Below are 51787 nucleotides of genomic sequence, written 5' to 3'. Positions count from 1 at the left end.
GTTTTTCGGGGGGATTACCGTAGTACAAGCCCGTTTCAGCATCTTCATATTGTCCCGCGAAGCGGAAGTGACATTCGGTGTAATTCGGGTCATTGGCACTGCTTTTCAGGCTCCAGAACGCCATTTGTCCCCACGTGTCCGGCCGTGCTGCCCAACTGACCGTCCCGGTTTCCGTGAAGATTTCACGCGGTGTGCCCTGATGGTCGGTGACCAGGTAATGCAGTTTCCCTTTTTCATACCGCGCCGCCGGAACCAGTGCGCCCGGCTCATACAGCCACTGAACCCCGGCGTCATACGCCACCGTGCCGTCCGCATACACCGGCACTTCCTCAATCATCTGATTGCCGGACCACAGGTACTGCCAACCACGGACCACCGGCGGCTGGTTCAGATGCTGAAGATGTACCGGTTCCTGTGCATTTACCACCTGATATTTGCTCAGGCGGCGGCCGAAGGCATCATAGGTGTAGCGCCAGCAGTCACCCTGCGGCGTGAAGCAGGATGTCAGCTGATTTAAGGTGTCCCACTGATAGCGCCACTCACGCGGCCGGAAGCCGTTCCGGTGTTCAGTTTTGCGTTCCAGCCGTCCGTTGATATCGTAGTGATAATCAAAATGACCGGTTGCCGTGGTGCGCCGGACCACCCGCCCCGCCTGCTGTTGCTGCGATAACTGATGCAGGGCACCCTGCGCCTCACCCGGTATCAGCGTCTGCTGCCGGATATTCAGGTTAGCATCGTAGCTGAACTGCTCTGTCTGAGGGTATAAACCGCCGAAGGACGTGTTCTCAATCTGGTCATTCTGATTATAGCGGTACTGCATACGGCGCCAGCGGTGGTCATCAATCGCCGTGATGTTATAGGCTTTGTCATACTGCCAGCTCCGGTTAACATCACTGGCGGCAGGTGGCTGTACCGGGTTGTCCCGCAACGCCTGAAGATAACTGTCCGACCCGCGCCCGGCGGTCTGATGCGCCAGTATACCGGTCGCCGTGTAATGGCGGGATGAGGCAAAACCGGACTGACTGTGACGCAGGTATTCCTGCCCGAGCGCATTGCGGCTCAATTGCAGCGGCTGATGTTTTCCGGCCTGGAACTGCGTCAGTTCGCCCTGTAATCCGTACTGATACTGTAATGCCTGCGACCCGAACCGGGTCTGTGTGAGCCGGTCTGTCTGCGCGTCCCACTCATGCTCAATCTCACGTCTAAGTAATCGAACCAACAACTACAAACACAACTGAGTAGCTCTAAAAACGCAAAAGTCAGAAGATCTGATGGTCTTTTGATTTATGAAAGCTTATCTATCCATTTAAATGTTATATTTACAGGATCTAGTTCTAACGTACTTTTATCGTGATTATAATTAAATTCACCATAAATTTTACCATCTCTTATACTTAATGTTTTCAATCCACATCCAAAACAAAAAGCAATTAAAACATCATTTAAATACAGTGAAATAGATACAGTTCCATCCACAGAGTATACAAAAATTAATTTGACACCCTCTCTACTAAAACAATAATTCCACTGTAAAAAATCCACATCAACACTTTCTGGTTCTATTCCAAAAATATCTAATATTTTGTCATCGAATTGTTCAATCATAATTTAGGGATCATAGTTGTTAGCCTTAAAGTTCCATCATTCATCACTTCCCAAGTAGATTCAAAGTGAGCAAATTTTCCACTTGGCCCAGCAAAAAGAGAATCTTTAGTTACAAAGGTTAAATTTTCACCTTTAACTGTTTTGGTAAATTGATTTGCAATATTAGATGGAGTATTAGCCGCTTGAATTAAATGATCTGACAACAATTTGTGGCCAGCTGGATTGTCAGCCACACCAAGCTGTTTCATAACCATTGCCATTTGTTCTGAGCGCGCTTTGTTATGCGGGTTAGAATTTACTCGACCAAAAAAATAGTCAAATTTACCCGAATCAATAATAGGACAACACATCAACCCAAACGGATCTATCCACCCCGTCGGATTGTGCACATACCCGTACGGGTTAAAGCCGCCTTCCAGTCCTATCGGATCGGGGCTGATGTACTGTCCCGTGTCCTTATCATAATAGCGGAACCGGTTGTAGTACAAGCCCGTTTCTGCATCTTCATATTGTCCCGCGAAGCGGAAGTGACATTCGGTATAATTCGGGTCATTGGCACTGGTTTTCAGGCTCCAGAACGCCATCTGTCCCCACGTGTCCGGCCGTGCTGCCCAACTGACCGTCCCGGTTTCCGTGAAGATTTCACGCGGCGTGCCCTGATGGTCGGTGACCAGGTAATGCAGTTTTCCTTTTTCATACCGCGCCGCCGGAACCAGTGCGCCCGGTTCATACAGCCACTGAACCCCTGCGTCATACGCCACCGCGCCGTCCGCATAGACCGGCACTTCCTCAATCATCTGATTGCCGGACCACAGGTACTGCCAACCACGGACCACCGGCTGCTGATTCAGATGCTGAAGATGTACCGGTTCCTGTGCATTCACCACCTGATATTTGCTCAGGCGGCGGCCGAAGGCATCATAGGTGTAACGCCAGCAGTCACCCTGCGGGGTGAAGCAGGATGTCAGCTGATTTAAGGTGTCCCACTGATAGCGCCACTCGCGCGGGCGGAAGCCGTTCCGGTGTTCTGTTTTCCGCTCCAGACGCCCGTTGATATCGTAGTGGTATTCCTGATGTCCTGTTGGTGTAGTACGCCGGACCACCCGCCCCGCCTGCTGTTGCTGCGATAACTGATGCAGGGCACCCTGCGCCTCACCCGGTATCAGCGTCTGCTGCCGGATGTTCAGGTTGGTATCGTAGCTGAACTGCTCTGTCTGAGGATATAAACCGCCGAAGGACGTGTGCTCAATCTGGTCATTCTGATTATAGCGGTACTGCATACGGCGCCAGCGGTGGTCATCAATCGCCGTGATGTTATAGGCTTTGTCATACTGCCAGCTCCGGTTAACATCACTGGCGGCAGGCGGCTGTACCGGGTTGTCCCGCAACGCCTGAAGATAACTGTCCGACCCGCGCCCGGCGGTCTGATGCGCCAGCATACCGGTCGCCGTGTAATGGCGCGATGAGGCAAAACCGGACTGACTGTGACGCAGGTATTCCTGCCCGAGCGCATTGCGGCTCAGTTGCAGCGGCTGATGTTTTCCGGCCTGAAACCGGGTCAGTTCACCCTGTAATCCGTACTGATACTGTAATGCCTGCGACCCGAACCGGGTCTGTGTGAGCCGGTCTGTCTGCGCGTCCCACTCATGCTGAATTTCACGGCCATTGATTTTTTCACAGATAAGCCGCCCGGCGGCGTCATACTCAAACTCCGTGACCGCATCCGGATTTTCGGCGCGGATAAGCTGCATCCGGGCGTTATATTCATAGTGCGTGGCGGATTTCAGTTCACTGCGTGTGCCGTCATCAAACCAGATATCCTGCCGGGTTATCAGCCCTTCCGGGGAGTACGACCAGCGGATTTCATGCTGATCCGGGTAACGGGTGGCTGTACGGCGGCCGAGCCGGTCATAACGGTACTGAATCTCCCGTCCGGTAAAATCGGTCTCGCGGATAATCTGCCCGGCTTTATCCCGCTCATAGCGGTATTCATCCCCGGCCGCATTAATCACTTTTTTCAGCCGCGTCAGGCCGTCATATTCAAAGCGGATTTCTGTACCGTCAGGGCGAACCATCGCCAGCAGCAGGTCAAACGGCCCGTAACGGTAACGGGTTATTTTGCCCTCGCCGTCAGTGACCGCCACCACCCGGCGTTCACTGTCATAATCAATATGCTGATGCACACCGTCAGGCAGGAAAATGTCACTGATACTGCCGTTAACCCCCGCATGAGACGGATCATAGTGATAACGGGTGGTATTATTCAGTGCATCCGTGAGATGGGTGAGGCGTCCGAAAGCGTCAGAAACAAATTCAGTGCTGTTCCGGTACGGGTCAGTCTGCTTAATGAGCTGATGCGTCTCATTGTACTGATACTGCCAGTGTGCGCCGCCCGGTAAAATGGCTTTTAATAACGCTCCGTACTGATCATATTCATAGTGTACGGTCTGCCCCTGCGGGGACGTCATGCCGGTCAGGTTTCCCTGCGGGTCATATTCCATTTTCCACGTATCATTAAACGGGCTGACAATGTCAGTCAGCAGCCCCCGTTCATTATACTGATACTCCGCAGAGCGCCCGTCCGGTAAAATGACCTGAGCCGGTGTTCCATCGTAATGGTAACAATAACGGGTCGTCTGCCCGGCGGCATTGGTCTCACTGACTTTCTGCCCGTTTTCCCACTCCGTCCTGATTTCTCTGCCCAGGGGATCAATACTGAGGGTCACCAGACCGGCATCATCGTAACAGTAATAAAACTGCCCGCCTTCATCATCATTGTATGTGGTCATCCGGTGAACATCATCATAAATAAACCGGCCGCCCCAGTAACCGGAAGGTGATTCACTGCGGGTAACCCGCCCGCGCTCATCATACTTAAGGAAATAATCGGTCTGATCGGTGTCATGCCAGCGGGTCATAAAGCCGTCAGCGGTATATTCGTGCCACAGGTGGTTCTGCTGAAAAGCATCACATTCACTCAGATAGCCGTGGCGGTCATACCGGCAGGTCACCAGCGGAGGGGAAGCGGGTGAACCGGCCAGACTGATCGTGATTAACTGACCGTCACAGTAACTGAAACTGAGCAGCGCCGTACCATTCCGGGTTAACCGTATAAGATGGTGTTCATCGTTATAATGAAAATCAAGACGCTGCCCGTTGCTGTCTGTAATGGCAGACAGTTTGCGGGTATTTCCGCAGACATGATTAAAGTGCTGTGTCAGTTGAGTGCGGTTATCAGACAGACGGATGTCGCCGTCCCGCGTGCCTGTCAGTAACGCGCGGGGATAACAGACGTTGCGGATATTCAGGGTGTTCTCCGAAACCGGATACATTACCTTCACCCCTTCATTATCATGGTAAATCAGGGTATCCGGGCCAACCTCAATCCGTGCTGACCAGTTATCCGCCCATTTCGGACCAAATAACCCCGATATCGCCGCGGTAGATCGATAAGTCCGCTGTAACGATACCGGCAACAATCCGGGAAGGTTCAGAACCGGCCAGACCTGGATAAAATCCCCGGTTGCCACATCCACAGGATCCGACATACAGGATGATGTTTCTGCGGAAGAGCCCTCTTTTTTTCCGCTGACGGTATTTTCATTCTGAGGTTTGGTTCTGACAGGCACAACTTTGGGGGCAGCAGGCGTTTTACTGAAAACCCGGGTAAGTGCTTTGATGCCCTTTCTGGCCAATGCCGCAACACCATAAACACCGGTACCCAGCTCAGCAGCATGATAGACAGAGGCTCCCGCTTTCTGGGCCCCATTTTTTAATTCAAGCCGGGGCAGGGTTATCTTATTTTCGTCTTTTGCTATTTCTCTTGCGGCTTCAACCCGCGTCTGTGTTTCCTCTTTCGTGCTGAACACAAACTGACTGTAGGCCCGCTGTTCCGCATTAAATGCCGCCATATTTGCAGACCCCCTGAGCAGCATGTCAGCCGGGGTGATAATGCTTTCATTAATACCTTCTCTGACAAATCCTTCCAGAGCATCATGCTCATACGCTGACAGTGCTGTGTCTGTGTTTCTTTTATAAATGTCTCCGTTCACCTCATCCAGTTTTTCAAAAATTGATTTTTCCTTCTGAGGCTCAACCGGGTCTGCGGTTTTTGCAATATTGTGTTCCTTCTCAAGGGTATACAGAACAGCCGGAACATTATTATTGTTCATCATGACATCGGAACCATGGAACGCCGCCGGTTTTTTGCAAAAATTGACCGTTGGTGAACCACTGGTGATCACGCAGTCCCCGCTGCCCAGGCTGGTACCGGAGATAATGCCGGAACCGGCATTTCCCTGAGTGCCTTTAATGACGCTGCCAACCGTCAGCGTCGACACACCGTTCACCCGGACGGTTTTGACATAGGTTTGTTCTGCTCCCAGTTGCTGAAAACTGTCAAACGGAATAACAGAGTTACCGACCTGACAGACATCCGGACCGGATGACACCACGCAGTAATCCGCGTTTTTATTACCCACCACTTTTTTGGTCATCGTCCGTGTCCTTATGACAGTTTGTACGCATGGATCTGAAGGGGAATACCGGGGAGAATATCCGTCAGACTGTATCGCCAGGTCAGGCAGAGCTTACGCTCGTCCAGAGAAAGATGTACGGTATCGAGGACACAGTCATCCGGCACCAGCGGCTCTCCCGGGATATCCTGTACCGCAAAAAAACCGATTTCAGGTAACCGGAATGAGGCTTCCGGCACCTCCGGAAACATCCCCCGGATGGTCAGTGTTTCATTGCCGTCAAAATAGCCTTCCTGTTGCTGGTCAGCCGGCGCGCCCATAAAGAAATCCGGTTTAAAATCTGCGGGATAATAAGGCCGTGTGTTTTCCAGCCAGTCATTATCATACGTACCGGCATACTGAAGACGCGGTGACCACCACCGGCTGTACAGCCCGAACCCGGCCGCCGGCCACGGCATGCCGAAAACCGGCGGTACAGATTCAGACCCCGGCAGGGTGATCCGGGGAAGAGGATACCGCGCTGATTTATCGGCATTATCCGCAGAGAACCAGCCTGTTCCGACCGGATTAGCCGGATATGCCCCGGAAATATCATGACCGCCATACGCATTTTCATAAATCAGCGGTAATGCCGTCACTGCTGCCGGTGCATCCGCTTTCCAGCCCTGATGATATGACCAGAAACGCGGACCACTCAGTGTCAGTTGCTTTTGCAGTTGCCCGAACGTGAACCCGGCGATCCACTGAGGCTGCGGTATGTTATCCGTTGTGTAAGCTGTGCCGGTGATGTAAAACTCCCCCCCGGGTTTACGGAAAATCAGATCTGTTTCAGTCAGCAGACTGCTGTTTTCGGGGTTGTTCCGGTATCTGTCCGCCATAATGACCGGCTGTTGTTCATCTGAAAAACTGCATTGTCCGGTCACCGGGTCAATATCACAGGTAACTCTGACCACCACCGTAAACCAGTGCTCTCCCCTGTACCCGAGTTTTCTGAAGGCAAAATGCGGGAACGGCGTCTGATTGATAACATGTACCGGCATGCGGTTTCCTCAGTTAATATCCACATCTTTGCCGGTGATCTGCACCGGACCACTGGCTTCAAAGCTGAATGCAGTGCCGTTGATTGTCACCCGTCCGGCACTGTCCATCCGCAATACACTGGCACCGCAGCGCAGTTCGATCACATCACCGGCGGTCACTGACAGGGTATTTCCCACCGCCACGGTTTTATGTTTCCCGACGGTTTCGCTGTTATTTTCCCCGATCACCGCTGTCCGGTGACCCAGAACGGTCATACTCTGATCTTTCTCAATCCGCTCACTGTGATTCGCTTTCACCAGCGTACTGCGGTCATTCAGTACCACCGTGTCCATATCCCGCTGGGCATGAATAAAGACCTGCTGCTTCCCGTTTTCATCCTCAAAGCGCAGCTCGTTGAATCCATCGCCTTTGTGCGTTTTTGTCCGGAAAGCCGTTTGTGTTTTACTGCCCGGGAATGCCGACGGTGGTGAATTACGTCCGTTATAGGTACAGCCGGTGATAATCGGGCGGTCAATATCGCCGTTAAGATACGAGACAATGACTTCCTGGCCGATACGCGGTACAGCGGAGAAACCATAGCCGCTGCCGTTCCAGCCCATCGCCACCCGTACCCAGCAGGACGCGCTGTGGTCGGGGTTCGCATAGCGATCCCAGTGAAAATAGACTTTCACCGCGCCCTGTTCGTTGGTGTAAATTTCTTCCCCTTTCGGGCCAACTACGGTAGCCAGCTCGTCACCGTCCGCCTGCGGGCGGAAACGGAACGGCGGCCGCCATTCGCGGGTGCCGGGGATAAACTTCACCGTGTTGCTGAACGTTGTCCCTTCACCGCCGCTGTTATCCGCCAGCGGCTGGGTACCACGATGATTAACCGTAATCACCTGCCACGGCTGATTCATCACCGCCGACGGGTGGTTGCTCAGGGTGAAGATTTTACCCGGCATCAGGGCAAAACAGTTGGTGCCCGCCGTGCCGGTCTGACGTTCATTCTGCGACTGTTCGTAACGCAGCCGGGTGAACGGCTTACCGGTTTCATCATCACGGTAACGACCGTAACTTTCATACACCGGATGCTGTTTATGCACCTCACCGGTAACTTCATGTTTAAACGGATAAGACGGACGGTCCGGGTTGTAATCTTTCTGGATAATGACATCACTGCACAGCTGTTCGGCGTAGCGCCATGAAAAGGCCGTACTGTCACCGGTGTCTGTATCCGCCTGCGGGTTATAGGTCAGGTGAATACCGGCGGTCATACCAAGGTGATTGTCACTGTAAAACAGTTTCGGGCCTTCCTCGAACCAGAAGTTAATCCCCTCTTCTGCCGCCAGACGGCACCAGAAATCCCAGGCAGATTCCCGCTTCTGGGTGATGTAATCGCGTTTCTGATGCAGTTCGTCCTGATAGAATTTCAGGTCATTTTTGACATGGGCTTCTTTAAGCAATGTTGCCAGCACTTCCGGCACCGATTGCTTCTGGAAGATGCGGCTGTCCTGGTTAAGGGTCATGATCCACATTTCCGGGCGGATCAGAAAGTGATACCAGGTTTTGTTGCCGTCGGTGTTGCCCTGTTCCGCAGAGGCCAGCAGTCCCTGCACGGTACGGACTTTGACGCCGTCACGGGTGACCGTCAGTGACGCGGCAGAGCCGAGATGATCCTCAAAGGTGATCGACGGCAGCAGGCTGACGGCGCTGATGGTCAGCGAAAACAGCGAGGACAGGGATTCACTGAGTGAAAACTCGGTGACCAAAAAGGTTTGCTCCGGTAACTGACCGATTTTACAGGTAAATACCAACCCGGAAGGCGAATTGCCGGAAAGCAGCGATAACGCCGTCTGCGCCGGTTGTTGAACAAGGGAGTCTTTCAGTGCGGCAATATCTGCCGCCTTCTTTTTGGGGTCTTCAGCAAGCATGCCGGCTCCGGTACGGGTCTGACGGATGAATGCCCGGCATGCCGGTGTTCTTCGTAATAAAGCAAAAACACCACAAACCCCGGACGGGATTTGTGGTGTAAATCAGTACATTACGCTTCGATTGGCGCACGCCAGTCATCAGCACCGGAGGTGCCTGCAACGGTGTGATCCCAGCTGACTTTACGGTAGGACAGCGAGACTTCAATCAGCTGCGTGTAATCCGATTTGGACGGATCCTGGCAGTGAGGCATTTTGCAGTCGATATTGACGATAGTGGCATCTTCCAGTGACGTGGTGAAGAAGTGCTCCTGTTTACCTTCAACAGACGTGCGGTACCATTTCAGTTCGACATTCGGCAGCATTTCACCGGCCGCCAGGGCGTTGTACAGCAGCGGAACCGCTTTGTTCATTGCCACAGTAAATTTGAACGGACGGTGTGCACGCTGACCGGACGGCTGACCGGACTGCGGATCTGTCGGAACGGTGACGATATGGTCAAACTGCTGTACCAGCATCTCATCTTCGTGACCCTGTACATAGATGTTGCCGACAGACTCAGCGGTAAAGGCACCGGCAGTGATGTTGCCCTGGGTTTTGCCTTCGATGGAGATATAGCACGGAGTTGGCATGGTAAATTCCTTATAATATAAAATGATAACAATGAGTTATCTGACAATATGTTGCCATCAGCCAATGCGCATGGTGGTAAGCCGCGAAATAATAAATTTCACTTACCGGTCTGTAAAGACCAGAAAGATGTTTGTATCTCACAGGATCCGTCACTTAAGTTAAAATCGTTGTAAAAACAGGATATATGACTACATGGAAGAGCTGATTAAGAGTTAGTAGGTGTAATAATTCAGATCACAAAAAAAACAAATCACTACGTTTTTTAACATAACTATCTAACATATTGTAAAAAATAAGAAAAAAGCCATTTTTTTTCAGATCACAGAAATAAAATATGTAACAAAATACAAAGCATCAATAACAATATGAATAATAACAATAAAAATGAAATTTCAGGGAAATATTACAAAAATACCGTATTTTTCACTCTGCCCGGTGCGACATAACCGGCCAAAAACACTATATTCTGCTGTTTTATTTTTATTTTTTCCTTTTTAAAAAAATAATACTTTTATTTCAATATATTAAAAAGACAGGAAATCACCCGCCACTGCAACCAAACTGCACATCTGTGCTTCAGCCGGGATCTGCGCCCCCGGGTAAAGGTGTATCACCGGACATTAACGCTGTTGGTACGGAGGCGCTATGTGTCATCATGCAGGCGGATATCGTAATGTCATAAGCATGCCCTTTTTTTCCGGTTCAGTGATAACCCGTACATCCGCAATCAGTTTCGTTTTATCGGAATTAAACAGCACAATCCGCGCCCGCCCACACCGAAGACAATACCGGCAGCAGTATAAAAGGCAGTGAATAAAGACAGGTGGCTATCAGAAAATAACGGGCGGTAATACTGAATTTTTTAATATCTTCAAACATATTTCGTCCCTGCTTCGGCAACCTGCAATCCCCTTCCCGTAAAGTCTTCAAACACCCGTTCACCGCCGGGCCAGGCGCCATAGCCGGAAGCGGTATTAAAATGCCCGGCACCGGGGACAAAATGTGTTTCACATCCCCATTGTGATGCCAGTATCTGCGCACGGGCTTCACTGAGGTGTGCATCATTATTGCTGTATATCAGCATCGCACGGTATTTCAGTAAACCGGACGGTAACGGGCTCTGCTGCAGGAATACTGTGCAGCCCACTGGGCGGCGGTTACCGCTCCGCAACTGTGACCCGGCAGAACAATATCCCCTGCTGTGTGCGCAATTGCCTGATTCAGGCTGTCGATCCAGATTTCCCGTGACGGGTTATTCCGGTCCCCCTGCTGTACACGAAAAACATTGCGGTATTTTCTTTCCATAAAGGACTGCCAGTGTTCAGGCCCTGAATTCGTATAACCCGGAACGATGAGATAAGTCGTTTTCTGTCGGCAGACTGGCAACTTTATGTATATTAAGCAGGCTTTCAGGAGAATGGAGCGTATAAAAATACGCCATGCTGATATCCGGCGGAAACGTTTCTGTATCATGGAAAGCGTAAATATCCTCCCAGCCAGCATTGAGCCTGCTGTTTTCTCTGACAGACACGACCCAGCCATATGCAGGATGACGGCTTACTTTACCGCCGCGTTTATTAAATATTATGTTATCTGCAATTATTTTACTGAAAGATCCGGATGCGGCATTTTCATTCATACTGAAATTTTCAAACGGAACCGAATAAAAATGAGCATGATGAAACCGAAAAAGAGAATAGTTATCAGCTTTAATATTTTCGTTTATATTTAAACGTGTTAAATAAGATGAAATATCCTTCACGCCGCGCTCCTGCAATCAATCCGCCTGCCGGTTGAGTTGATATGATGATTTTGCCTTTGTTCTTAAATAGTAAACACAAGATGCTATAAAACAAGATAAACTGAAGATGAAAATCATCAGAAAAATAATTTCACCTCTCTAATTAAATATAAAATACAGAAAAATTAACAGGATGGTATGAGTGATTTTTTTATTTAATTTTATATTAAAAAATAAAAAAGAATCTTTACGGAAATTATTTCCACCCAACCATTCACGCAGAAAATACAATAATTCGCCGGGTAAGGTGCGAAAACGAAGCCGGATCGGCTACAATGGTACGATACACACCACTGACACCGGCGTTAACCCCGGAGGGATTTATGGAAAATATAGTACCGGATAAATACTACGATATTGCTGATGAGTACGCGCTGGAATCGGAAGATCCGGTTGAAGAACAGGAATATGACGGACTGGCACACTATTTTCAGTTACTGATCACCTGTCTGACGAAAAATGAAGAGATCAGTGAGGAAGCCCAGAAAAAGATGGCGGCTGAAGCCGGTATCGATAAACAGCGTATCGATGATATTGCTGAATTTCTCAACCGCTGGGGTAATGATTAAGTCACTATCAGCGCCGGATACAAAAAAGCCGGGATAACCGCATTCCTGTTATCCCGGCCGGATGTTACTGACCGTTAAAAGCGGTATTTCAGGCCTAACATGCCCTGCGTATCCGAGTAGTGATCACTGCCGGTCTGCTGCGCCACGTTAAACCAGATATCCGCATTGCGGGTCAGTTGTCCTTCAACCCCCACTTTAATTTCACCGATATTACGGGTGCCTGACTGACTGACGTGAGCACTGTCCATGGAAACACCCGCCATCTTACTGTTATTCAGCCAGTTAATTTCAGCAAACGGCTGGAAGTGACGATCATTGTTTTTATCCTGCAGCGCCTGTCCCAGTCCATATACTCTTACCCCGAGACGGGTCTGAATATTCCCTTCACCGGTCGCCGATACGCGGGTGCCGCCCCGCTCTGTGTGGGTATCCATTTTCACCCCCATATAGGTCACCTGCGCTTTCGGCTGGATATACCAGCGGTTAATGCTGCCTTCACTGCCCTGTGTTTCATTGATCAGGAAGCTGTACCCGGCTTCGGCAGAAAGTGTGATACCGTCAGAGTTATATTTTTCTTCTGCCAATCCCCGTCTTTCAACCCGGTTTTTAAACCAGTTATATTGTACCCAGCTGTCAACATACAGGCCGGTTTTATCCGCCTCATTAGCATAGTAAGTACCGTATATCCCGGCGCTGTACCCGTCAGCATGTGAGGTTGATTCCGTGCTTTTTACACTGTTTGCGGTTTTACCGCTGATGCGGCCATATCCCGCCATCAGCCCGATATGGTAACGGTTAAGATCATTATCAGACCACTGTGCGATATCGCCGCCCAATTGTGCCACATACCGGTTTGTCCCGGTTCTTAACTGGCCGTTGCCGCTTTTCACCACTGAGTGCCCGGCCACATTCCGCAGCCACAGACTGGTGACTTTACGCTCACCGGTCAGCACATCGGTATACTGGGTTTCACCGAGGCGATCATGCAGACGTACATTAAACAGGGTATTCGCCATCTGCAGGTTACTGATATACCCCCCTGCTTCCGGGCGGATAGCCGGATTTACCGGCGGCTTTATAATGGGTTTTTCCGGTTCAGGATCGGGATCAGGCTTTGGTTTTGGTTCTGGTTCCGGTTCCGGCTCAGGATCCGGTTTTGACGGGGTATATTCTGATGTCAGATACCAGTTTTTTTCATTACCGTTTTTACCGCGTCCCAGAGAATAATCATATGCTCCCGCGACAATCGGCCCGCTCTGAGTGAATATACCGTCAGAAATACCGTCAACCGTGATAACTTCAATGCCGTTGAGTATGGTCAGCCCGCCCTGCCCGCCGATATTCACAAAACTGACCGTCGTGGTGCCGGCAGAATTACCTTTTATCCGCAGTTTATCCGTCAGTGAATTATCGTCATTCAATACGGTATTGAGGATTACGTGCCCGCCGTTACCGGTATAGTCACCAGCCACGGTCAGTGTTTTCGGGACAAAGGCATCCGGATCGGTCAGATCGTCCGGAGAGTTATAACGGAGTGTCGCACCGGTCAGTGTCAGGTTTGACAGCACAGAATCAGCGGTCATATTCCAGAGACTGTTTGTACCGGCAATATCCAGGTTGATGGTGCCGTTTGTGGTCGTATTCGGTGCGCCTGCCGCATTATATTCCAGTGAATTGGTACTGCCGGTAAACCGGCTGTTATCCGCCATCTGCAGGTCAACAATCCCTTTTGTCTCAGCTTTCATATCACCGTCAACGGTGAATACACTGCGGATGCTGTCACCGGACAGGCGATCAGAAGAGGATATCTGTGAATCAGCCCCTTTGGCATACAGGGCAAACTTCCGGCCGTCACTGGTCACATTAATGGTGGTATCACCGCCGAGATAAACCTGACTGCCGGCAGTGACCGTTGCACCACCGGCCTTTTTCGATCCGGCTTCCGCATAAATACCGTGTGCCGTTGTGCCTTCGGCGCGGATATCCGTTGAACCCAGTTCGATAATGCCGCCTTTGTTGGCATAAACCGCATGGGCTGAGCCCCCGTTTGCCACAATGGTGCTGTTGTCACCGATCACCACACGGGCATCCCCGGTTGCCGCAGAGTTGGTGTTCCCGGCATAAACGGCATAACCGGTGCCGAATTCACGCCCGAATATTTCCAGATTGCTGCCGGCTTCGTGAGAAATAATGACCGCATTTTTTCCGAGTGTGATCAGGTTTTCGTTTGTGCCGGTGGTTGATGAATTAGCACGCACCCCCATCCCGAATGCATCAATATAGGCATCGTCACCCACGGTAATCACTGTGCCGTTACTTTCCTTACCGGCGTTCAGGCCATCAGCGGAAGAACCGGTGGTTTTAATGGTTAACTTATCAATATTGATTTTACTGGCACCGTTTTTTGTCACGATACCGTCCGCTTTGGCGCCGCTGGTTGCAATATTCAGTTTATTGAAATTATAGATGCTGCTGTTCCCGTAAACCGCCCAGCCCTGCAGCGGTGACACAGAGGCGTCCGGTGTCGTGTTGATGGTCACACTCGCGTAATCAGATAATGCCGTTCCGCCGTGTTCACCGGCGCTGTAATAATAGATGGTCGAGGTACAGGTCAGGTGTCTTTTTCCGTCACCGTCTGTCACCGATGTACAGGGATCCGCCATACCGGGAAATGAATATAATCCCGTTCCCAGTATAACCGATAGCGGTAATGCAAAATCTTTTACAGATTTATATTTTTTCATAAGGGAAAACCTCCCGGCGTAAAAATAAAAGCAGGACATAAATTCAAAAATTAATTAAAGGTATCATCACTGTCTTTATTAATATAAAAAGTCAGCAGGACAATATTATTATCAGTAATAACTAAGGTTATATTCACGAGTAACACTACGTGTATTTATATATTATTACAACCACGATGATAGATAAGACATTCTTATGATATTTATGTTAATAAATTGTTTTCATTATTTTTATCTGACATTTCAATGAATTAATATGAAAGATGTAAGCAAACGTTACTTGGTAACAAAAAACCCGGAATGTTTGTTCTTTATTTATCTACAATTGGATTAACAATAGAATAAAACACTAAAATATTGCTTTTTACATGTAATTTAATAAATTGAAATCAAAAAAAACAATATTATGTTGCAAACGTTATTTTTTATAACATGTTAACACCTTAAATTTAACCATCATTTAATGTCACTGACATAACAATCCTGTTAGGATAAAAACAACATAACTAACTGTAAAATAAGAAGTAGTGAGATATTATTTTATAACCATAGCAGCGAAACCAACTGAAAATACACTTTTTCCGCAGATAAAATAATGCTCTTTTTACCTCTTCTTACTTAATAAGTGTTACCGGACGATACACAGAAAAGATCGAATAAAAAATTTCAACAAAAAAATCATGTAAAACATGAGATATTCTTTATATTTTGCGCTGTATCAAATAAAAGCGATTAAATTACACATCTATTTTGTAAATTTATGAAAATAATAAAACATACCAATATTATATTTGCATCAAAAAATAACATGTGTTATTTAATTTTAATCATCAGATACAAATCTCATTTTTTTAAAAAAAACACCAGACATGTTAATAAGACTAAAAAACACAACCGATAATTATTTGCCGGTAATAACAACCATTCCTGCTATGACAGATTTAATCTACGGAGATAAATGGTGCAGAAATATCAATGCATAGATTCAGATTTACTCAATAAAAATATCGGGGAGGTACTGTACAGATTTCGTAAGCTGAAAAAAATAAGCGGTGAGAAGTTAGGCTTTACACTTGAAATCAGTCAGCAGCAGGTCTCCCGCTATGAGCTGGGTAAAGGAAATCTGACGGTCAGTCTGTTGTTCAGGGTACTCACTGCACTGGATATTTCACTGATTGTTTTTCTCAACGAACTCAGAAAACAATATGATTCCGCTGATGTCGTTCACACCTTGCTGGATATAGATAATTTATTGTTTTTTAACAAAAATTTAAATAAATCTGATTTTATATTGTTAAAATAATCCCGCCTTCCTGCCCCGGCTATGCCATTGTCACCGGGGTCATTATCCTTCTCAATAAATAGCCCGACGCTGTTATTTTTTAGGGAATACTTCCCTGAAAAATAAAAAGATACTGCTCCTCTGTGCAACAGATTGCACAGAACACATATACCTGCAATAAACACAGAGGAAAAACAATGAATCAGGATCTCAACACACAGGATATGTCTGCACCGGCAGCCGGTATTGACCCGGTAGTGCAGGTCATGGGCGGCAACAGTGATATCGCACTGGATTTGGTGGTGATTATTGATACCAGCGGCTCAATGTCAGATGAATCCGCCGATCTGAGTCGTGAAATAGACGCGGCGATAGAGAAAGCGGCTGCCCGCTGCCCGTCTCAGCTGCGGGCGACGTTCCTGGGCATTCAGGGCACCTGGACCGGCACAAAGTTTGATCAGACCGTGAGTGATTATCTGGTTGGCAAAGGTGCACATGAAGGGAATTTACAGGCCAGAAAACCGTTTACGGAGGCCGATGGCCGTGACCATGCCGGGAATAAGGAGGATTTATGCCGTGCTGTTATTGATACCAGTAAATATTTTGACTGGCGCCCCGGTGCCCGCCGTGCCATTTTTGTGCTGGGTGATGAAGGGATGGAAGGCGGCGGCGGAACACTGACCAATGCCGCTGTCGCGAAAAACAGTGAGGCGATTGGTGTCGCGCAGCTTCACGGTGTCAAAGTTTATACCTATCAGGGAACGCCGGATGATCGTCCGGAAAACCTTGACCGCTTCCCGTCGATTGCGGAAAGAGACAAAGTGACAAAGGAGTATCAGCGGCTGGCAGAGCAGACCGGCGGGCGCTCTTATATCTACACTACCGGTATCGCAAACTTCCTGCTGGTATTACAGGAAATTCTCTGTGACAGTCTGACACCGCCGGTGATTCCGGATAACGGTCATACACATGCAGACTGCCGCGATGTGTGCGAACAACTCTCTTCAATTATTTCCACCGTCAATAAGCTGGCGGATATTATCAATAAAGCCATTGATGCCTGTTGCGGCACAGATGCTCATCATCACAAAGAGATCGCCGCCAAATGCAGTTGCTCCGGTAAAATTTAATTGCTGTAAAGCGTAAATAATGAGTAAAAGCGCCCTGTTAATATCACGGCGCTTTTTTATTTTTATCAGACAGATACCGCTTTTCGCCGGTGAGAAGACGGGAATGGCGGCAGCACCGCATTTTTCAGTGCCAGTGATGCCGGATGGCGCAGTTGTTCAATGCATCCCTGCGGTGAGGTCTCCGCAATTTTGCCCTCATCCATGACCACTACCCGTGCGGCAAACCGGCTGACCAGCCGCAAATCATGCGTGACAAACAGATATGCGATTCCCTGCGTTTTCTGCAGCTGTCCGAGCAGTGTCAGCAGCGATGCCTGTAAATGAATATCCAGATTTGAGACCGCTTCATCCAGGATGATCAGACGCGGATCCGGGGCCAGCGCCCGGGCAATACAGATACGCTGCAACTGACCGCCGCTGATCTGTGACGGCAATTTACCAAGCACCGACAGCGGCAGTTCCACCATGTCCAGCAGTTCGGCTGTCCGGGCTTTACGCTGAGTTTCATCCAGTGACGTCAGCAGCTTCAGCGGTTCGGCAATGATCTGCTCCAGGGTAAAACGCGGATCAACCGCACCGGGCGGATCCTGAAAAACCATCTGGATCTCCGAACGGAACTGCTGCCGCTGTTTTTTGTCCAGTTTACGCACCGGCATTCCGCGGTAAAAAACATCACCTTTTTCCGGATATTCCAGCCCGCAGATCTGACGCGCCAGTGTGCTTTTTCCGCAGCCGCTGCGCCCGAGCAGCGCAACGGTTTCCCCCTCATTCAGGGTCAGGGAAATGTCATCAAGAATACAGCGCGGCGTTCCCGCCCCCATCAGTGAATGGCTTTGGTAGCTTTTGCTCAGGTGTTCAACAGAAATCAATGTCATGCGGAAAGCTCCAGACCATACAGTGAAAGATGTGCAGAAATAAGATTGCGGGTCACCGGCGCGCCCGGCCGGGAAAAAATATCCTCCACCGGGCCGGTTTCAATAATGTTCCCGTCTGACAGCACCGCCACCTGATCAGCAAGGCGCGCCACCACGCCCATATCATGGGTGATCAGCAGAAGCCCGGTCTGCCGGTCAGTCACAACATGATCCAGCAAATCAAGGATTTTCATCTGCACCACCAGATCCAGATCAGTGGTCGGCTCATCGGCAAACAGAAATGGCGCATCACTGAGGATCGCAATCGCGATCATCATCCGCTGTAACATACCGCCGCTCATCTCAAACGGATAGAGCTTCAGGATATGTTCACTGTCCCCCAGTTCCACTTCCGCCAGCACATCACGGATGCGTTTATCAATGTCATGCAGCGGTTGCCGGGTGGCCTTCAGGGTTTCGGTAATATGCTGATGCATGGTCCGCACCGGGTTAAATGCACTGCGCGGGTTTTGCATAATCGATGCCACTTCCCTGCCGCGCAGGGCCTGCCCGGTGACCGGCTGCCCGTCCAGCAGAATAGTGCCCTGTGTTTTCTGCACGCCCGGCGGCAGCACATCCAGCAGCGCAGAACAGGTCATGGATTTACCGGAACCGCTCGCGCCGACCAGCGCCAGTACTTCGCCGCGCCGCAATGAAAATGACAGATCAGAAAGCAGGAAATGGGTATGGTTATTATGCAGATACCCTGCAGACAGATTGCTGACTGCCAGTACAGAATGATTTAATGACATGTCCCGGCCCTCAGTGTCGGATCCAGACGATCACGCAGTGCATCCCCGAGGATGTTAAACGCCATCACACTGAAAAATAAAATTAAACCCGGCCAGAAAATCAGCATCGGTGATGTCCAGACAAACTGGCGGGCATCACTGATCATCACACCCCATTCTGCGGTGGGAGCCGCCACGCCCAGCCCGAGGAATGACAACCCGGAGACATGCAGCATCATATGGCCGATATCCAGGGTCGCCAGCACGATCAGCTGGGAAATGGTGGCCGGAAACAGATGCCGGAGAAAGATCCGCACATTCCCGGCGCCGCTCAGACGTGCGGCCAGCAAAAATTCCCGGTGACGCAGCGAGAGGATGATCCCGCGGACAATCCGCGCATACCACGCCCAGTGTGACAGTGCGATCGCGATAATCACGTTTGTCAGCCCGGTACCGAGGATGCCGATTAAAAACAGTGCCAGCACCAGTGTCGGGAATGTCAGGAACACATCGGTAAACCGCATGATGATTTGATCCGTCCGTCCGCCGGTAAACCCGGCAATGCCGCCGATCACCAGCCCGAGCGTCATAATAATCACCAGTGTGATTGCTACGGTGCCGAGAGAAATCCGCGCCCCGGCAATCAGGCGGGAAAAAATATCACGCCCGAGATGGTCAGTACCAAGCCAGTACTGACTATCCGGTTCCTGAAGCCGGTTTGATAATTCCACCAAATCCGGATCATGCGGGGAGATCCACGGCCCGGCAATCATGGCCAGTACCAGCAGCGCCACCACGGCCAGCGCAAACCACAACAGAAGATTGCGGCTGAGTGTCCGCCAGGCGGAAGGGGCTTTCAGTATCATATCGCTCATTCGATACCCTCCGCAGAGAGGCGGATACGGGGATCCGCAATCGCATAAATAATATCCACAATCAGGTTACAGAGGACAAAAATCACCACCATCAGCAGGGTAAAGCACTGAATCACCGGATAATCCCGGTTCATAATGGCAGAGACCGCATAGCGCCCCACACCCGGCCAGCTGAAAATACTCTCGATAATCAGTGCACCGCCGAGCAGTTCCCCGATATGCATGCCGATAGCCGTGATCACCGGCAGCCAGGCGTTGCGCAGAATATGCGAGCGCTCCACCGTCATTTCAGATAACCCGCGCAGCCGCGCATAACGGACATGGCGCTGCCCTGCCACCTCGAGCATGCTTGCCCGCAGCAACCGGGCATTAATCGCCAGTGACATCAGCGAGATAGCAATTACCGGCATCACCAGATGTTTTGCTTCTCCTTTGCCCATCGGCGGCAGCCAGCCGAGATGAATGGAAAACAGCAGGATCAGCAGAAACCCCAGCCAGAAATTCGGCATGGAAACGCCGATAAACGCAATCACCCGCACCAGCTGATCCGGCCATTTTTCACGATAACGCGCCGCCAGCATCCCCATCGGTACAGATAAAATAATGGTCAGCGCCAGTGCCAGCCCCGCCAGTTGCAGCGTGGCAGGCAGAAAATAGAGCAGATCCGGCAGCACCGGTTTCTGTGTGGCATAAGAGATACCAAAATCCAGATGCAGCGCGTCAGACAGCCAGTGAAAGTACTGGGTCATGACCGGCTTATCGAGACCAAGAAGCTCGCGGGCACTTTCCACTGCCTGCGGGGTAGGCGGAATTTTGGATAACCGCAGATAATCCAGCGCGGGGTCAGACGGCCCCAGGCGCAGGATCAGGAAGATAAACAGCGAGGTGCCGAACAGCATCGGGATCAGCAGCAGCACCCGCCGGAAAATAAATCGCATCATAATCGCAGACCTGTTACTTCGCAGCCGGTGTCAGCTGATCAAACGGGATCTCATTCGACATCGCGCTGAACGGCACATCGCCGATTTCCGGTTTTGCCACCGCAATGGCGGTGATGTAGGTCAGCGGCAGATAAACCGCTTCTTCATGCAGACGGGTCAGGATGTCGTGATACAGCGCACGGCGCTGTTTTTCATCCGTGGTGGTCAGCACCTGTGTGATTTTGGCATCGATTTCTGCTTTATCCGCCAGTCCCTGTTGTGCCTGATAATCGGCATGGGACGGAATACGCATGGAACTGACAAACGCATGCGGGTCAAACGGCGCACCCCAGGTACCGTTAAAAATCATCCCGAAACGACCATCTTTTTGGCGCGAGTAGATACTGCTTTCCTCTTCCCCGACCAGCTTCACATCAATCCCGGCGCGGCGCAGATCGGCCTGAACCACCTCAGAAATCGACTTCGCCACCGCATCGGTGCCGACAAAATTCAGCTCCACCACCAGCGGCTCGCCATCTTTTTCACGGATACCGTTTTCGGTTTTCACTTTCCAGCCGGCATTTTCCAGCAGGGATTTCGCTTGCTCAACGTTATAGGCATACGGTGTTAAACCGGCGTCTGCATATGGCACATTTTCGGAAAAAAGGGTGTCAGCTTTTAATTGCGTGCCGTACAGTACCTTTTCAATCATTTTATCTTTATCAACCGCGTGATTAATGGCTTTTCGCACGGCCAAATCACGGGTCGGGCCGGTTTTGGTATTGATAGCCAGCACCAGTGATTCCAGCGGTGCCGAGAGTTTGGTGGTATAGCCCGGCATATTTTTAAAGCGCTGATAGGTATCCGGATAAATAATACCGTCCGTGCCATACAATAAATCCACCTCACCGGCTTCAAATGCCACGGCGCGGGTATTCGGATCCGGAATCACTTTAAACGTAACAGATTCATACACCGGTTTTTTACCCCAGTACAATTCGTTGCGGGCAAATTCATCTTTCTCGCTCAGCCGGGATTCCGTTAATACCCACGGGCCGGTGCCGATCGGTTTAATAATCCCGTCTTTGGTGCCACCGTCTTTAAACTGTGACGGCGCAATAAAGCGGAACGGACGCGGCAGCGCCAGCTCCTGTAAAATAGGGTAATAGGCGTCTTTCAGGGTAATTTTTAACTGATTCGGGGCGATATCCTCAACCGCCGTAATCTGATTGGCCAGTTCAAGCCAGGCATGACGCTCGCGGTTTGCCAGAATGGCATCAAAGTTTGCTTTGGCCGCAGCGGCATCAAATTTCTCTCCGTTGGAGAATTTCACATCATCACGTAATGTGAAAATATAGGTTTTGCCGTCATCCGATACCGTCCATGATTCCGCCAGCCAGGGCTTTACGGTTCCGTCATTCATATAACGGACCAGCGGTTCATATACCATGGTTTGCCCGGCCATCTGATTCGGCGCGTACTGATGCGGATTCAGCGGCCCCACATTCACCGGCCAGGCAAAGTTTAAATGCGGATCAGCAAAGGCGGTATTCAACGACCCGGCCACAAGTGCCGCAGACAATAATAAAGAACGGACAACGTTACGCATATTTCACTCCTGATGTGCCACAGACAAATAAATAAAAAAGTCAGAAACCGGTTATTAAAATAATGCAGTTTCAATATATAAGAGTCCGCTGCGTAATTATGTACTCCCCCTGAGTACTTATTCTGAAAAAAAAGATAAACTCCGGTTATTTCCAGTACTGGCGGGTTTTTCAGGAAACCGGAGGCTGTTATTGCGTGATTTACCTGCTTATTGTCCGCAGACCGGAAAAAGCGATAACCACACGCTTTATCCGGTAAAAGCTGCAAAAAAGTGTCAATCCCGCTATACTGGCGGCCGCACCGGAAACAGTGCGCCTGAATACGGGCAAATATCACCTCATCGTGTGACGATTTGCTGCTCCCCATTGTAAAAATCTGAGAGTCTCATTATGTCATTACCTTCATGTCCGAAATGTAATTCTGAATACACCTATGAAGACGGTGCAATGTATGTGTGCCCTGAATGTGCCCACGAGTGGAATGATGCCGAACCGGCAGCAGAAAGTGACGAGCTGATTGTCAAAGATGCCAACGGTAATTTACTGGCGGACGGCGATGCCGTGACTGTAATAAAAGACCTGAAAGTCAAAGGCAGCTCATCCATGCTGAAAATAGGCACAAAAGTCAAAGGTATCCGTTTAGTGGAAGGTGACCACAATATCGATTGTAAAATCGACGGCTTTGGTCAGATGAAACTGAAATCTGAGTTTGTGAAAAAGAACTGATTGTCTGATATAAGATTGCTGACAAAATCCCGGCCTGTTTTTTCCCGGACTTTGCCAACAATCTGAGGCTCCGCCATACCGGCGGAGCCGCTTTCTGTCAGCAGGTATATTCTGCCTCTGATGTCACCGATGCCGCTGTATAAATATCTGACTGAACCCTGAGATTTTCACTGTCTGACAATCTGTCCTGACACCCGGCAAAAAACCAGCCGACCGGCGTCTGTAAAATATCTGCCGCCCTGACCAGCATACCCACATTAATCCGGCTTTGCCCACGTTCATAACGGGATAATTGCTGCTGACTTATTCCCAGACAGGCTGCGACCTGCTGCCCGGAATATCCCAGCGCTTTTCGTCTGCAGAAAAGCCGGTCGCCGACAGCACGGTTTACCCGTGCCATGTCCCGGCAGGATTGAATCTCTGTCATATTCATTACCTTCAGACATAAAATCATCCGGAAATATATTCCGGAAACCAATAAGAGCAGAAAAGCATTTATTGTTCAAATAAAATTAAACTCATTCCATTAACAAAAATAAAAAACAATGCTGATTAACAATAAATATTCCGGAGATAAATGAAACATAAAAAATAAATAAAACAGAATATATAACGATGATATAAAAAATAAATAACATACTCAGCTCATTATCTTCAGACAAATCAGCAATACACGATCAATTTTACTTTTTTACAGCATTATCATTATGATGATGAAAAATAGGCCATCCGTTTATTCTGTGATAACGTCGGAAAAAGAATAAAACCTGACCATAATAACCATACTGAACATTTCCATGAAAGAACGAAAACACCTGAGTGAACAGGAGGTTCATTCATTAATATCATCATTACCTGACTCAATTAATCATATCCGTAATCAATGTCTGATTGCCGTTTGTTTCAGTCACGGATTACGTGCCAGTGAACTGACCGGATTAATGCTCAGTGATATTAATATGGATGAAAAAACCATTCATATTACCCGGCTGAAAAACGGATTAAGCACCAATCAGCCGTTACAGGCCCTTGAATATAAATTACTGACACCGTGGCTGGAACAGCGAAATACATCCGTACATTATGCTGAGCCCTGGCTTTTTCTTTCCCGCAAAGGCGGTCGTTTATCCCGCCAGCAGATATTCCGTATTATTCGTGACAGCGGATTGTCCGCCGATCTGAATATTGCGGCACATCCTCATATGCTGCGCCATGCCTGCGGTTATGCATTAGCGGACAGAGGAACAGATACCCGGTTAATTCAGGATTATCTCGGCCACCGCAATATTCAGCACACCGTGTTATATACCGCCAGTAATGTGGCACGCTTCCGCAGTATTAAACTGTGATTACTGCTCGGTGAAAACCAGTACCGCACTGGCAGTGAAATCCCCGGTTTTCAGATCCGTTGCGGGTATTGCCGGATCACGCACCGCCTCAAACCCCAGGGTCAGAGTATGAATACCGGGCTGGTAACTCAGCGGAAATGTCTGTCCGGGCTGAATTGCCTTTCCGTTATATAACACAGCAACACCCAATCCGGTGGTGCTGGTGCTGATCACCTGTTCATTGCTGACAGAAATCGGCGTGTAGTCCAGTTTCATATTAGCGTTATAGACAATATTACCGTCGCATTTAATAGAGATATCTTTTGTCACCGGGGTTGTTGTACCGGATTTTACCGCAATATCCGTACGTTCTGATTTTCCCAGCTGAACATCCAGGTCTGCGCCGCCATTCAGGGTACATTTCGGTGGTTCAACCGGAAGTTCATGCGCATCAGCACAAAATTTACCTCGATTATCAGGACCATATCCCATTTTACCTTTATATTCATACCCGGTATCGACATCAGAGAGAGTAATACAGTATCCCCCTTTATTGGGGGCTCTTGTTTTTTTTGCCGATGTTACGACTTGTTGTGACCTCAGATTTTTTGAACTCTCCAACCTGACAACTCCGCCGGATAATAAAATGGAGCCATTAGCTTTATTACATGTATCCATATTGTACGGCAGTGAGCACCAATACATTTTCATTTCATAATTACCAGACTTCGGTACAAACGACTTATCATCTCCTGCATTATTTTCCGAAGGGCGGGCTTCAATAGGCTGTCCTTCTGCGTAATATGCATTTTTAAAAGAACGCCAGTCGCAGGTATCCGAGACAGTGAAGATTTCATGCCCCCCCGGAATACAGGCAGCAGCTCCCATCCACCCCCTGGCAAATACATACTGCGGCATTATCAGCAGAAAAAACAGCGCTGCACCGCGTATCATTAATTTATTCATGGTTTACTCCTACAGATACTCCGCCACCAGCGTACCGGTGGCCCGGAACGGGGATTGTGTTAAATCCGTACCCGGTACTTTCACCAGCTGTGCTTCCAGCTTTGGCTGCTGTGTAATATCAGCAATTGTGAAAAATTTATTTAATTCCAGCGGCTGCCCGTCTTTCAGGATTTTAACCAGCAGACCGCTGACATCACTCTCAATCGCCGAAGAGTCAGAAGCCGCCGGGCGGGATGTCATAAAGATCATCCGTAAGGTATTGGCCGGATTAATACCGGGACAGTCCAGTGTGTAGCTGAGCGGCAGGCTGTAGACTTCCGTGTCCAGCTTATTGATGCCGACGTTTTTAAAATCAGCGGTGATCATCCGGTCATTATTGACACGGCAAATCGTCATTGCCCTTAATGTGCCGCTGAAACGGATCGCTGATTGATCACCGGTCTGCGCTGCCGTTGCTGACAGCGCGGTAAATAACAGCAGCGGGGATAAGATAAAGGGTATTATTTTGCTCATTTCTTCATTCCCCGGCTAATTAAAACTCATGATTAATGTGGCATGAGAATAAATCGACTGGCCGTTCTGCCAGGTATTGTCATCCGGATGCAACTGAATCAGTTCTGTTTCAAGCACAGGTAAGTGCTGAATATCCATGACAAAATCCGTATTCACGTCCTGCGGTTTACCGTTGACCAGCAACCGGATCCCCAGATTCGGCGTTCTGTCGTTGCCGATATTCACCGGCAGTAACTGATGACTGCCGTCACTGACCGGCGCGCCGCTTTTTGACTCCAGACGAAAAAGGGTATTCCCTGCCGTATCGCCGCTGCATGTCATTTCACTGCTGAGCGGCTGTTTGTAACGGCCGCTCAGATTATTCACTCCGGAAACAGAGGAGTAACGGATATCACCGAATTCAATCACCTGCTGTGATGAATCTTTAAAAGTACACCGCCCGGTGGCGATGACAGAGCCGGAAATGTTGATTATCATCCGGCTTTCATCACCGGCTTTGCGCGGGGCAGAAAATGCCGCCGGACTCACTGCGGCTGATAACAGCCCGGCCAGTACCAAAGCGTGCGCACATGTTATGAATGTCATAATACAATCCTGTCTGTGATCTGCCGGGCAGACTACGGATATGAAATTTCAAATGTGGCTGTCGCTGACAGCACACCTGTCGTCAGGGTTTTGTCCTTCACCGCATCAGGTTCTGCCTGTATATAACCCTGAAAATTCAGCGTAGTTGTTCCGTCACTCAGGGCATATGCCGGGCTGGTTTTATTCAGCGGCAGCGGCTTCCCTTCCGGGGTTTCAATGCCGATAGCCAATCCCGGTAATGTGCCGTTATCCGGCAGCAGCAAGCCCGGCAGAGCGTGGCTTTCCGCACCGCGAAAGGTCACAAATGCCTCTTTGCCAATCCCGGTATCACAATTAGTCAGTTCAATCGTGAACGGCTCCGGCGGTGTCCGGTCTGCGGTATAAAAATAGTTTTTAACTATTGTGCCGAACGGCAGTGAGATATTTTCACCCGCCTGCGATAAGGTGCACGGTTCAAACACCAGTTGTCCTTTTACTTCAACGTCCGCACTGTATGCCGCTGAACACATCAGCAGACCGGAACACAGCACAGTCATATACGAAACGGATATTTTCACTTTCTCTGCTCCTGGTCTGCGGTGTCACATCAGCCCGGTTTTACTTCACTGACCCGGCAGGTATTACCCTGACAGGCAAAAATCATCTTCGGACGACCGCCGTAATCATTGATGTAACCCAGTACCGGTGCATTCCCCAGTGACGCAGCACTGCCGCCGAGTACCTCACTGCTGTTTGGCGCAATCATTAATGCATTGAAACCGCTGATATCTTTTCCTTTATAAGCCGCTGATGCCGAGGAGATAGTGACGTAATATGGTGTCGGATTATTCACCGTGTATGCATTTCCCTGACGTGTCAGCGTGATATTCTCCTGCCACGGCGCTGCATTCTGCGCCGCCACTAAACCGGCCGGGCGGTAAAACAGCTTGATACGGGTCTGTAAGGCAATCTGCAAGGTGTTGGCTTTGTCCGTTTTCGGCGGAATTTCACGCAGATTAAAGTAATAAAGACTCTCTTTATCCTGCGCCAGCATCTTCATGCCGGCTGTCGGCTGAATTTTTACCTGGCTTTTTTCACCGGCTTCCACCCGCTGAATGGGCGGCAGTGCCACCAGCGGATCTTTGATTTTGTTACCCTGCGCATCTTCAATCCATGCCTGTGCCAGATACGGCAATTCTTTATTCTGATTAGAAATCTCAACACTTTCAGCACGTTCACTGCCGTTTAAAATGACACGGGTCCTGTCCAGTGCGATTGCCGCATGCCCCGCCGGCGCAGCCAGAATGGCAGCCAGTGTCAGAGCCGGAAGGCATCGTGAAGTGAAACGATGGTATTGATTTTTCATTGCTTACTCTCTCTTCTGTTCCCCGCATCAGCCTCTGTCAGCCAGCGGGGTGTTTCTTCTGTTGTTACTGATTTTTCAGACTGCGTCTTCGTCGCAGAGACACACGGCAGCAGCAGATTCCCGGCCGGAATCGTTTCCGGGAAACGGATTTCGCACTGCATTTCCCCGCCCCACAACACCTGCATTGTCTCTTCCGGATTGATACCGGAGAGCCAGACCATGCCGTCTTCACTGACCATCCCGGTCCGGATATGCTCCCTGTTCTGAACCACCGCGCCGAACGGCGGAACATCACCGTCAGCCAGGCTGAGTACCGCCATCGCTTTCTGTCCGGAGACAATACCGAAACGGCGGAATCCGATAGCTCCTTCCGTCAGCGTGCCCTGCACCACAGAGCGCGTGGCTTCGGCGTTTTCCCCCAGCTGATTCAGATCCACATTCACACTGTTGCGGTAGTAGTTACTGATATCGCTGACGACTGCTTTGCCGAAGATATTGGTGGTGGTTTCGCCGCCGCCGCCCCGGACCGGAACATCCGCCACACCGCCGGTATCCACCAGCATCCGGGTTCCGCCCATGACACCGCTGCGGTGCAGTGCCGCACCTTCTTCTGTGGCGGTAAACCCGCCGCGCACAGAAAGCCCGGCGGCACTGTAGCGCTCACCTTCAAATCCGGCGGTGGCGGTGACTTCTGCTTTGTCCCCGCGATAGTCCAGATAACCGTTACCGATAGTGCGGTGATCGCTGCTCATCCCTGCGGTGATACGGTAATTCATCTTCTCATTAATACGATCACTGTAATCCGCCGAGTGACTGTTTTGTCCTTTACTGAACTGCCCGCTGTAGCCCATGCTGCCGCTTTCTCCCCACGGCACAGACAGCCCGATATACATTCCGTCATCGCGTCCGTCTTCGTGGCGGTTGCGGTAAGCCGATAAATTCAGGCTGATATTTTTCACCTGCCCGATATCAAAATAATGGGAGGCGGAAATATTCCAGTTGTCACTTGCCGGGCGATCCCAGTAAGTCTGGTGGTTAAAATTCAGATACACATTGGTATTCAGCGAACTCAGTGTCTGGCTGAATGTCATGGTGTACATCTCTTTGCCGTTCCCTGTTACCGCTGAATTGTGATACCGGGCATTCAGATACTGCGACATCGTCATAAAATCCCGCTCTGAAAACCGGTATCCGGCGAAGGTGACCTGGCTGTTGGTGGCATCGAACCGCTTGGAATAACTCAGCCGGTAAGAGCCGCCTTTTTTGGTTTCACCGTCCGGCAATGATGCCCGGGATTGTGTGATATCGGCGGATAACGCGCCCAGCATCAGCAGGTCACGGCCGATACCGGCAGAAACCGCCGTGTATTTCCCGGCAAATAACCCGCCGCCGTAAACTGACCAGCCGTTACTGACACCCCACGAGAACTCACTGCTGATAAACTCCGGCCCTTTAACGCGATGGTCATATTCCGAAGGTTTACCGAGCGCCACTTTATACCGCACCAGTCCCGGCCGGGTCAGATACGGCACACTCGCCGCATCCACCTGAAAAGTCTGTACTGTGCCGTCCTGCTCCGCCACTTCCACATCCAGTTTGCCGGATAGCGCATTGCTTAAATCCCGGATCTGAAACGGCCCGGCGGCAACCGTGGTTTCATAAATCACCCGTCCCTGCTGTTTCACGGTAGCCCGCGCATTGGTTTTCGCCACACCGGCGACTTCCGGTGCATAGCCGCGCAGATTCGGCGGCAGCATCATGTCATCCGTATCCAGTGCCACGCCGGTATAGCGAAAACTATCGAACATGCCGGAGGTAAGATAATTTTCCCCCAGCGTTAATTTTGCCCGCAGCGGCGCAATGGCGCGGTACGCATAAAACCGGTTCCAGTCCCAGCGCTGATCCGATTCGTGATTGGTGCGTGAATAGCGTCCCTGCCAGTCCGCACGCAGACGCCAGGCACCGGCATTCAGCCCGGTGGTGCCATTACCGCTGAGTTCCTGCCGGTTACTGTGTCCGGCTTCGCGTTGTTTTGTCAGTTGTCCGTTCAGGTTGTAATCAAGGATAAAACCGGCAATACCTTCATCCCAGCGCGACGGCGGATCCCAGTTCTCTGCGGTATATTCCAGATAAGCCTGCGGCAGGCTGACACGCAGTGCCCCGGCGGCAAAATCCGCCCGCAGAGTCATCCCCGGTAATGAGGCCGGATCCGCGCACTCTCCGTTGTGCCACCAGGTCAGCTGTCCTTTTGCCGGTGAGGTCAGCCCCAGCTCTTCGCTCATCGCAGGGGTAATACAGGCCATGCTGCCCTGCGGATCATTATCCGGGGCCAGAAAACGGATCTGCCGCTCTGCCAGCATGCTGTTATTGATTTTCAGTGCCAGGGAATAGGTTCCCGGCATCACATAACCGGCCTGAGAAAACTGTGATAAATCAATCTCTCCGCGCTCATTAAGATCCAATACCTCAGTATTGAACTCCGTCATGTCCTCCGCCTGTACCGCCGCAGAAAACACAGAGAGCAGGATCATAAATGTCAGCGGTTTTAACCGCACCGCCGGGCGCGGTATTCTGCGGCCTGACGGAATTACATTGGCTTTCATCACAAATAATCCAGGTTAAAATTAACGGTCGACCGGTATGCCCCTGTTCTCAGTGATTTACGATCAGCAATCAGCCGTAACCGGTAGTTCAGTGTGATATTTTTTGTCTGTGGTATGTCCGGGAGCGCCACGGCTTTTCCCGGCATGATCACCGAACCATCCCCCTGACTGAGCTGAATCCCGACGCCTTCCGCTTCCCCGCTGACAGCAAACAATCCGTTGCTGTCTGCCGGGCCGGTAAAGGTTATCCGCAGATTTTTGTCATCCGCTGACAACAGGCAATTTTCCAGGCGGACAGCAAAAGCAAAGGCTGAACTGTATCCGCGCTGATATAACCCGGTTGCGGCAACCTGTGGTATTTCAATCCGTTGATACTGATCCTGCATATTGATGGTGCAGGAAGAATCCAGTACAACTCCCTGTAACCAGACCTGCCCGCGCTGCTGCCGACCTTCTGCCGCAGAAACTGTCAGGCAGACTGCCAGCAGCCCGGTGCCGAATATGTTCGCCTTCACGTTTGCTCCCCCCCGGATCCCCGCACCGGATTTCCGGTACGGGTAAGTACACTGCCCCCGATTACTGATAGTCCATCAGGAAGTCAGCTGTTGCGGTGAAAGCACCGGGCGCAACAGTGTCAGCGGTTGTTGCACCCTGCATATACGCTTTAAAATTCAGTGTGTTATCACCTTCGTTTAAGGTAAATGCGGATGATACTGCCCCCGGTGCGATGACGTTACCGCCTGCATCCGTTACAACCACGCCCATTGCACCGGTCGCCGGGCCGCTGACGCCAAAGGCTTTATCCAGACCATCTGCCGCAACACCACCCGCGACACCTTTAAAGGTGACTGTTGTGGTGGTTTTATCGGTGATATCGCAGTTGTGTAACCGGATAGTGAAATCAACCGGGGTGGATGTACCGCCCTTCGCCAGTTGCACTTTAGCCACGCTGCCCAGCTCAACAGTCTGTTTCAGGCTGTTTGCATCGATAGAACAGGCTGCATCAATCACTTCACCATTGAAGTTGATTTTTCCGCCGCCCTGATTTGCTGCCTGCGCAGTCATTACCATTGCGGAAGAAACTGCCAGTGCGAGAACCACTTTTTTCATACTCATATCCAAATTCCTGATCTGCTCGTTTTAGATAAAAATGCCGATATACGGCATATATAAGCAACGTTTTGCTTTTGTACGTTTTTGATGCTGTTCCGGAACTGCCTGCACCGTTTCACCGTCAGCGGATTCATGATCCTGCCGGTTATCCGGTTTATTTCGTCATCAGCGTCCGTTCCGGATGGTTATTTCTCATACCCGTGACGCAACCAAATAAACCAAAATGTTGCGTTTTGCGTATCACGCTGAAATGTATAAATTTACCGGGTAGTGAAAATTGATTTGGCGGGTACGGCAGAAGCAGGGGGGATAAACAGGCAGAAAAAAAGGCGGAGTATTGCTGTTTTACGTCAGAACAGGCCAGCACAAATCGTTAAGAAGATTCTGTAGCGGACAAAAAACACGCTTTAAACGAACAAAAATCAACCCGGATGAGATCACAAAACAACCAATGGAGGTACCTGACGGTATTTTGAACTTATTTTGATATATTTTAAATTTAAATATTGCCTGATAAATAAACAAGAAATAATATAGCGACACTTTGGTTTATTATGTTACATTATTCTAGTCCCATAATCCGCGAAAACGCCCCGGATTTGCTGCGGTGTACAGTACGGTATGCTGAATATTGCGGTGTCCGAGATAATCCTGAATCAGCCGGGTATCCGCACCTTTATCGGCCAGCGCATAGCCGCAGGCATGGCGCAGCATATGCGGATGAACCGCCACCGGCAGCCCGGCCATTTCCCCCAGCGCTTTTAAGATCCGGTAGATACGGGAGCGGGAAAGATGCCCGCCTTTGCGGGATAAAAACAGCCAGTGGTTTTCAGCAGCGCGGGGATAACGGGAGCGGCAGTTAAGCCAGCGGGTAAGCAGATTTTTTTCTGTGCGGCTCAGGGGATGGGTGGTCGAAAGGCCGTTTTTAAGTCGTCTTATATAGAGATTATCGGCGGCAACATCCATGTCCGATAAACTCAGTTTCCCCAGTTCACTGACGCGGAAGCCGTGGACAAAACACATCCACAACAGGCAGGTGTTCCGCTCCGGATCGCGGCCGTTTTCTGCTGCCGCCATCATTTTTTCCACCTCAGACTGCATCAGGTGTTTACGTCTGTTTTCCTTCATCCGGTTTCCTTTTGTACCGGGAGGGTACGGATAATCCATACTCCGGAACAGATTCCGCCGTATAAATATCCGCTTTTCCCCGGAAGCACTCCCGGTATGAACGCGCTTCCGGACAGTCAGCAAAAAACCAGCTGACCGGTGTCTGTAAAACTTCCGCCGCCCTGACCAGCAGGCTGACATTAATCTGGCTGCATCCCCGCTCGTAACGCGAGAACTGCTGCTGGCTGATCCCGAGATGGTCTGCCAGGCGGCTGCCGGACCAGCCCAGTTCTTTCCGCTTGCGGAAGATTCGGTAGCCGACAGATTTATTAACGGTTAAATCAGTATCTTCTGTAATCATATTTCAGTCTCCTTCCGGGCTCACAATGCTGCGGAGTTCCGCAACACCATGAAAGAAAATAAGAAATTACGGCATCACAAGAATGATGGATCCGGAACCTTCGAAAGCCCCCGGTGCAACCCGTCCGTTCACTTTCAGTACCGATTTCACATCCACCTGAGTCGCACCACCGGCCGGGACATGAATGGGCGCACCCCGCTCACCCGGATTGCCGTTAAGATAAAGATCCGCATACAGACTGTTATCCGGCCGCAGCGGGACACGACCGCTGTCTGAGCCGGAGGCGATTACGAGGATATCCATATCCAGATTGCAGGTGACGGTGATATTTTGATTGCGGGCCGCATCCGGCAGACTGACTTCATCAATATCCCCGTAATCCAGAATGACTGAGCCGCTGGTCACCTCACAGGCACCCACCGGTGGCGGAGCGATACCGCACAATGATCCCGGCAGCAGACGTCCGTTCTTCGACCAGCCGCCTGATGCGGATTCATAAAACAACCCCACACACTCCTGATTGGAATTCAGCGATGGCCCTCTGTGTTCTGCTTTTCCCTGGTAGGGCAGCGAGATATTATTCAAAACCGCATCCCGCACTTCCGCCAGTGTTCTCAGTTTTTCCACACGGACAATCGATTTGGTGGAAGAGCCCGGTGAACCATCCACATCGTGTTTGTGGTTGATATTGATCCAGCAGACAGACCAGCCGTAGCAGGGGTTGGGAGCCGATGGCTCTTCCGGATCCCAGCGCTCAATAATATAGGTGTAAACAGCATCCGTCGGTTTCCCTGAGGATTCCGTAATATAAGAGAAGATGGATGCCCCCGCCGAAGCGGACCAGAGCAGCGCAACCGCCACTGTTATTTTCAGAAATCTGTTCATAGCCAGTCCCGGTTACCCGTCAGTCATAATTAAGATGAAATGTCGCAATGGCACTGAACGGCCCGCGTTTAATGGTTTTGTTTGCCAGCGCATCCGGCTCGCCCTGCACATAGGCACGGAAGTTCAGCAGCGTCAGTCCGTCGTTCAGTGTGATCTGCGGTGACGCTTCATTGACCGCCAGCGCCGTGCCGTCCGCATTTTCCAGCCCGACCGCAATGCCTTCAGCCTGACTGCCCGGGCTTATCGCCAGCGCGCCGCTGATAAACGGGTTTTCATCCCCGGCAAACATCACCGTCACCCGCCTGCCGATGGAGGTATCACACTCCGAGAGCCGGATCCGGAAATCCTTTGAGGGTGTCCGCTGATAGGCATACAGGTTTTTATCAGGGATATTGCCGAACGGCAGTTCCACGATTTCATCCCCCGGATGTATCGTGCAGGGTTCATCCACCAGCGTGCCGTGAAAATACAGGTTGTCAGGGACAGCCCCGGCATCCGCACCCGGCAGAGATAACAGAAACACACCGCAGGTACTGATAAAAAAGCGCCTTACTGTTTCATTCATTGCCTTGCTCCTACTGATATTCCGCCAGCAGAGTGGCGGTCACATCAAATGCGCCTTCCGGCAGTGTGCTGCCCGGCCGTTTTACCGGCACCGCCTGAATCACCGGCGGGTTATCCGGTGATACCGCAATGCGTTTGTTGAGCGTGAACGGTTTTCCGTTCTGCGTCAGGTGGATCGCCAGGTCGGGGATGTTGGTCTGTAAGGCCGCATCATCAAATCCGCTGACCGGACCGGTAACCGATAACCCCAGATCCCAGCCCTTGATATTGTCCTCACACACCAGGGTGTAATTGACCGCCCGGGTGTAATTGACACCATCCACTTTATGCACGCCGACGTTGTCACCGAAAAACACATCGATCACGCCGTTGTCGCTGATCGTGCAGGCAGGCGGCACCAGCAACGTACCAAACAGCTTCATGTTCGGCGCGGCTGCGCTGCCCGCTGCGGCACACAGCAGCAGTATCAGTAACCGCCGGTAATGTTTTGCCATGGTCAGGCTCCTTACTGATAATCCAGTTCCAGTGTTGCCACCGCCGAGAAATCCCCGCCGGTCAGCACCGCCGTCATATCACGGACAGGCACCGCTTCCAGCGCCGGAAAGACCGGATAAGTAAATTTCACTTTTTCACCGGGATTGAGCTGCCGCCCCTGATAAAGCATGCGCACCCCCAGCCCCGCGATTTCGGTCTGCAGTAATCCGGCATCAAACTCGGCGGTATTGCCGGTGATGGCCAGTGTCATGGCATTGGTCGGCATCTTTGTGCACTCCGCCGTGTAACTGACCGGCTGTTTGTAGCGCTGACCGTCAATGCGGGTACTCATCACCTCCCCGAAATCCACCAGGATGGTATTGCCGTTGTTGATGACACACGGCGGCGGCGCAATCACATTGCCGCGGATAGTGATATAGGTGATCCCGGGCACGCCCCGGATACCGGCCACCCGTTCCGGCAGTGCCGCCGCACTTCCCGCAGAAATACAGAGCACAACCGCCAGTATCCGCCGGAGGAAACGCTGTTTTCTGATCCGCTCATCCATGGTTTATCCCCTGTCTGTTCAGTTACCGGCAGCCGTTTTGGTCACACGGCACTCTGCACCGCTGCAACTGAACTGCAGCTGCGGGCGGCCGCCGTAGTCGTTGATATAACTCAGCACCGGCGCACTGCCGAGCGCAGATGCACTGAGGCCGAGTGTGCCCCGGCTTTTCGGTGCCACCATCAGCGGAGAGAACCCGTTCAGACTTTTGCCGCCCAGCCCGCTGAGGGCATCGACAATCGTCACGTAATACGCGGTCGGGTTATGGACTTCATAGTGATCACCCCGGCGCGTCAGGGTGATTTTTTCCTGCCACGGATTAGTCAGATCCGTTTGTGAGGCATAGATAGCTTCCGGGCGGTAAAACAGTTTGATGCGGGTCTGCAGGGCGATTTGCAGGACATTCTGCCGGTTACTGCGCGGCGGAATTTCCCGCAGATTGAAATAGAAGACACTTTCCCTGTCCTGCGGCAGCGCGGCAATCGCCGGTAACGCCTGAATTTTTACCTGACTTTTATCACCCGGCTCAATCCGCTGCACCGGCGGCAAAACCACCAGCGGCGACGAAATTTTTTCTCCGTTCTGATCCTCAATCCATCCCTGCGCCAGATACGGCAGCTCTTTATTCAGATTGCTGACATTCAGACTGACCGATTTTTCCGCTCCGTTGAAAATGACGCGGGTTCTGTCCAGCGCAATTGCCGCGTGCGACTGTGCTGAGGCCAGCAATACAGCGGCAACAGCCAGAACAGAGAGACGGGTTTGTTTAACTGACATCATAATGAATCACTCATTGCGTTACATGTGGAAGGTACCGGGTCTGCCCGGCCTGTGATATTCAGCCATTTCCCCTGCTGCGGGCGGTCAGCCGGCGGCGGGGAAGACGGCAGCGCAACCGGCTGCGGTTTTTCCGGGACGGATTGCGGCTCTGCGCCGCAGGTCAGTAACAGGGTGTACAGCGCCTGTCCCGGTGCAAGTTCCGGCACCGTCATGCGGCACGCGGCCTCACTGCCGCGCCGCAGCGTCAGAATATCCCCGCTGTTGATACCGCTGAGATACACCTGCCCGCCATCATTGACGATCCCCAGTTCGCGGTTATCCGCCGAGGTCACCACGGCGCCGAACGGCGGTTCACTGCCGTCCGCCAGGCGGATAGTGGCCATCGCTTTTTGTCCTGACAGCACATCAAACCGGCGATAGCCGATAGCGCCTTCGGTCAGTGTCAGCTGCTGAACAGAGCGGCGGGCTTCCGCATTTTCCGGCAGTTTATTGATATCGATGGCGGCACTGTTGCGGAAGTAATTATTCATATCCGGCAGAACAGCTTTCCCGAAGCGGTTGGTATAGCTGAGTGCCCCGGTGCTTCTGACCGGCACATCCGCCACACCACCGGTATCCACCAGCAGGCGGGCACTGCCCGGCATATTGATGCGGTGGAATGCCCCGCCCTGCGGTGTCATCGTCACCCCGCCCTGAAGCGAGAGCGATGCCGAGGTATATTCCCCGTCAATATGTCCGGCACTGGCGGTGACCAGCGCGCTGTCGGCATAGTGCATGTAATAGCCGTCAACGGAGGCTTTGCCGTTGCTGCTCAGACCGGTGCCGAGGCGGTAACTGTTGTTATCATCCGGACGATCGTAATAACTGACGTTATGGGAATTACCGTGACGGTTGATCATGCTGTTGTAGCTGACCGTGGCCCGATCCCCCAGCGGCATGCTGATATTGAGATACACCCCGTCATCATTCTTATCCTGATATTTGTTACGGTAAGCAGATAAGCTGATATTGATGTTCTTATAACTGCCGATATCCATGTACTTCGCCAGCGACAGGTTATAGTTGTCGTTATCCGGCCGGTTCCAGTAAGTCTGGTGGCTGTAGTTCAGATAGGTGCTCAGCCCGATATCCGGGAACTGCTTACTGAACATGATGGTGTACAGCTCTTTATTGTTATCCGCGCGGTTATCGCTGTAGCGGCGATCCAGATACTGATTCATGCTCATAAAGTCGCGTTCGGAGAAACGGTATCCGGCGAAGGTGACCTGGCTGTCCAGCTCCTCAAACCGTTTGGAGTAACTCAGGCGGTATGAGCCGCCGCGATACTGCTTGTCTTCCTGCGGCAGACGGGCAAAAGATTGGGTGGCATCAAAAGAGATGGCCCCGAAGGCCATCAAATCACGACCAACACCAAGAGAAACTGCGTTATAGTCCCCGGCAACGAGGGAGCCACCGTACAATGACCAGCCGTTACTGATCCCCCACGAGAATTCCCCCATACCAAAAACAGGGCCTTTCCCGTGGCGGCCGATTTCAGACGGCTGCCCGGCAGCGAGTTTGTACTGCACCCGGCCCGGACGGGTCAGGTAAGGAATACTGGCGGTATCCATCTGAAATGACTGTACAGAGCCATCCTGCTCCTCCACCCGGACATCCAGTTTGCCGCTGACCGCATCATTAATATCCTGAATACGGAACGGCCCCGGCGCGACCAGGGTTTCATAAATCACCCTGCCCTGCTGACTGACGGTAATTTTGGCATTGGTTTTCGCCACACCCGTCACTTCCGGTGCATAGCCGCGCAGATTCGGCGGCAGCATATTGTCATCAGTGGCCAGATTGACCCCGGTATAGCGGAAGTTGTCGAAAATATCCGAGCGCGAGAAGGTTTCCCCCATCGTCAGTTTTGCCTGTAATGAGGCAATCGCCCGGTAGAGATAGGTCTGGCTCCATGTCCAGTTATGTCCGGAGCGATCCCCGGAACCGGTGGTGTGACGGAGATTCGCCTGCCAGTCGGCACGGACACGCCAGACCCCGAGGTTTGCCCCGGCAGTCCCGTTCCCGGTGACCTGCTGTGTCTGTTTGCCGTGTGCCGGGTCATTAATACCGGCATTCACGTTGTAATCAAACAGTACGCCGGAAATCCCCTCATCCCAGCGGGAAGGCGGATCCCAGTTAGCGGCGGTGTATTCCAGATAAGCCTGCGGCAGTGTCAGGATAAGCTCACTGTCCGCCAGTTTCGGTGATACCGACATACCGGGCAGTGACGCGGTATCCAGACATTTGCCGTCATTCCACCAGCGCATGCGTTCTGTCCACACCGGTTTCAGCCCGGCCTGTGCCATCAGTTCCGGAGATAAACAGGCAACACTGCCTTTCGGATCTCCCGGCCGTACAATATAAGAAACCGGATAACTATCAGGTAACTCACTGTTATTCACCCGGATAAAAAAGTCGTAGGTGCCGGGCATGATATAACCGGCACGGGAAAAATCGGACAGATCAATATTCTGTTTATCGTTTACATCGAGAATATCAGTATTAAATTCAACATCCTGATTATCCGGATAAGCTGCCTGCGGGATACCGGTCAGAATAAATGAAATCAGCACTGTCAGTCTCCGGCGGGAGACGGTACTCAGCGGAATTACCATAATGGATCCAGTCAGCTCGGTTTAATAATATTCCAGCTTGAAACCCACTGTTGCCCGGTAATAACCGGACTGAAGTTCATCACTGTTTTTCACGAGACGCGCCTGATATCGCAGCGCCATATTATTGAGATCAATATCTGCGGGCGGTAAGGGTTTGCCGGGAACCGCCTCATTCCCGTTGCGGTCTGAAATCGATAAGGAAGCCCCTTTGCCGGAACCGGTCAGCTGAAAACGTCCGTCCTGCTCAGCGCCCTCAAACGTGACCCGGAAACGGAGATTATCCGCCGTACCGCCTTTCACCGGCTGCACGGTGCATTCCGTCAGCCTGATCCAGAAATAGTCTGCGGGTCCCTGCCCTTCATCACGCAACTGCGGAACGGAAACATCGGTCAGCGCCACGGCCTGCTCACGGCTGGCGGTGGAAATCGTACAGACCGGCTCAAGGATCGTGCCCTGCATCTGTACCGCACCGAAACGCAGACTGGTTTTTGCATCCTGTTTTGTTTCACCTGCTGTATAAGCGGAAAAACACACTATTGTTATCAGCACTCCCTGAGGGATGACTCTGCTCACCATTTCCTGCCTCCGCTGAACGCACACAACTGAAAAGCGGCACGGCTCATCCCTGAACCGTACCGGCATTAATTACTGATAAGTCAGTGCGAATGTCGCGATAGCGGTGAAGTCACCCGGGACAGCGGCTTCAGCAGATGAACCCTGTAAATACGCCGCAAAGTTCAGATCGTTATTACCATCACGCAGTGCCTGTGCCGCGCTTGGTGTGCCTAATTTGATCTGTTTTCCGCCTGCATCGGTAATAACAACGGCTGCGTTTTTGGCGATCCCTTCAATACCCAGGGAACCGGCCAGAATATCAGCGGCCTCAGAACCGGTGAATGTGGTCTGTACGGTTTTGTAGGTTTCTGTTGTGCAATTCTCTAATGCGATTTTGAAATCACGGGAATTACTGCGGCCGCCGTCTTTCAGTGCGGCAGTGGAGATCTGGCCTAACGGAACAGTCTGGTTTTCGGTATCAGGTGTAATAGAGCAAGGCGCGTCAATAATTGAGCCGGTGAATTTAACAGTACCGTGTCCCTGATCAGCAGCAGACGCCGCACCTGCAACCACAGACATACCAAAGCCCAGCACTAATGCTAATTTATTCAAAGTCATGTTATTTCCTATATTACGTTCTGCTTTTTTGATATTAAAAATAACGCGGTCACACGCGGAAATATGAAACCGCGCGGCGTTATCGTTATTTGATGAATATGTCTGTTCCGTTATCCGGATATATAAAAAAACGGGACAAAATACATCAAATTGTCCCGTTAAGAATGAATCGCTGTTATCGTAAAAAAATGAAGAAAGCTGTTCTTTTTTATCACGTAAAACAGGTGAATATCACGTTTCTACCCTTCTCTGTTTTTAAGCACTGTAAAAAATAATGACAGTTCTGAAACAGACAGCCGCCACCCGGCAGAATAAAATATTAACCTTTTAAAAATTAATGAGTTATGTGTTGATAATTTGACTAACCCATCAGTATTTGACTAAGGTAAAACCTTTAGTGATAATTACAAACAATTTGATGTATTTTGTCTTTTTTTAAATTGAGAATATTTACCTCTTTACACAAGTCTTAAACTGATCGCTCTCAGATTAAAAAAAGCCAATTCCTGATTGGTTTTTATGAAAATATTGTCAATACGTAAACACTTTGTAGTACTTTCTTTCCTGTCCGTTGTCTTTATTCATTTTTATTACTTGCTATAGTGATATCTCTGGTTTTTATGAAATTATCGGACAATAAACAGGAATAAATCATGGACAAACGTAAGTTTTTGACCCGTTATGAAGTTGACGCCATCCTGAAAGAAGCCGGGAAAAGCCGGTATGCCGAACGAAATTACTGCATGATTTTAATGTGCTATCTGCACGGTTTCCGTGTCAGTGAATTATGTCATCTGTCACTTTCTGATATTGATCTGGACAGCCGCCTTATTTATGTCCGGCGTCTGAAAGGCGGGCTTTCCACCACACAACCACTTATCGATGTTGAATATAATGCGCTGGTTGCATGGCTGAATATCAGGAATACCTGGCGTAACCGGGATTTGGAGTGGGTATTTTTATCACAGAAAAGCGGGGCAATTTCCCGTCAGCAGGTGCATACATTATTAAAGCAGTACGGCAGGGCTGCCAATATTTCCGTGGCACCGCATCCGCATATGCTGCGCCATGCCTGCGGCTATTCCCTTGCGGATCTCGGCCGTGATACCCGTCTGATTCAGGATTATCTGGGGCACCGGAATATTTCTCATACTGTTATTTATACTGCCAGTAATTCAAAACGTTTTCAGCAAATCTGGGATCCTCTCCGCGGATAATCCGGTAACCCGTCTCTGAACTTTCTCTGTTCCCGAAAACAGGCATTATTTTCCGCTGTTATTGTGTTGTTCCTGTGATTATCCGGTCACCGCTCAGATCTTCGGGCGGCTTATTATTTTTCCGGGTACAGAGTGTGTAACATAGCAGTGCATATAAACGGACAAATAAAGAGGAATATGTGAAGAAAAAAATCATTCTTGACTGCGATCCCGGCCATGATGATGCCATCGCACTATTACTTGCTTACGGTAATCCGCAGATTGATCTGCTGGCGGTCACCACGGTGGTCGGCAATCAGACACTGGAGAAAGTGACACGCAATGCGCTGGCGGTTGCCCGCATTGCCGGGATTACCGGTATTCCTTTTGCGGCGGGCAGCCCGCGCCCGCTGATCCGGGAGATTGAAACCGCACCGGATATTCACGGCGATTCCGGTCTCGACGGGCCGGTTTTACCGGAGCCGGTGCTGACTTTGGATCCGCGCCATGCGGTGCAGCTGATCATTGATACCATTATGGCGCATCCGCCGAAAACCATTACCCTGGTGCCGACGGCGGGGCTGACCAATATTGCGCTGGCCGCCCGGCTGGAGCCGCGGATTGTTGACCGGGTCAAAGAGGTGGTCCTGATGGGCGGCGGCTATCACACCGGCAACTGGAGTGCGGTTGCGGAATTCAATATCAAAATTGATCCCGAAGCGGCACACATTGTGTTTAATGCAGGCTGGCCGCTGACTATGGTAGGGCTGGATCTGACACACCAGGCACTGGCAACCCCGGAGGTTGTCAGCAAAATCGCGGCTGTCGGCACAGCACCGGCGCAGTTTGTGCTCGAACTGCTGGAATTCTTCGGCACCATGTACAAAAGCGCTCAGGGATTTGATTACCCGCCGGTACATGACCCCTGCGCGGTCGCGTACGTCATTGACCCGTCCGTGATGACCACCCGCAAAGTGCCGCTGGACGTAGAGCTGACCGGCACACTGACTCTCGGTATGACCGTTGCGGATTTCCGGGCACCGGCTCCTGCGGATTGTCTGACACAAGTCGCCGTAAAACTGGATCATACCCGCTTCTGGGATTTGGTCACTGATGCCCTGCGCCGGATCGGAGATGTCCGGGTCGCATGACCCTGCAGATGTGCCGGTTCGCCGGCACAATATATAAAACAATCTGATCGTTCTCCCCCCGGCGGTGAAGCACAAATCATCAAAAATATTATTCATACTTCCTTACATTCTGTCTTAATTAATCACAAGCACAAAATGAATAAATAAAAAACCCAAAATCACATCAATAGTTAAATGTTTTATCCTGATATGAACTATTATTACAGCGTTCGAACAAATTCTTATTGGTGATTTGTCTGTGTCGATTCAAATTACAAGCAATAAGCCAAAAAAGGAGGCAACCGCCTCCTTTTTTACTGTCTGAAAAAAAGTAAAATAATAATACTTACTGCCATGACAGTTTTTTTAAGTGATTATTTCACTGATCTTCAGATATAAAAAAAGGAGGCTTTCGCCTCCTTTTTCATTATATGTTCTCTGAATTAAATCAGAACTGGTAAACTAAACCTAAGCCCAGTACGTTGTCGGTATTGATACCGGTACCACGGGTGAAGTCGTTTTCGTCTAACAGGTTAATTTTGTAGTCGATCAGTGCAGACATGTTTTTGTTGAAGTAGTAGTACGCACCTAAATCAACATATTTAACCAGATCCTGGTCGTCGCCGTAACCGCCGCTCAGGCTCTTACCTTTAGACTGCAGGTAAGCGATGGACGGACGCAGACCGAAATCGAACTGATACTGAGCCACTAACTCGATGTTCTGAGTTTTGTTAGCAGTTAAGCCACGGTTGTCATCGTTATTACCGTAGTGAGTCATGTTACGGGTTTCGCCGTAAACTGCAGCCAGGTACAGGTTGTTAGCGTCGTATTTAGCACCGAAGTTCCATGCTTCTGCACGGTCACCCAGCGCGCCGCTTGCCAGGTTATCTTTCTGACCCTGCGGACGTGCGGAGCTTGAATATGCACCACCAACACTCACACCCCAGCCGATGTCATACGCGGTGGAGAAACCGAAACCGTCACCGTTAGCGGTGTTGTCGTAGCTGTAGGTATCGTTGATTGTGTTGTGAGAACCACGGTTAGCGATAGAGTTATCGTCGTTCGCACCCTGATACTGTAATGCGAAGCTCAGGCCGTCAACGTAACCGAAGAAATCAGAGTTACGGTAAGTCAGCAGGTTTGCAGCACGACCGGTCATGTAGACGTCGGTCTGGGTCATGGTGTCGTTACCGAAGATTGGCAGCACATCGGTCCATGCGTTGGTGTCATAGATAACACCGTAGTTACGGCCGTAGTCCAGTGAACCGAACTCAGCGAATTTCAGACCCGCGTAAGCTAAACGAACCTGGTTTTTGTTTTCGCCTTCAGTGCCGTTGGTTTTGATTTCGTTTTCGAAACGACCAAAGCCGGTTAATTGATCAGTGATCTGAGTTTCACCTTTCAGACCGATACGGAAACGGGAGTCATCACCGTTCTGGCTGTCGCCATAGTGGTCATTGTCGCTGAATAAATGACGAACATCGACTTTACCGTACAGATCCAGTTTGTTACCGTCTTTGTTATAAATCTCTGCCGCGTTTGCAGCGCCGCTTAATGCAACAAGCGGGACTAATACAGCTAATAATGTCTTTTTCATTTTATATTCCTATTATATTAACCACTACTCTCTGACTCTATTGACATAAAGCCTTGTAGATTATTCACCCGGAAAGTTCATTTTACAACACGATTACGGCTTCATTTGGCGATAAATAGCAATATATGTCAAAAAAAGCACTTATTGCATGTATAATGTGACAAATAGTTTCAGAACAGAAGCATTTATTGTTAAATAGCCACCCTTCAAAGCGCACAAATCGCTAATTCTGATAATTACATTAGTGGTAGGCGATATATTTTAATTATTAATCTCCATCACCAAATAACAAGAACAAATCATTCAAATTTTTTAAATTAAAAAACAATAAAAATAAAGAAAAAAGCCGGTTTATTTTGCATAAACCGGCTTAAGGGAAAAAATCATCAGATTAGTTTATATTATATACGGTAATGATGCTTATCCAACCCGTATTTTTTCATCCGCAGATAGAGTTTCTTACGCGGAATTTGCAGATATTCGGATACATCGTTAATCCGCCCCTGATGGATATTCAGGGCTTCAGTGATAATCTGCCGCTCATAGCTCTCCACCCGCTGATCCAGCGCAGTGGGGGTCACAGACGGCAGCAGCGGGTTCGCGGTATCACCCATCGGCATAATCCCGACCGCATACAGCTCCGCCGCATTCGCCAGCTCACTGACATTGCCGGGCCAGTGCCGCCGGGTCAGTTTTTTCACCAGCGGTTCCGCGAGGTTCGGCAGCGGATGATTCAGACGGGAACAGGCCTGTTCCAGATAATAGCGGAATATCGGTGCAATATCGGCTTTGCGCTGGGACAGCGGCAGACAGGCAATCTGTGTCATCGAGAAACAGTAATAGAGTTCAGCAATAATCTTCTGCTGTTTGGTCAGCATAATCAGCGGTGTGTCAGCGATCCCGATCAGGCGGAATGTCCGCTGCTCCTGACGGATATGCTGTACCAGCCAGCGCTGCTGACTGAGCGGCATCAGATCGATATTTTTGATCACCAGTGTGCCGTCCGTCACTTCATCCAGCCAGGCATCCAGCGGGATCGCTTCATCACTGAGCAGGGTTTTGATCACCAGCGGCCCGCGTTTATTGCTGCTGATCTGATGCAGGTAACGCGCCAGATAGGTGCGGCCGCTCCCCGGCTCACCGTGCAGAAAGACCGCTGCATGGGTTTCTGCCAGTCCGCGCAGCTGCTGACGGACATGTTCTGTCCATTCACTTTCTCCGGCAAGATTCAGTGTCAGCTGCTCTGAGCTCCAGCGGCGCTGGGTGACCCGCTGCCTGCGGGCAGCCAGGGCTTTTTCTGTCAGGGTCAGCAGATGCTCCGGATCCACCGGTTTCTGCAAAAAATCCCATGCCCCCTGTTTGACGGCTTCCACTGCCATCGGCACATCGCCGTGACCGGTGATCAGCAGTACCGGCAGGTATTTGTCTTTTTCCAGAAATAACGCCATCAAATCGATACCGGAGCATCCCGGCATACAAACATCACTGAGCACAATGCCGCACCAGTCGCGGTGAACCAGCTCTTTTGCCGCCAGCGGGTCATGACAGGCATAAACACGATATCCGGCCTGCTCCAGCAGCATGCAGTAAGCTTCCAGCACATCCGTATCATCATCAATTAATAAGATATCGTAATTATCATCAAGCATATTCAATTACCTTTTTAAAACTCAGGATCACACATCCGTTACCGGTCAGTGTGGATGCGATCCGCAGACTGCCGCCCAGCTGCTGCATGATTGAGCTGCTGACCGACAGGCCGATCCCGAGACCGATTTCTTTACTGGTGGTGAAGGGTTTCATCAGTGAATCCGCCAGTTCTATAGGCCAGCCGCTGCCGTTATCACTGATAAAGAGGGAAATTTCATCACCGGATTCCGCAAAATCGATGACAATTTCCGCCGCTGCCGGTGAGGCATCCAGCGCATTGGACAGCATATTGACCAGCACCTGCTGTATACCGATGGTATCTCCCTGTACCTGCGGCAGAAAATCAGGCTGATGCAGAATGACATCACGCATTTTGTTCTGCAGTGCCAGGATATCCCACGCATCCTGAATGCTCCGGTGCAAATCAATCGGCTGTAATGTCGCGCCGTCATCCCGCCGCCGGGCAAACTGGCGCAGAGAGCGGATAATACCGTCCATTCGCGTGATCAGCTGCACGGATTTATTCAGGGCATTCACGGCATGGGTGTTTCCGTCTGCCGCCAGTGCCCGCTTCGCCATATAAATGTGCATGGATAATGCATTCAGCGGCTGATTGATTTCATGCGCCAGGGTGGTCATGGTCTGCCCGACCACCGCCAGTTTGGCGGTCTGGATCAGCTCATTCTGAGTGGCGCGTAAATTAGCCTCAATGGCTTTTCTGTCGGTGATCTCCTGCTCCAGCTGCGCTTTTTGCCGGTTGATCTGATTGAGCGTCTGACGCAGCAGCATTGCCACCCGGCCGATCTCATCCCGTCCCTCAACCGGGATATCCGCCGTCAGATCACCGTGTCCGATCCGTGCAACCGCCTGATTCAGCACCGTAAAGCGCCGGACCAGCCGGGTACGGATAAAATAGTGGTTAAAGATCACCGCCAGTAATAATGCCAGCAGCGCGGTAATAATAATGATGGTGCCGCTGTAGCTCATAATACCGGAGAGATGATGATTCAGGGTCTGTAACTGACTGTGGCTGTTATCCAGCTGCACATCCAGCTGAGTGCGGAACCGCTCCAGAATGCGATCCTTTTCTGCTGTGGCAGCCGCCAGCTCTGCTTTTGCCGCGCGGTAATTTTTCAGCACACCGGGCATTTTGCTGTCAGACAGGCCGATATCCAGCAGCTCATCAATGGTCTGACTCAGTGTCACGGTACTCGGGTACAGATCCAGTGCCGTTTCATTTGATTCCGCACCGGACTTCAGATAGGTGAGATAACGGACATAACTGTGTGAGCCGGCGCTGCTTTCCGTGTTTTCATTCTGCTCGTCACGCAGACGCCCGGTCAGATCGTCCATAATCTGTCCCTCCAGCCGGGCAAGGGTATAGATCAGCTGTAACTCCCCCTGCACTTTGCGCAGGCTGCCCTGTAAGGCGATAGCCCGGGACGGATCCTGCTCTATCTGATCCAGCAGAGATCCCTGCTGCCAGCTGATATCCTGTGACAGCGAACTGAGCTCTGTATTGAAATCGTCATGCAGCCAGGCGATCCGCGCGGACAGTGTGTTTACATTTTCCCGCGCCAGAAACAGGGTATACAAGGAATTATCGAGGCGCTGCAGAAGTGCCTGCCCCTGCTGCACAATCGCCGCTATCTGTGCCTGATCCTGGCCGCTCAGTTTCCGGTTGATCGCTTCGATCTGCGACAAATGCAGGGTGATCTGATTACGCAGCTGCAGACGCGCAACGGTATCCGGCGCTTTCAGAAACTCATTCAGTTCATCCACCAGCGTATTCAGCTGCCCTTCGATCAGAAACGATGCCTGAATACGCGGAAAATAATCGCCCAGCGCGTAGCGGATTTGCCGGTTCTGCGCCTGCCAGGCATACAGGCTCACACAGCTGACAATCAGTGTCATCAGCGTGCCGATCACAAACGCGCCGCGCAGGATAGCGCTGATACTGAAACGACCAATATAACGGGCAATACGTTGTTTCACCGGACTTTCTCCAGTTCAGCAATCGCTTTGCGCTGCTGTTCGCGGAAGAACTTCTGCCAGCGGATATACTCTTCCTCCGCTTTGCGGTTATCGTCAAAACGCGAGTAATAGGCCGGGTCTGTACTCTCCTGTACAGAGACCGGCATGGCGGTCAGCAGAGCACGGATATGCGGCAGCGGATGCTTCACCCGGGCTTCGGCGGTATACAGGGCACGCCAGGCGTCGATGGATTCCGTCAGACGGAAGGTGATCGCAGTATCAAACAGCTGCTGCACCATGCGCTGACGTTTGAGCACCAGATTCTCATCCATCTGATGCGGGGAATTCAGCAGGCGGCGCTGCACCGGCTCACGCGGATTTCCCTGCGGCAGCGGTGTGACCGGATATTTACCGGTACTGCTGTCCGCCAGCACGTTCTGCCCCTGCTCACTGAGCAGAAAACGGATAAAGGCGCGGGCCTTCTCTTTGTTCAGACTGTGGCAGCTTATCGCGACAAAGGTCGGGGATGTGGCGGAATCCGGCAGATAATTAAAAGCCAGCTCCGGGTCACCCAGCAGCAGCCAGGCGTAATTATCAATCACCGGGGCGGCCCCGCCCAGCCCGGCTTTGATTTTGTCCGCCACACCGAAACTGCGTGATGAGATAGTCGCCAGATTCCCGGAAACATTAAGCAGCAGCGCCCAGCCCTCATCCCAGCCGCGCTGCTGTAACAGCGATTCGACCATCAGATGATAGGTGTCCGAGCGTGACGGACTGCTCATCAGCAGTAACCCCTGATAGCGGCTGTCGGTCAGGGAATCCCACGATGCCGGAACCGGCAGATTGCTTTCCGCCATCCGCCGCTTATTCACCAGAATGCCGTAACCGGAAAATGCCACCGCAGCCGCATTACCGCGCAGCCGCAGCGGCACCAGACGCCGGGAAACATCCGGCAGATCCGGAAGCTCCGCCAGCCGGTCATGCTCCTGTAAATGCTGCAATAACATCGGCGATGATGTCACCACCAGATCAACATCTTCCAGTGCCGGAGTATCCAGCAGACGCTCCAGTGCCGCACTGGTGCGGTTAATGGTCCGGATACGGACGGCGCCGGGCTGCTGCTGCCAGCTGCTGATAATATGAGCAGTCGCTTCCGGTGAAAGGGTGGTGGCAATCACCAGTTCATCCGGTTTCGCGGATGCTGACAGACTGAATATCAGTGCGGCGGCGGTTATGATACTGGCCGCAAAGCGGCGGATTCGGCGTTGTGGCATAAGCTGAGTTCTGTATTCGTTTGCGGGGTGTGATTCACATCAAAAAAATGACATCTTTTTCAGTTTGTCGCAAAAGCCCGTTTGAGACAAATATTACCCGTTTGTTTACCGGCATCTGCACCGCAGATATTAAAGAAAATAACAAACAGGCACGGTAATTGACGTGATATTTTAAATCATCGCCATAAACAGATAATAACAATGCAGGAAACAATAATAGCAATAAATTACTGCAACGACAAAATAAGAATAAAAGCCTTTAAGTTCAATATAAAAGCTATTCATTCATTTTTACTTATCATTCTCCTCATTAATTTCACAATGTTTTTCATAGTGATACAAAACAAACATACCAATAAACTTATTTGTGTCATTTTATACCTCTTATATTTCATATTGAGTCAAAAGTGACTCAAAACCATGATATTGAGATATTTATTCAGCCGGAACATGATGACTCTGTCAGAAAAAAAAAGACCATACACACAGTAATCCTATTTTAAAATACATTTCTGCAGGTGAAATTATGCTGTCATTTTTAAAGCCGGCTATGGCAAAAAATAAAGTCGCACCTGAAAAAGTGCCTGCCACTTACAAACGCTATCGCGTTCAGGCATTGCTCAGCGTGTTCCTCGGTTACTTAGCGTATTATATTGTCCGCAATAACTTTACGCTCTCCACGCCGTATCTGAAAGAAAACCTCGATCTGACCACAACGCAGATCGGTATGTTAACCAGCTGCATGCTGATCACTTACGGGATCAGTAAAGGAATTATGAGCAGCCTGGCGGATAAAGCCAGCCCGAAAGCTTTTATGGCCTTTGGTCTGATCCTCTGTGCCGTTGTTAACCTCGGTATGGGCTTCAGCGGCGCATTCTGGCTGTTCGTCGGTTTCGTTGCCCTCAACGGTCTGTTCCAGGGCATGGGCGTCGGTCCTTCTTTTATTACTATCGCCAAATGGTTCCCGCGCCGTGAACGCGGTCGTATCGGGGCTTTCTGGAATATCTCCCACAACGTCGGCGGCGGTATCGTTGCACCAATCGTGGGGGCAGCCTTCGCGGTTCTCGGTACTGAGCACTGGCAGGCGGCCAGCTATGCGGTTCCGGCGGTTATCGCGGTGATCTTCGCGGTGGTCGTCCTGCTGCTGGGTAAAGGTTCTCCGGAACAGGAAGGCTTACCGGCGCTGGCGGAAATGATGCCGGAAGAAAAAGTGGTGTTATCCGACGCGCAGAAAGAGCAGTCTCCGGAAAATATGTCTGCATTTCAGATTTTCTGCACCTATGTGCTGAAAAACAAAAATGCCTGGTATGTCTCGTTTGTTGATGTGTTCGTGTACATGGTACGTTTCGGGATCATCAGCTGGCTGCCGATTTATCTGCTGACCGAGAAAAACTTCAGCAAAGATCAGATGAGTGTGGCTTTCCTGTTCTTCGAATGGGCAGCGATTCCGTCCACCCTGCTGGCAGGCTGGCTGACAGACAAACTGTTCAAAGGCCGCAGAATGCCGCTGGCGATCGTCTGTATGACGCTGATTTTCTTCTGCCTGATCGGTTACTGGCAGAGCCAGTCCCTGGCCGTCGTCACCTTCTTCGCTGCGGTTGTCGGTTGCCTGATTTATGTGCCTCAGTTCCTGGCATCCGTGCAGACCATGGAAATCGTCCCGAGCTTCGCGGTCGGTTCTGCGGTAGGTTTACGCGGTTTTATGAGCTACATCCTGGGTGCAACCCTGGGAACCACCCTGTTCGGCTTCATTGTTGACCGTATGGGCTGGCACGGTGGTTTCTATCTGCTGTTAGGCGGTATCGTCTGCTGCATCATCTTCTGTATTCTGTCTCACTTTGGTGCGCTGGAACTGGAACGTAACCGTCAGCAGGCACTGTCAGAAGAAAAAACCAAAAAAGTGACATTAGAACCGGCTTCTGCTAACTGATTTCACACTGTTCGTTACCCTTTCGCGCCGCGGCGCTGACATCAGGAACGTTATTGATAAAAAAATCCCCCTGTGGCAACACAGGGGGATTTTTATCTCAGCGGTTCAGCTTATTTCCACTGGTATTTCACACCGATCATCGCACGGTCACCGGAGTAATTATTCGCCCCCATCTGGCGGGAGACGTTACCCCGGACGCGCGGTTTGGTGAAATCTGCCCTTCCGCGCCCGCTTTGATTTCCACCCGGCTGGCGGGCATATCATCACTGAAGGTGTAGTGATTATTAAAGGTCATATCACTCTTCGCATTACTGTACAGCCAGTTCACCTCAACAAACGGCTGCGCGGATTGATCGGACTGCTTCTGATTTACGTAAGTCAGGCGGGCACCGGGACGAGTATCCACGCTGTTGCTGCGCTCACCTTTCATTTTCAGTCCGGTGCCGCCATGCTGTAACCGGCTTCCGCAGAGGCACTGAAAATGAATATCAATGCACTTATCCTCCTGATGTAATTCATTTATCATTCAGCAGTAAATGCGGATTTTTTGACTGAGACAGATGATTTATGCGGGGAAAAGACACTGCTATAATGAATCGGTAACAGGGGGAACAGAAGCGCTATGACGATTTTTGACACACTGGCAGAGCGCCATATTCAGGCGGCGCTTGAAAGCGGAGAATTAGAAGGACTGGCAGGAGAAGGTAAGCCACTCACGCTTGATGATGACAGCCATGTTCCGCCGGAACTTCGGGTGGGCTACCGGTTACTGAAAAATGCAGGGTATCTTCCCCCTGCATTACTGGCCCGCAGGAGTCGGTTTCACTGGCGGAATTATTGTCCGCTCTGCCGCCGGACAGCACAGAATATGAGCAGACAAACAAACGCTTACGGTTGCTGGCATTACAGATGCAGCAGGCGGGGCTCAATACGGATTTTCTCCGGCACCGTTACCATGACGCCATACAACAGGCTCTGAATAAAAACAAATAACACCGGGCAGTGTCAGTACAGCTCATAAATCTGATCTGACGTAAAACCCCGGTACATCAGGTAACGC

The 51787-nt window shown here is 50.7% G+C and carries 47 protein-coding genes and 2 pseudogenes (1 of these 49 only partly in view); 9 read left to right on the top strand and 40 right to left on the bottom strand.

The genetic code is table 11. The annotated features are described in order from the left end of the window. The 9 genes and pseudogenes from U868_RS0106515 to U868_RS25900 all read right to left on the bottom strand — a co-directional run. The coding region (locus tag U868_RS0106515; protein ID WP_029990783.1) for an RHS repeat domain-containing protein at positions 1 to 1219 on the bottom strand (1219 nt) is incomplete at its 3' end. Between the two features lie 65 nt (positions 1220 to 1284). Next, positions 1285 to 1605 carry a hypothetical protein gene (locus U868_RS0106510; protein ID WP_025152588.1) on the bottom strand — a complete coding sequence of 107 codons (321 nt, stop codon included), beginning with the start codon at positions 1603 to 1605 and terminating at the stop codon, positions 1285 to 1287. Then, positions 1602 to 6101, bottom strand: coding sequence for an RHS repeat-associated core domain-containing protein (locus U868_RS24050; RefSeq protein ID WP_025152587.1), 4500 nt, complete (start codon positions 6099 to 6101; stop codon positions 1602 to 1604). Before U868_RS24050 ends, U868_RS0106510 begins: the two co-directional genes overlap by 4 nt. Positions 6102 to 6112: 11 nt before the next feature. Continuing rightward, positions 6113 to 7120, bottom strand: a complete 1008-nt coding sequence (locus U868_RS0106500; protein WP_025152586.1) for a DUF2169 family type VI secretion system accessory protein — start codon at positions 7118 to 7120, stop codon at positions 6113 to 6115. A 9-nt stretch (positions 7121 to 7129) separates the two neighbouring features. Further along, positions 7130 to 9031 carry a type VI secretion system Vgr family protein gene (locus tag U868_RS0106495; RefSeq protein WP_025152585.1) on the bottom strand — a complete coding sequence of 634 codons (1902 nt, stop codon included), beginning with the start codon at positions 9029 to 9031 and terminating at the stop codon, positions 7130 to 7132. A 110-nt stretch (positions 9032 to 9141) separates the two neighbouring features. Beyond that, the gene (locus U868_RS0106490) at positions 9142 to 9660 is read right to left on the bottom strand and encodes an Hcp family type VI secretion system effector (RefSeq protein WP_025152584.1); all 519 of its coding nucleotides are present in this window, start codon (positions 9658 to 9660) and stop codon (positions 9142 to 9144) included. 748 nt (positions 9661 to 10408) lie between these two features. Then, the gene (locus U868_RS26150) at positions 10409 to 10540 is read right to left on the bottom strand and encodes a hypothetical protein (RefSeq protein WP_275886617.1); all 132 of its coding nucleotides are present in this window, start codon (positions 10538 to 10540) and stop codon (positions 10409 to 10411) included. After that, positions 10533 to 10966, bottom strand: a pseudogene (locus U868_RS23490) (RBBP9/YdeN family alpha/beta hydrolase). The gene U868_RS26150 and the pseudogene U868_RS23490 overlap by 8 nt, the downstream one beginning before the upstream one ends. Positions 10967 to 10982: 16 nt before the next feature. Next, a complete protein-coding gene (locus U868_RS25900) occupies positions 10983 to 11423 on the bottom strand; it encodes a hypothetical protein (RefSeq protein ID WP_240182675.1) in 441 nt (146 codons plus the stop codon). A gap of 362 nt (positions 11424 to 11785) precedes the next feature. On the opposite strand from U868_RS25900, the gene U868_RS0106460 reads away from it, so the two are divergent. Beyond that, positions 11786 to 12031, top strand: a complete 246-nt coding sequence (locus tag U868_RS0106460; RefSeq protein ID WP_025152580.1) for a YmjA family protein — start codon at positions 11786 to 11788, stop codon at positions 12029 to 12031. Between the two features lie 74 nt (positions 12032 to 12105). On the opposite strand, the gene U868_RS0106455 is transcribed toward U868_RS0106460, so the two are convergent. Continuing rightward, on the bottom strand, positions 12106 to 14775 hold the full coding sequence (locus U868_RS0106455) for an autotransporter outer membrane beta-barrel domain-containing protein (protein ID WP_025152579.1): 2670 nt from the start codon (positions 14773 to 14775) through the stop codon (positions 12106 to 12108). 958 nt (positions 14776 to 15733) lie between these two features. Here U868_RS0106455 and U868_RS0106445 point away from each other — a divergent pair. Together U868_RS0106445 and U868_RS0106440 are read left to right on the top strand one after the other, a co-directional pair. After that, on the top strand, positions 15734 to 16078 hold the full coding sequence (locus tag U868_RS0106445; protein WP_025152578.1) for a helix-turn-helix domain-containing protein: 345 nt from the start codon (positions 15734 to 15736) through the stop codon (positions 16076 to 16078). A gap of 176 nt (positions 16079 to 16254) precedes the next feature. After that, entirely contained in the window at positions 16255 to 17187 is a 933-nt protein-coding gene (locus U868_RS0106440; protein WP_025152577.1) for a hypothetical protein, read from the top strand. Positions 17188 to 17252: 65 nt separating this feature from the next. Here the strand turns inward: U868_RS0106440 and nikE are convergent, their stop codons facing one another. The 5 genes from nikE to nikA are packed head-to-tail and all read right to left on the bottom strand — an operon-like array spanning position 17253 to position 22236. Next, positions 17253 to 18062 carry a nickel import ATP-binding protein NikE gene (gene nikE, locus U868_RS0106435; protein ID WP_025152576.1) on the bottom strand — a complete coding sequence of 270 codons (810 nt, stop codon included), beginning with the start codon at positions 18060 to 18062 and terminating at the stop codon, positions 17253 to 17255. Then, entirely contained in the window at positions 18059 to 18853 is a 795-nt protein-coding gene (gene nikD, locus U868_RS0106430; RefSeq protein WP_025152575.1) for a nickel import ATP-binding protein NikD, read from the bottom strand. Before nikD ends, nikE begins: the two co-directional genes overlap by 4 nt. Then, complete coding sequence (nikC, locus tag U868_RS0106425; RefSeq protein WP_197539461.1) at positions 18844 to 19698, bottom strand: nickel ABC transporter permease subunit NikC; 855 nt, start codon at positions 19696 to 19698, stop codon at positions 18844 to 18846. The genes nikD and nikC overlap by 10 nt, the downstream gene beginning before the upstream one ends. A 5-nt stretch (positions 19699 to 19703) precedes the next feature. Then, positions 19704 to 20648: a nickel ABC transporter permease subunit NikB gene (nikB, locus tag U868_RS0106420; RefSeq protein WP_025152574.1), complete on the bottom strand. Its 945-nt coding sequence runs from the start codon at positions 20646 to 20648 to the stop codon at positions 19704 to 19706. Positions 20649 to 20661: 13 nt separating this feature from the next. Next, positions 20662 to 22236, bottom strand: coding sequence for a nickel ABC transporter substrate-binding protein (gene nikA, locus U868_RS0106415; RefSeq protein ID WP_025152573.1), 1575 nt, complete (start codon positions 22234 to 22236; stop codon positions 20662 to 20664). Between the two features lie 388 nt (positions 22237 to 22624). Here nikA and U868_RS0106410 point away from each other — a divergent pair, with 388 nt between their 5' ends. After that, the gene (locus U868_RS0106410) at positions 22625 to 22960 is read left to right on the top strand and encodes a zinc ribbon domain-containing protein YjdM (protein ID WP_025152572.1); all 336 of its coding nucleotides are present in this window, start codon (positions 22625 to 22627) and stop codon (positions 22958 to 22960) included. A 97-nt stretch (positions 22961 to 23057) separates the two neighbouring features. Here the strand turns inward: U868_RS0106410 and U868_RS23485 are convergent, their stop codons facing one another. Beyond that, complete coding sequence (locus U868_RS23485; protein ID WP_025152571.1) at positions 23058 to 23387, bottom strand: helix-turn-helix domain-containing protein; 330 nt, start codon at positions 23385 to 23387, stop codon at positions 23058 to 23060. Between the two features lie 370 nt (positions 23388 to 23757). Between U868_RS23485 and U868_RS0106395 the strand changes: the two genes are divergently transcribed. Then, positions 23758 to 24309 carry a tyrosine-type recombinase/integrase gene (locus U868_RS0106395; RefSeq protein WP_025152570.1) on the top strand — a complete coding sequence of 184 codons (552 nt, stop codon included), beginning with the start codon at positions 23758 to 23760 and terminating at the stop codon, positions 24307 to 24309. On the opposite strand, the gene U868_RS25895 is transcribed toward U868_RS0106395, so the two are convergent. The 18 genes from U868_RS25895 to U868_RS0106300 all read right to left on the bottom strand — a co-directional run bounded on the left by U868_RS25895 (position 24310) and on the right by U868_RS0106300 (position 39976). Further along, the gene (locus U868_RS25895) at positions 24310 to 24780 is read right to left on the bottom strand and encodes a fimbrial protein (protein WP_240182673.1); all 471 of its coding nucleotides are present in this window, start codon (positions 24778 to 24780) and stop codon (positions 24310 to 24312) included. A 483-nt stretch (positions 24781 to 25263) separates the two neighbouring features. Continuing rightward, complete coding sequence (locus tag U868_RS0106385) at positions 25264 to 25767, bottom strand: fimbrial protein (RefSeq protein ID WP_025152568.1); 504 nt, start codon at positions 25765 to 25767, stop codon at positions 25264 to 25266. A 15-nt stretch (positions 25768 to 25782) separates the two neighbouring features. Next, on the bottom strand, positions 25783 to 26352 hold the full coding sequence (locus U868_RS0106380) for a fimbrial protein (protein WP_025152567.1): 570 nt from the start codon (positions 26350 to 26352) through the stop codon (positions 25783 to 25785). 32 nt (positions 26353 to 26384) lie between these two features. Then, the gene (locus U868_RS0106375; protein ID WP_240182672.1) at positions 26385 to 26909 is read right to left on the bottom strand and encodes a fimbrial protein; all 525 of its coding nucleotides are present in this window, start codon (positions 26907 to 26909) and stop codon (positions 26385 to 26387) included. A 29-nt stretch (positions 26910 to 26938) separates the two neighbouring features. Next, a complete protein-coding gene (locus tag U868_RS0106370) occupies positions 26939 to 27697 on the bottom strand; it encodes a fimbria/pilus periplasmic chaperone (protein ID WP_025152565.1) in 759 nt (252 codons plus the stop codon). Beyond that, positions 27694 to 30300 carry an outer membrane usher protein gene (locus U868_RS0106365; RefSeq protein ID WP_025152564.1) on the bottom strand — a complete coding sequence of 869 codons (2607 nt, stop codon included), beginning with the start codon at positions 30298 to 30300 and terminating at the stop codon, positions 27694 to 27696. The genes U868_RS0106370 and U868_RS0106365 overlap by 4 nt, the downstream gene beginning before the upstream one ends. Further along, the gene (locus tag U868_RS0106360; RefSeq protein WP_025152563.1) at positions 30300 to 30815 is read right to left on the bottom strand and encodes a fimbrial protein; all 516 of its coding nucleotides are present in this window, start codon (positions 30813 to 30815) and stop codon (positions 30300 to 30302) included. Before U868_RS0106360 ends, U868_RS0106365 begins: the two co-directional genes overlap by 1 nt. A 61-nt stretch (positions 30816 to 30876) precedes the next feature. Then, positions 30877 to 31416: a fimbrial protein gene (locus U868_RS0106355; RefSeq protein WP_025152562.1), complete on the bottom strand. Its 540-nt coding sequence runs from the start codon at positions 31414 to 31416 to the stop codon at positions 30877 to 30879. Positions 31417 to 31980: 564 nt separating this feature from the next. Continuing rightward, positions 31981 to 32541 carry a tyrosine-type DNA invertase gene (locus U868_RS0106345; protein ID WP_025152561.1) on the bottom strand — a complete coding sequence of 187 codons (561 nt, stop codon included), beginning with the start codon at positions 32539 to 32541 and terminating at the stop codon, positions 31981 to 31983. Continuing rightward, the gene (locus U868_RS0106340; protein WP_025152560.1) at positions 32522 to 32881 is read right to left on the bottom strand and encodes a helix-turn-helix domain-containing protein; all 360 of its coding nucleotides are present in this window, start codon (positions 32879 to 32881) and stop codon (positions 32522 to 32524) included. Before U868_RS0106340 ends, U868_RS0106345 begins: the two co-directional genes overlap by 20 nt. A gap of 66 nt (positions 32882 to 32947) precedes the next feature. Beyond that, positions 32948 to 33766, bottom strand: coding sequence for a hypothetical protein (locus tag U868_RS0106335; protein ID WP_025152559.1), 819 nt, complete (start codon positions 33764 to 33766; stop codon positions 32948 to 32950). 19 nt (positions 33767 to 33785) lie between these two features. After that, a complete protein-coding gene (locus U868_RS0106330) occupies positions 33786 to 34331 on the bottom strand; it encodes a fimbrial protein (protein WP_025152558.1) in 546 nt (181 codons plus the stop codon). A gap of 10 nt (positions 34332 to 34341) precedes the next feature. After that, positions 34342 to 34824, bottom strand: a complete 483-nt coding sequence (locus tag U868_RS0106325; protein ID WP_025152557.1) for a fimbrial protein — start codon at positions 34822 to 34824, stop codon at positions 34342 to 34344. An 11-nt stretch (positions 34825 to 34835) separates the two neighbouring features. Continuing rightward, positions 34836 to 35372 carry a fimbrial protein gene (locus U868_RS0106320; protein ID WP_025152556.1) on the bottom strand — a complete coding sequence of 179 codons (537 nt, stop codon included), beginning with the start codon at positions 35370 to 35372 and terminating at the stop codon, positions 34836 to 34838. 18 nt (positions 35373 to 35390) lie between these two features. Further along, a complete protein-coding gene (locus tag U868_RS0106315; protein ID WP_025152555.1) occupies positions 35391 to 36149 on the bottom strand; it encodes a fimbria/pilus periplasmic chaperone in 759 nt (252 codons plus the stop codon). Next, entirely contained in the window at positions 36146 to 38803 is a 2658-nt protein-coding gene (locus U868_RS0106310) for an outer membrane usher protein (RefSeq protein ID WP_025152554.1), read from the bottom strand. Before U868_RS0106310 ends, U868_RS0106315 begins: the two co-directional genes overlap by 4 nt. Positions 38804 to 38824: 21 nt before the next feature. Then, entirely contained in the window at positions 38825 to 39379 is a 555-nt protein-coding gene (locus U868_RS0106305; RefSeq protein ID WP_025152553.1) for a fimbrial protein, read from the bottom strand. A gap of 69 nt (positions 39380 to 39448) precedes the next feature. Next, on the bottom strand, positions 39449 to 39976 hold the full coding sequence (locus U868_RS0106300) for a fimbrial protein (protein ID WP_025152552.1): 528 nt from the start codon (positions 39974 to 39976) through the stop codon (positions 39449 to 39451). Positions 39977 to 40629: 653 nt separating this feature from the next. On the opposite strand from U868_RS0106300, the gene U868_RS0106295 reads away from it, so the two are divergent. Both U868_RS0106295 and U868_RS0106290 read left to right on the top strand, forming a co-directional pair. Beyond that, complete coding sequence (locus U868_RS0106295) at positions 40630 to 41193, top strand: tyrosine-type DNA invertase (protein WP_025152551.1); 564 nt, start codon at positions 40630 to 40632, stop codon at positions 41191 to 41193. 179 nt (positions 41194 to 41372) lie between these two features. Then, positions 41373 to 42323 (top strand): nucleoside hydrolase, encoded by a 951-nt coding sequence (locus U868_RS0106290; RefSeq protein WP_025152550.1) that lies wholly within the window; start codon positions 41373 to 41375, stop codon positions 42321 to 42323. A gap of 427 nt (positions 42324 to 42750) precedes the next feature. Here U868_RS0106290 and U868_RS0106285 read toward each other — a convergent pair whose 3' ends face one another. From U868_RS0106285 to U868_RS0106270, 4 genes are all read right to left on the bottom strand, one after another. Next, a complete protein-coding gene (locus tag U868_RS0106285) occupies positions 42751 to 43899 on the bottom strand; it encodes a porin (RefSeq protein ID WP_025152549.1) in 1149 nt (382 codons plus the stop codon). A gap of 401 nt (positions 43900 to 44300) precedes the next feature. After that, complete coding sequence (gene pgtA / locus U868_RS0106280; RefSeq protein WP_025152548.1) at positions 44301 to 45548, bottom strand: two-component system response regulator PgtA; 1248 nt, start codon at positions 45546 to 45548, stop codon at positions 44301 to 44303. Beyond that, the gene (pgtB, locus tag U868_RS0106275) at positions 45541 to 47544 is read right to left on the bottom strand and encodes a two-component system sensor histidine kinase PgtB (protein WP_025152547.1); all 2004 of its coding nucleotides are present in this window, start codon (positions 47542 to 47544) and stop codon (positions 45541 to 45543) included. Before pgtB ends, pgtA begins: the two co-directional genes overlap by 8 nt. After that, positions 47541 to 48797 carry an ABC transporter substrate-binding protein gene (locus tag U868_RS0106270; RefSeq protein ID WP_036411506.1) on the bottom strand — a complete coding sequence of 419 codons (1257 nt, stop codon included), beginning with the start codon at positions 48795 to 48797 and terminating at the stop codon, positions 47541 to 47543. The genes pgtB and U868_RS0106270 overlap by 4 nt, the downstream gene beginning before the upstream one ends. A 526-nt stretch (positions 48798 to 49323) precedes the next feature. Between U868_RS0106270 and pgtP the strand changes: the two genes are divergently transcribed. Next, a complete protein-coding gene (pgtP, locus tag U868_RS0106255; protein WP_025152544.1) occupies positions 49324 to 50727 on the top strand; it encodes a phosphoglycerate transporter PgtP in 1404 nt (467 codons plus the stop codon). A gap of 136 nt (positions 50728 to 50863) precedes the next feature. Here the strand turns inward: pgtP and U868_RS0106250 are convergent, their stop codons facing one another. Beyond that, positions 50864 to 51253, bottom strand: coding sequence for an autotransporter outer membrane beta-barrel domain-containing protein (locus U868_RS0106250; RefSeq protein WP_025152543.1), 390 nt, complete (start codon positions 51251 to 51253; stop codon positions 50864 to 50866). Between the two features lie 96 nt (positions 51254 to 51349). Between U868_RS0106250 and U868_RS23480 the strand changes: the two are divergent. Continuing rightward, positions 51350 to 51720, top strand: a pseudogene (locus tag U868_RS23480) (DnaJ family domain-containing protein). 12 nt (positions 51721 to 51732) lie between these two features. Here U868_RS23480 and U868_RS0106240 read toward each other — a convergent pair. Continuing rightward, positions 51733 to 51787 carry the 3' portion of a regulatory protein RecX gene (locus U868_RS0106240; protein WP_025152542.1) on the bottom strand. The gene runs 401 nt beyond the window's last position, so the window shows 55 of its 456 coding nt (coding positions 402–456); the start codon falls outside the window, past its right edge; it ends in the stop codon at positions 51733 to 51735.

The organism is Morganella morganii H1r (assembly GCF_000633515.1).
Taxonomy (GTDB): Bacteria; Pseudomonadota; Gammaproteobacteria; order Enterobacterales; family Enterobacteriaceae; genus Morganella; species Morganella morganii_B.
The sequence above is the reverse complement of the archived record's forward strand: the minus strand, read 5'-3'. Positions and strand labels throughout refer to the sequence as shown.

Coding starts and splice junctions, on each gene's coding strand:
- U868_RS0106510 (WP_025152588.1), bottom strand. CDS start 1,605: ATGATTGAACAATTCGATGACAAAATATTAGATATTTTTGGAATAGAA.
- U868_RS24050 (WP_025152587.1), bottom strand. CDS start 6,101: ATGACCAAAAAAGTGGTGGGTAATAAAAACGCGGATTACTGCGTGGTG.
- U868_RS0106500 (WP_025152586.1), bottom strand. CDS start 7,120: ATGCCGGTACATGTTATCAATCAGACGCCGTTCCCGCATTTTGCCTTC.
- U868_RS0106495 (WP_025152585.1), bottom strand. CDS start 9,031: ATGCTTGCTGAAGACCCCAAAAAGAAGGCGGCAGATATTGCCGCACTG.
- U868_RS0106490 (WP_025152584.1), bottom strand. CDS start 9,660: ATGCCAACTCCGTGCTATATCTCCATCGAAGGCAAAACCCAGGGCAAC.
- U868_RS26150 (WP_275886617.1), bottom strand. CDS start 10,540: ATGTTTGAAGATATTAAAAAATTCAGTATTACCGCCCGTTATTTTCTG.
- U868_RS0106460 (WP_025152580.1), top strand. CDS start 11,786: ATGGAAAATATAGTACCGGATAAATACTACGATATTGCTGATGAGTAC.
- U868_RS0106455 (WP_025152579.1), bottom strand. CDS start 14,775: ATGAAAAAATATAAATCTGTAAAAGATTTTGCATTACCGCTATCGGTT.
- U868_RS0106445 (WP_025152578.1), top strand. CDS start 15,734: ATGGTGCAGAAATATCAATGCATAGATTCAGATTTACTCAATAAAAAT.
- U868_RS0106440 (WP_025152577.1), top strand. CDS start 16,255: ATGAATCAGGATCTCAACACACAGGATATGTCTGCACCGGCAGCCGGT.
- nikE (WP_025152576.1), bottom strand. CDS start 18,062: ATGACATTGATTTCTGTTGAACACCTGAGCAAAAGCTACCAAAGCCAT.
- nikD (WP_025152575.1), bottom strand. CDS start 18,853: ATGTCATTAAATCATTCTGTACTGGCAGTCAGCAATCTGTCTGCAGGG.
- nikC (WP_197539461.1), bottom strand. CDS start 19,698: ATGATACTGAAAGCCCCTTCCGCCTGGCGGACACTCAGCCGCAATCTT.
- nikB (WP_025152574.1), bottom strand. CDS start 20,648: ATGATGCGATTTATTTTCCGGCGGGTGCTGCTGCTGATCCCGATGCTG.
- nikA (WP_025152573.1), bottom strand. CDS start 22,236: ATGCGTAACGTTGTCCGTTCTTTATTATTGTCTGCGGCACTTGTGGCC.
- U868_RS0106410 (WP_025152572.1), top strand. CDS start 22,625: ATGTCATTACCTTCATGTCCGAAATGTAATTCTGAATACACCTATGAA.
- U868_RS23485 (WP_025152571.1), bottom strand. CDS start 23,387: ATGACAGAGATTCAATCCTGCCGGGACATGGCACGGGTAAACCGTGCT.
- U868_RS0106395 (WP_025152570.1), top strand. CDS start 23,758: ATGAAAGAACGAAAACACCTGAGTGAACAGGAGGTTCATTCATTAATA.
- U868_RS25895 (WP_240182673.1), bottom strand. CDS start 24,780: ATGGGATATGGTCCTGATAATCGAGGTAAATTTTGTGCTGATGCGCAT.
- U868_RS0106385 (WP_025152568.1), bottom strand. CDS start 25,767: ATGAGCAAAATAATACCCTTTATCTTATCCCCGCTGCTGTTATTTACC.
- U868_RS0106380 (WP_025152567.1), bottom strand. CDS start 26,352: ATGACATTCATAACATGTGCGCACGCTTTGGTACTGGCCGGGCTGTTA.
- U868_RS0106370 (WP_025152565.1), bottom strand. CDS start 27,697: ATGAAAAATCAATACCATCGTTTCACTTCACGATGCCTTCCGGCTCTG.
- U868_RS0106365 (WP_025152564.1), bottom strand. CDS start 30,300: ATGAAAGCCAATGTAATTCCGTCAGGCCGCAGAATACCGCGCCCGGCG.
- U868_RS0106355 (WP_025152562.1), bottom strand. CDS start 31,416: ATGAGTATGAAAAAAGTGGTTCTCGCACTGGCAGTTTCTTCCGCAATG.
- U868_RS0106345 (WP_025152561.1), bottom strand. CDS start 32,541: ATGAAGGAAAACAGACGTAAACACCTGATGCAGTCTGAGGTGGAAAAA.
- U868_RS0106340 (WP_025152560.1), bottom strand. CDS start 32,881: ATGATTACAGAAGATACTGATTTAACCGTTAATAAATCTGTCGGCTAC.
- U868_RS0106335 (WP_025152559.1), bottom strand. CDS start 33,766: ATGAACAGATTTCTGAAAATAACAGTGGCGGTTGCGCTGCTCTGGTCC.
- U868_RS0106330 (WP_025152558.1), bottom strand. CDS start 34,331: ATGAATGAAACAGTAAGGCGCTTTTTTATCAGTACCTGCGGTGTGTTT.
- U868_RS0106325 (WP_025152557.1), bottom strand. CDS start 34,824: ATGGCAAAACATTACCGGCGGTTACTGATACTGCTGCTGTGTGCCGCA.
- U868_RS0106320 (WP_025152556.1), bottom strand. CDS start 35,372: ATGGATGAGCGGATCAGAAAACAGCGTTTCCTCCGGCGGATACTGGCG.
- U868_RS0106315 (WP_025152555.1), bottom strand. CDS start 36,149: ATGATGTCAGTTAAACAAACCCGTCTCTCTGTTCTGGCTGTTGCCGCT.
- U868_RS0106310 (WP_025152554.1), bottom strand. CDS start 38,803: ATGGTAATTCCGCTGAGTACCGTCTCCCGCCGGAGACTGACAGTGCTG.
- U868_RS0106305 (WP_025152553.1), bottom strand. CDS start 39,379: ATGGTGAGCAGAGTCATCCCTCAGGGAGTGCTGATAACAATAGTGTGT.
- U868_RS0106300 (WP_025152552.1), bottom strand. CDS start 39,976: ATGACTTTGAATAAATTAGCATTAGTGCTGGGCTTTGGTATGTCTGTG.
- U868_RS0106295 (WP_025152551.1), top strand. CDS start 40,630: ATGGACAAACGTAAGTTTTTGACCCGTTATGAAGTTGACGCCATCCTG.
- U868_RS0106285 (WP_025152549.1), bottom strand. CDS start 43,899: ATGAAAAAGACATTATTAGCTGTATTAGTCCCGCTTGTTGCATTAAGC.
- pgtA (WP_025152548.1), bottom strand. CDS start 45,548: ATGCTTGATGATAATTACGATATCTTATTAATTGATGATGATACGGAT.
- U868_RS0106270 (WP_036411506.1), bottom strand. CDS start 48,797: ATGCCACAACGCCGAATCCGCCGCTTTGCGGCCAGTATCATAACCGCC.
- pgtP (WP_025152544.1), top strand. CDS start 49,324: ATGCTGTCATTTTTAAAGCCGGCTATGGCAAAAAATAAAGTCGCACCT.
- U868_RS0106250 (WP_025152543.1), bottom strand. CDS start 51,253: ATGATAAATGAATTACATCAGGAGGATAAGTGCATTGATATTCATTTT.